This is a genomic window from Sphingomonas sp. BK235 (assembly GCF_004345855.1).
Classification (GTDB): domain Bacteria; phylum Pseudomonadota; class Alphaproteobacteria; order Sphingomonadales; family Sphingomonadaceae; genus Sphingomonas.
Map to the genome: position 1 here is coordinate 732,645 of NZ_SLXN01000001.1, position 55,134 is coordinate 787,778.

56 protein-coding genes and 1 tRNA gene (2 of these 57 running past the window's edge) are annotated in these 55,134 nt (G+C 70.6%); 32 read left to right on the forward strand and 25 right to left on the reverse strand.

The window, feature by feature from the left end; translation table 11 throughout:
- A protein-coding gene (locus tag EV292_RS23025) for a PEPxxWA-CTERM sorting domain-containing protein (RefSeq protein WP_243693579.1) crosses the window boundary here: on the forward strand, positions 1-608 show its 3' portion. 55 nt of this gene lie to the left of the window's left edge; 608 of the gene's 663 nt are visible here — the last part of the coding sequence; its start codon lies off the left edge, out of view; it ends in the stop codon at positions 606-608.
- 144 nt (positions 609-752) lie between these two features.
- Entirely contained in the window at positions 753-1,763 is a 1,011-nt protein-coding gene (locus EV292_RS03345; protein WP_132907738.1) for a hypothetical protein, read from the forward strand.
- On the opposite strand, the gene EV292_RS03350 is transcribed toward EV292_RS03345, so the two are convergent.
- From EV292_RS03350 to EV292_RS03360, 3 genes are all read right to left on the reverse strand, one after another.
- Complete coding sequence (locus EV292_RS03350) at positions 1,653-2,138, reverse strand: hypothetical protein (RefSeq protein WP_132907739.1); 486 nt, start codon at positions 2,136-2,138, stop codon at positions 1,653-1,655. The genes EV292_RS03345 and EV292_RS03350 overlap by 111 nt on opposite strands.
- A 61-nt stretch (positions 2,139-2,199) precedes the next feature.
- A complete protein-coding gene (locus tag EV292_RS03355) occupies positions 2,200-2,391 on the reverse strand; it encodes an Rmf/CrpP family protein (protein WP_132907740.1) in 192 nt (63 codons plus the stop codon).
- Between the two features lie 224 nt (positions 2,392-2,615).
- Positions 2,616-2,846 (reverse strand): hypothetical protein, encoded by a 231-nt coding sequence (locus EV292_RS03360; protein ID WP_132907741.1) that lies wholly within the window; start codon positions 2,844-2,846, stop codon positions 2,616-2,618.
- Between the two features lie 287 nt (positions 2,847-3,133).
- On the opposite strand from EV292_RS03360, the gene EV292_RS03365 reads away from it, so the two are divergent.
- Together EV292_RS03365 and EV292_RS03370 are read left to right on the forward strand one after the other, a co-directional pair.
- On the forward strand, positions 3,134-5,494 hold the full coding sequence (locus EV292_RS03365) for a hypothetical protein (protein ID WP_132907742.1): 2,361 nt from the start codon (positions 3,134-3,136) through the stop codon (positions 5,492-5,494).
- Between the two features lie 62 nt (positions 5,495-5,556).
- Entirely contained in the window at positions 5,557-8,421 is a 2,865-nt protein-coding gene (locus EV292_RS03370; RefSeq protein ID WP_132907743.1) for a TonB-dependent receptor, read from the forward strand.
- 197 nt (positions 8,422-8,618) lie between these two features.
- Here EV292_RS03370 and EV292_RS03375 read toward each other — a convergent pair.
- The 4 genes from EV292_RS03375 to EV292_RS03390 form a co-directional block, all read right to left on the reverse strand.
- A tRNA-Thr gene (locus EV292_RS03375) sits at positions 8,619-8,691 on the reverse strand.
- Positions 8,692-8,711: 20 nt separating this feature from the next.
- A complete protein-coding gene (locus EV292_RS03380; protein WP_132907744.1) occupies positions 8,712-9,575 on the reverse strand; it encodes a hypothetical protein in 864 nt (287 codons plus the stop codon).
- Positions 9,572-10,933 carry a serine hydrolase gene (locus EV292_RS03385; RefSeq protein ID WP_132907745.1) on the reverse strand — a complete coding sequence of 454 codons (1,362 nt, stop codon included), beginning with the start codon at positions 10,931-10,933 and terminating at the stop codon, positions 9,572-9,574. Before EV292_RS03385 ends, EV292_RS03380 begins: the two co-directional genes overlap by 4 nt.
- Positions 10,917-12,239: a replication-associated recombination protein A gene (locus EV292_RS03390; protein WP_132907746.1), complete on the reverse strand. Its 1,323-nt coding sequence runs from the start codon at positions 12,237-12,239 to the stop codon at positions 10,917-10,919. The genes EV292_RS03385 and EV292_RS03390 overlap by 17 nt, the downstream gene beginning before the upstream one ends.
- A gap of 120 nt (positions 12,240-12,359) precedes the next feature.
- Here EV292_RS03390 and EV292_RS03395 point away from each other — a divergent pair, with 120 nt between their 5' ends.
- Complete coding sequence (locus tag EV292_RS03395; RefSeq protein WP_132907747.1) at positions 12,360-12,965, forward strand: PadR family transcriptional regulator; 606 nt, start codon at positions 12,360-12,362, stop codon at positions 12,963-12,965.
- Positions 12,962-13,252: a DUF2218 domain-containing protein gene (locus tag EV292_RS03400; RefSeq protein WP_132907748.1), complete on the forward strand. Its 291-nt coding sequence runs from the start codon at positions 12,962-12,964 to the stop codon at positions 13,250-13,252. Before EV292_RS03395 ends, EV292_RS03400 begins: the two co-directional genes overlap by 4 nt.
- 170 nt (positions 13,253-13,422) lie before the next feature.
- On the opposite strand, the gene EV292_RS03405 is transcribed toward EV292_RS03400, so the two are convergent.
- From EV292_RS03405 to EV292_RS03415, 3 genes are all read right to left on the reverse strand, one after another.
- Entirely contained in the window at positions 13,423-14,586 is a 1,164-nt protein-coding gene (locus tag EV292_RS03405) for a glycosyltransferase family 1 protein (RefSeq protein ID WP_132907749.1), read from the reverse strand.
- A 55-nt stretch (positions 14,587-14,641) separates the two neighbouring features.
- On the reverse strand, positions 14,642-16,420 hold the full coding sequence (locus EV292_RS03410) for a cation:proton antiporter (protein ID WP_132907750.1): 1,779 nt from the start codon (positions 16,418-16,420) through the stop codon (positions 14,642-14,644).
- Between the two features lie 602 nt (positions 16,421-17,022).
- Positions 17,023-18,243 (reverse strand): NADP-dependent isocitrate dehydrogenase, encoded by a 1,221-nt coding sequence (locus EV292_RS03415; RefSeq protein WP_132907751.1) that lies wholly within the window; start codon positions 18,241-18,243, stop codon positions 17,023-17,025.
- A 244-nt stretch (positions 18,244-18,487) separates the two neighbouring features.
- Here EV292_RS03415 and EV292_RS03420 point away from each other — a divergent pair, with 244 nt between their 5' ends.
- Genes EV292_RS03420 through EV292_RS03430 form a run of 3 tightly spaced genes read left to right on the forward strand, consistent with a single transcriptional unit; the run spans position 18,488 to position 20,492 of the window.
- The gene (locus EV292_RS03420; protein WP_132907752.1) at positions 18,488-18,895 is read left to right on the forward strand and encodes a hypothetical protein; all 408 of its coding nucleotides are present in this window, start codon (positions 18,488-18,490) and stop codon (positions 18,893-18,895) included.
- Positions 18,896-18,954: 59 nt separating this feature from the next.
- Positions 18,955-19,677, forward strand: coding sequence for a phosphatidylserine decarboxylase (locus EV292_RS03425; RefSeq protein WP_132907753.1), 723 nt, complete (start codon positions 18,955-18,957; stop codon positions 19,675-19,677).
- Between the two features lie 2 nt (positions 19,678-19,679).
- Positions 19,680-20,492: a phosphatidylcholine/phosphatidylserine synthase gene (locus EV292_RS03430; RefSeq protein WP_132907754.1), complete on the forward strand. Its 813-nt coding sequence runs from the start codon at positions 19,680-19,682 to the stop codon at positions 20,490-20,492.
- On the opposite strand, the gene EV292_RS03435 is transcribed toward EV292_RS03430, so the two are convergent.
- Positions 20,428-20,658, reverse strand: coding sequence for a hypothetical protein (locus EV292_RS03435; protein WP_132907755.1), 231 nt, complete (start codon positions 20,656-20,658; stop codon positions 20,428-20,430). The two genes, EV292_RS03430 and EV292_RS03435, sit on opposite strands and share 65 nt — an antisense overlap.
- Positions 20,659-20,986: 328 nt before the next feature.
- On the opposite strand from EV292_RS03435, the gene rpsB reads away from it, so the two are divergent.
- The 13 genes from rpsB to EV292_RS03505 all read left to right on the forward strand — a co-directional run bounded on the left by rpsB (position 20,987) and on the right by EV292_RS03505 (position 33,131).
- Positions 20,987-21,772: a 30S ribosomal protein S2 gene (gene rpsB, locus EV292_RS03440; RefSeq protein WP_132907756.1), complete on the forward strand. Its 786-nt coding sequence runs from the start codon at positions 20,987-20,989 to the stop codon at positions 21,770-21,772.
- A gap of 145 nt (positions 21,773-21,917) precedes the next feature.
- A complete protein-coding gene (gene tsf, locus EV292_RS03445) occupies positions 21,918-22,853 on the forward strand; it encodes a translation elongation factor Ts (RefSeq protein WP_132907757.1) in 936 nt (311 codons plus the stop codon).
- Positions 22,854-23,325: 472 nt separating this feature from the next.
- Positions 23,326-24,069, forward strand: coding sequence for a UMP kinase (pyrH, locus tag EV292_RS03455; protein WP_132907758.1), 744 nt, complete (start codon positions 23,326-23,328; stop codon positions 24,067-24,069).
- Positions 24,056-24,613 (forward strand): ribosome recycling factor, encoded by a 558-nt coding sequence (gene frr, locus EV292_RS03460; RefSeq protein WP_132907759.1) that lies wholly within the window; start codon positions 24,056-24,058, stop codon positions 24,611-24,613. The genes pyrH and frr overlap by 14 nt, the downstream gene beginning before the upstream one ends.
- A gap of 28 nt (positions 24,614-24,641) precedes the next feature.
- Positions 24,642-25,373, forward strand: coding sequence for an isoprenyl transferase (locus tag EV292_RS03465; protein ID WP_132907760.1), 732 nt, complete (start codon positions 24,642-24,644; stop codon positions 25,371-25,373).
- A 10-nt stretch (positions 25,374-25,383) separates the two neighbouring features.
- A complete protein-coding gene (locus EV292_RS03470) occupies positions 25,384-26,196 on the forward strand; it encodes a phosphatidate cytidylyltransferase (protein WP_132907761.1) in 813 nt (270 codons plus the stop codon).
- Positions 26,193-27,350 (forward strand): 1-deoxy-D-xylulose-5-phosphate reductoisomerase, encoded by a 1,158-nt coding sequence (locus EV292_RS03475; protein WP_132907762.1) that lies wholly within the window; start codon positions 26,193-26,195, stop codon positions 27,348-27,350. Before EV292_RS03470 ends, EV292_RS03475 begins: the two co-directional genes overlap by 4 nt.
- Complete coding sequence (locus EV292_RS03480) at positions 27,347-28,480, forward strand: M50 family metallopeptidase (protein ID WP_207913324.1); 1,134 nt, start codon at positions 27,347-27,349, stop codon at positions 28,478-28,480. Before EV292_RS03475 ends, EV292_RS03480 begins: the two co-directional genes overlap by 4 nt.
- Before the next feature lie 124 nt (positions 28,481-28,604).
- Positions 28,605-31,271 carry an outer membrane protein assembly factor BamA gene (gene bamA, locus EV292_RS03485; RefSeq protein WP_132908168.1) on the forward strand — a complete coding sequence of 889 codons (2,667 nt, stop codon included), beginning with the start codon at positions 28,605-28,607 and terminating at the stop codon, positions 31,269-31,271.
- Positions 31,271-31,933, forward strand: coding sequence for an OmpH family outer membrane protein (locus tag EV292_RS03490; RefSeq protein WP_132907763.1), 663 nt, complete (start codon positions 31,271-31,273; stop codon positions 31,931-31,933). Before bamA ends, EV292_RS03490 begins: the two co-directional genes overlap by 1 nt.
- Positions 31,930-32,442, forward strand: coding sequence for a 3-hydroxyacyl-ACP dehydratase FabZ (fabZ, locus tag EV292_RS03495; protein ID WP_132907764.1), 513 nt, complete (start codon positions 31,930-31,932; stop codon positions 32,440-32,442). Before EV292_RS03490 ends, fabZ begins: the two co-directional genes overlap by 4 nt.
- 98 nt (positions 32,443-32,540) lie before the next feature.
- Positions 32,541-32,771: a 50S ribosomal protein L31 gene (gene rpmE / locus EV292_RS03500; protein WP_132907765.1), complete on the forward strand. Its 231-nt coding sequence runs from the start codon at positions 32,541-32,543 to the stop codon at positions 32,769-32,771.
- 36 nt (positions 32,772-32,807) lie between these two features.
- Entirely contained in the window at positions 32,808-33,131 is a 324-nt protein-coding gene (locus EV292_RS03505) for a PilZ domain-containing protein (protein WP_132907766.1), read from the forward strand.
- A gap of 197 nt (positions 33,132-33,328) precedes the next feature.
- On the opposite strand, the gene EV292_RS03510 is transcribed toward EV292_RS03505, so the two are convergent.
- Together EV292_RS03510 and EV292_RS03515 are read right to left on the reverse strand one after the other, a co-directional pair.
- Entirely contained in the window at positions 33,329-33,775 is a 447-nt protein-coding gene (locus EV292_RS03510) for an NfeD family protein (RefSeq protein WP_132907767.1), read from the reverse strand.
- Positions 33,775-34,737: an SPFH domain-containing protein gene (locus tag EV292_RS03515; RefSeq protein WP_132907768.1), complete on the reverse strand. Its 963-nt coding sequence runs from the start codon at positions 34,735-34,737 to the stop codon at positions 33,775-33,777. Before EV292_RS03515 ends, EV292_RS03510 begins: the two co-directional genes overlap by 1 nt.
- 131 nt (positions 34,738-34,868) lie before the next feature.
- On the opposite strand from EV292_RS03515, the gene guaB reads away from it, so the two are divergent.
- The 6 genes from guaB to EV292_RS03545 all read left to right on the forward strand — a co-directional run bounded on the left by guaB (position 34,869) and on the right by EV292_RS03545 (position 40,017).
- A complete protein-coding gene (gene guaB, locus EV292_RS03520) occupies positions 34,869-36,326 on the forward strand; it encodes an IMP dehydrogenase (RefSeq protein WP_132907769.1) in 1,458 nt (485 codons plus the stop codon).
- Positions 36,327-37,481: an RsmB/NOP family class I SAM-dependent RNA methyltransferase gene (locus EV292_RS03525; protein WP_132907770.1), complete on the forward strand. Its 1,155-nt coding sequence runs from the start codon at positions 36,327-36,329 to the stop codon at positions 37,479-37,481. It begins immediately after the preceding gene.
- A 33-nt stretch (positions 37,482-37,514) separates the two neighbouring features.
- Positions 37,515-38,036, forward strand: a complete 522-nt coding sequence (locus EV292_RS03530) for a tetratricopeptide repeat protein (protein ID WP_132907771.1) — start codon at positions 37,515-37,517, stop codon at positions 38,034-38,036.
- Positions 38,037-38,124: 88 nt separating this feature from the next.
- Complete coding sequence (ccmC, locus tag EV292_RS03535; RefSeq protein ID WP_132907772.1) at positions 38,125-38,850, forward strand: heme ABC transporter permease CcmC; 726 nt, start codon at positions 38,125-38,127, stop codon at positions 38,848-38,850.
- Positions 38,851-38,947: 97 nt separating this feature from the next.
- Complete coding sequence (gene ccmE / locus EV292_RS03540) at positions 38,948-39,385, forward strand: cytochrome c maturation protein CcmE (protein WP_132907773.1); 438 nt, start codon at positions 38,948-38,950, stop codon at positions 39,383-39,385.
- Positions 39,385-40,017, forward strand: a complete 633-nt coding sequence (locus EV292_RS03545) for a hypothetical protein (protein ID WP_132907774.1) — start codon at positions 39,385-39,387, stop codon at positions 40,015-40,017. Before ccmE ends, EV292_RS03545 begins: the two co-directional genes overlap by 1 nt.
- Before the next feature lie 116 nt (positions 40,018-40,133).
- Here the strand turns inward: EV292_RS03545 and EV292_RS03550 are convergent, their stop codons facing one another.
- Genes EV292_RS03550 through EV292_RS03575 form a run of 6 tightly spaced genes read right to left on the reverse strand, consistent with a single transcriptional unit; the run spans position 40,134 to position 46,671 of the window.
- The gene (locus tag EV292_RS03550) at positions 40,134-41,225 is read right to left on the reverse strand and encodes a glycosyltransferase (RefSeq protein ID WP_132907775.1); all 1,092 of its coding nucleotides are present in this window, start codon (positions 41,223-41,225) and stop codon (positions 40,134-40,136) included.
- Positions 41,222-42,310, reverse strand: coding sequence for a glycosyltransferase (locus EV292_RS03555; protein ID WP_132907776.1), 1,089 nt, complete (start codon positions 42,308-42,310; stop codon positions 41,222-41,224). The genes EV292_RS03550 and EV292_RS03555 overlap by 4 nt, the downstream gene beginning before the upstream one ends.
- Positions 42,307-43,422 (reverse strand): glycosyltransferase, encoded by a 1,116-nt coding sequence (locus EV292_RS03560; protein WP_132907777.1) that lies wholly within the window; start codon positions 43,420-43,422, stop codon positions 42,307-42,309. Before EV292_RS03560 ends, EV292_RS03555 begins: the two co-directional genes overlap by 4 nt.
- Positions 43,419-44,504, reverse strand: coding sequence for a glycosyltransferase family 4 protein (locus EV292_RS03565; RefSeq protein WP_243693580.1), 1,086 nt, complete (start codon positions 44,502-44,504; stop codon positions 43,419-43,421). Before EV292_RS03565 ends, EV292_RS03560 begins: the two co-directional genes overlap by 4 nt.
- Positions 44,501-45,562, reverse strand: coding sequence for an SDR family NAD(P)-dependent oxidoreductase (locus tag EV292_RS03570; RefSeq protein WP_132907778.1), 1,062 nt, complete (start codon positions 45,560-45,562; stop codon positions 44,501-44,503). Before EV292_RS03570 ends, EV292_RS03565 begins: the two co-directional genes overlap by 4 nt.
- On the reverse strand, positions 45,559-46,671 hold the full coding sequence (locus EV292_RS03575) for an NAD-dependent epimerase/dehydratase family protein (protein ID WP_132907779.1): 1,113 nt from the start codon (positions 46,669-46,671) through the stop codon (positions 45,559-45,561). Before EV292_RS03575 ends, EV292_RS03570 begins: the two co-directional genes overlap by 4 nt.
- 172 nt (positions 46,672-46,843) lie before the next feature.
- On the opposite strand from EV292_RS03575, the gene EV292_RS03580 reads away from it, so the two are divergent.
- Positions 46,844-47,440, forward strand: coding sequence for a histidine phosphatase family protein (locus tag EV292_RS03580; RefSeq protein WP_132907780.1), 597 nt, complete (start codon positions 46,844-46,846; stop codon positions 47,438-47,440).
- Positions 47,441-47,505: 65 nt separating this feature from the next.
- On the opposite strand, the gene EV292_RS03585 is transcribed toward EV292_RS03580, so the two are convergent.
- The 6 genes from EV292_RS03585 to EV292_RS03610 all read right to left on the reverse strand — a co-directional run bounded on the left by EV292_RS03585 (position 47,506) and on the right by EV292_RS03610 (position 52,922).
- Positions 47,506-47,904, reverse strand: a complete 399-nt coding sequence (locus tag EV292_RS03585) for a DUF6165 family protein (protein ID WP_132907781.1) — start codon at positions 47,902-47,904, stop codon at positions 47,506-47,508.
- Complete coding sequence (locus EV292_RS03590; protein ID WP_243693581.1) at positions 47,861-48,790, reverse strand: glycosyltransferase family 9 protein; 930 nt, start codon at positions 48,788-48,790, stop codon at positions 47,861-47,863. Before EV292_RS03590 ends, EV292_RS03585 begins: the two co-directional genes overlap by 44 nt.
- Positions 48,791-48,932: 142 nt before the next feature.
- Positions 48,933-50,150, reverse strand: coding sequence for a dihydroorotase (locus tag EV292_RS03595; protein WP_132907782.1), 1,218 nt, complete (start codon positions 50,148-50,150; stop codon positions 48,933-48,935).
- Positions 50,147-51,136, reverse strand: a complete 990-nt coding sequence (locus tag EV292_RS03600) for an aspartate carbamoyltransferase catalytic subunit (protein ID WP_132907783.1) — start codon at positions 51,134-51,136, stop codon at positions 50,147-50,149. Before EV292_RS03600 ends, EV292_RS03595 begins: the two co-directional genes overlap by 4 nt.
- Positions 51,137-51,148: 12 nt before the next feature.
- Positions 51,149-51,679, reverse strand: coding sequence for a Holliday junction resolvase RuvX (gene ruvX / locus EV292_RS03605; RefSeq protein WP_132907784.1), 531 nt, complete (start codon positions 51,677-51,679; stop codon positions 51,149-51,151).
- 142 nt (positions 51,680-51,821) lie between these two features.
- Positions 51,822-52,922 carry a DUF3089 domain-containing protein gene (locus EV292_RS03610; RefSeq protein WP_132907785.1) on the reverse strand — a complete coding sequence of 367 codons (1,101 nt, stop codon included), beginning with the start codon at positions 52,920-52,922 and terminating at the stop codon, positions 51,822-51,824.
- 139 nt (positions 52,923-53,061) lie between these two features.
- Here EV292_RS03610 and gatC point away from each other — a divergent pair, with 139 nt between their 5' ends.
- From gatC to EV292_RS03625, 3 genes are all read left to right on the forward strand, one after another.
- Complete coding sequence (gatC, locus tag EV292_RS03615; protein ID WP_132907786.1) at positions 53,062-53,349, forward strand: Asp-tRNA(Asn)/Glu-tRNA(Gln) amidotransferase subunit GatC; 288 nt, start codon at positions 53,062-53,064, stop codon at positions 53,347-53,349.
- Between the two features lie 70 nt (positions 53,350-53,419).
- Positions 53,420-54,904, forward strand: coding sequence for an Asp-tRNA(Asn)/Glu-tRNA(Gln) amidotransferase subunit GatA (gene gatA, locus EV292_RS03620; RefSeq protein ID WP_132907787.1), 1,485 nt, complete (start codon positions 53,420-53,422; stop codon positions 54,902-54,904).
- Positions 54,905-54,949: 45 nt separating this feature from the next.
- On the forward strand, positions 54,950-55,134 hold the 5' portion of the coding sequence (locus EV292_RS03625; protein ID WP_132907788.1) for an AbrB/MazE/SpoVT family DNA-binding domain-containing protein. It continues 112 nt past the right edge of the window; the window shows 185 of its 297 coding nt (coding positions 1-185); it begins with the start codon at positions 54,950-54,952; the stop codon falls past the right edge of the window.

Genomic DNA, 55,134 nt, shown 5'->3' on the forward strand with positions numbered 1-55,134 from the left:
CCACGGCGGACACGGTCAGCTACGGCACCAACACCAGCCAGCAGGTATCGTGCGCGCCGGGATGCACCGCGACGGTGCAATATAGCTTCGCGAGCTCGCTGTTTTCGACCGCGGGGTATATCGACAGCCTGACCTTCTTCCTTCAGCCCAACGCGGCGACGCCGCTGTCGATCTTCCTGTCGACCGCGGCGACGCAGGTCGGATCGATGTCGTCGACGCTGTCGGCCAATCGCGGCAGCGACTTCGCCTCCTTCTACGACGGCACCGTGGCGGGGGTTGACGCCGGGGCACGGACCTTCGACGGCCAGTCGTTCTTCTACGATCCCAGCGCGGGCGACCTGCTGCTCGAGATCCGCGGCGACGGGCTGCGCAACCTGACCAGCGCGGTGTCCTACACGCCGGGGCAGGTGCAGCGCGTCTACACGTTCAATTCCTTCGCCAACAAGGACAGCGGCATCGTCGATTCGGACGCGGGGCTGACCACCCGCTTCGGCTTCACCCCCGCCGCGGTGCCCGAGCCGGGGACCTGGGCGCTGATGATCGCGGGCTTCGCCGCGGTCGGCTTCGCGATGCGGCGCGGCGAACGACGGCGCCTGGCGGCGGCGTGACCCACCGGCGCGGCTCGTCGCGGGCCGCGCACGGAATTCGGTGAACGGTGCCGTCGCCTGCGCGAAGCGTGCGCGACCGCGGGTCGTGCCGCTTCCGCATCGTGGCGCGTCCTTCTACTCGGCGGCAAGGGTCGAGGACGGGGGATGACGATGACGGAGATGATGACGCTGCGACGACGCGATGCCCTGCGACTGGGTGTCGGCGGGTCGGCGGCGCTGCTGATGTCGTGTCGCGGCGAGGCGGTGGAGGTCGCCGCCGCGCGCCACGACGGCATACCGACGCGTCAGCTCGGTGCGATCACGGGTAATGATCCGCGCCGCATGGCCGAGTGGCAGCGCTGGCTCGGTCGCAAGCAGGATCATGACCTGCTCTATTTCAACCAGGACAGCTGGCCGCAGCTGGAACAGTCGATCGACTATATCGTCGGGATCGGTCGGATCGTGCTGTCACAGGGGCGCAAGGTCCATTGGTCGGTGCCGGTCGGCGGTGCAGGCGGCTATGAGAGTGTCGCCGCGGGCGCGCACGACGCGCTGTATCGCCGGATCGCGAGTGCGATCCTCTCGGCCTATCCGCGCGGCGACGGGCGCATCTTCGTGCGGCTGCCCTGGGAGTTCAACATGCCGTCGCAGTCGCTCGCGGCACGCGACCGCGGCGGACGCTGGACGGCGCGTCCGTTCGTGGCGGCGTGGCGACGCCTCGTCGGGCTGTTCCGCCAAGTGTCGCGGCGTTTCTACTTCGACTGGTGCCCCAATGCGGGCGAGGGTGGGATCAATCCCGAGCTATGCTACCCCGGCGACGACGTGGTCGACGTCATCAGCCTCGACCTCTATTATCAGGGGAAGTTCGACGACCAGAACATGCGCGACGGCGGGAAGTCGATCTTCGGCTATCGCCTGTCGCAGCCCTTCGGCCTGGCGTGGCTTTCCACCTTCGGCGCGCGGCGCGGCAAGCTCATCGGCCTGTCCGAATGGGGCGTGGACGACGATCGCGCGTCGCTGTTCGCCCAGGCGATGGTCGATTGGATCCGCGCGCAGGGCAGCCGGCTATCCCACCACAATTACTGGAACCGCACCGACGGCGGGATCAACGCGCGGCTGACCGACGGCCATCTGCCGCGAATCTCGCGCGTCTATCGTACGGCGTTCGGCCGCTGACGGACGGTCGCGGCGCGGTCCGGCGCGCCGCGACGCGGCGCCGGCAGCGCGTGCGCGGCGGGCCGGGAGCGCGGCGCGTCGGCGAAGCTGGGTGACGAGGACGATCGCGGTCGGCCAGAGCAGCGTGAGCAGGATGTCGCTGGCGGTGTCGCGAATTGTCCATCCCGGCGACTGGGCGAGCCAGTCGAGCGCCTCGTTGACCAACTCGGCGGCGATCACTGCCTGAAGGGCGCGGCTGGTGCTGCGTCGTCCGGTCGCGAGCAGGCGCACGAGCAGGAAGATGCCGAGGCCGGCATGGACGTGGAGCAGCGGGGCCGGTCCGGCCACCTGCACCAGCTGGTCGATCCCTTCCTTGTAGACGCGCGCGAATTCCATTCCACCGGGATAGCAAAGCGCGGGTTACCAGATCGCTACGCCGGGAAGAGGAGACGGCGCGTCAGTCCGCGCGTGAGCCGAGCCGATCACCGTCGTCGGTCGTGCGCGTCGCGCGATGGATGCCGTGCGCGGCGAACCCGCGCAGCCACTGCTGGCGTTCGGTCGCCATCAGCGATGAGCTGTACGGGCAGTCGCTGGGCGTCGTGCCGGCCACGCCTGCGCAGGTCAGCCCCTCGTTATATGGGTTCTGCATGCCGTGCCTTTCCGGGACTCGCTAGGTGAAGTGAGGGGCCGGACCGAGGGAACCAACGCGCGTCCTTGATCCAGGTTGCGCCATACCGCTGAATTTGGAAGCCTTTTCAAGCTAATGCGCATCAGCCTCGAATCGGTCCTTCGTGGCGGGTCAGAGCTGCGCCGCCGTGACGAGCTCCTCGCGTAAGCAGCGTTCTCGGTGTGTGGGAGCGCGGACGAGGCAGTTCAGGCCACCTTCTGTACGCTGAGCGTGACGCGGAACCGCTCCGCACGCCCGGTCACCTCGTGGCGCACCTCACAGTCGACCGCCCCCTGTTGGAAGCGGTCGCCCTCGGCGAGCAGCATCGACGTCGCGGTCGACACGGCGGCGCGCCGCGCCTCGGCCCGGCTGTCATGTCGCTCGACCGAGACATTGGCCATCCCGGCGCCCGAATAGGTGATGGCGAAACGTGGCATGCAGCGGTTGGTAGCGGCGCTTGGTTAACGCATGTCAAACGATCTGGCCGCGACGAACCTTTCGCGACGAGCGCGTGGCCGGGGGTGCGTGGACGAAGCTCCGTCATCCCACACGACGTGATCGCTGTGCGGAGATCGACGCGCCCCACGATTTTTTTCCACCCGTCGGCGCGGTCGACGCCTTCCTCTTCCTACCATGGGCTCAGTTCGAGTGAGCACCTCCCGATCCGGCAGCGCGTGGGCGCGGGGCCGGCGACGAAGGGAGGGCCGAGAGGGGATGACGGGTCATGGCAGACGATTCATTGCACGACCTCGGCGGCGACGCGACTGGAGGCTGGCACGCGACGCCTCCGATCGCGCGCCGTGGCGTGGTTGTCGCTGGTCTGGGCATCCTCTCGAGCGCCAGCCTTGCCGCGCTGTTCCGCGGAGCGCGCGACGGCGACGGTGGCAGCGCCCGCGGCGAGGCGAGGACTGGCGCCGAGCGGCGACCGCTGGGGGCGGGCTCGGTGTCTTCCGACGAGGTAGCGGGTGTGGCGCCGATCCTGCCGCTACTGCCGGGCGCCGCCGCCGACGCCTTCGTGCGGCTGATGGCCTATGATCCGGCAGCCGATCCGGACGCGGCCTATTTCCGCTCGACCGTGCCGCTCGCGCCGCGGATCGCGCCGTTTGCCGCGACACAGGCGCACCCGCGGCTCGACCCGCGCGCCGGCGCCGCGACGCTGGCCACCACCAACCGCACGATCGCGCCCGACGCGCCCGACGTCTGGCGCGCGGTGCGACACGCGACCACCCCGGCGGGCGGTGTCCAGGTCGCGCGGCGGCTCGGCGTCCACGACATCGTGGTGCAATGGGGCGGCACCGGCATTGTCCCCAACCCGGCGCTGACCGACGCGGCGCATCGCAACGGCGCGCTCTGCCTCGGGACGATCTGGCAGCCCGACGCGCGGCTGTTCGACGGCAGCGTGGTGCCGGTCGAGCGCGTCGCGGAGAAGCTGGTCGCGCTGGCGCATTATTTCGGGTTCGACGGCTATTTCGTCAATCACGAGCTCGGCTCGGCGCAGGCCAAGGCGCAGGTGGCGGGGCTGATGGCGGCGATGCACGCCGCGGCGCGGCGCGCGCGCGTCGCGCCGTTCCACCTCCAGCATTACGACGGGCACGGCGACCTCAGGGACCTGTTCGCGCCCGACGCGAGCGGCGCCCCCGCCGCCGACAGCGTGATGATCGACCAGGGCTGGAGCGGCTATAACGGACCGGGCGGCTGCTGCACCAGCTGGCCCGCCGACCCGGTGACGCTCGCGGCGGGCGCGAGCGCCTTCCAGCGCGCGCCCGAGGACGTCTTCTTCGGGCTGCAGCTCTATCCGGGCCCGGGGTTCATCGGCGCCGCGGCGCCGCGCGTGATCAGCCCGGACGGGGGCACCGCACGCGGCGGCGGGCTCCAGCTCTACTCGGTCGACGACGGCTGCCTCAATCTATGGCGGGCGCGCCAGGCCGGGCGCGGCGCCGCCTTCCTCGACGCGGCCGCCGACGTCGCGACGATCGAGCGGCTGGTCTACAGCGGCCAGACGCAGAACCCGGCGCTGTCGAACGCGCCGAGCGCCGCGCAGCAGGCGGTGTACGACAGCGGCCGGCTCAGCTGGGGCGACACGACCTTCTACCGCCTGTCCGAATGGGCGACGACCGACGGCACGCTCGCACGCTTCCGTCCCGACCAGGCCGATTTGCCGATCACCTATGGCGTGGCAAATTTCATCGCCGAGCGCTCGGTGATCGGTGCGGCACCGTTCGCCACGCATTTCAACGAGGGTGAGGGGCGGGCCTTCTTCGTCGAGGGGCGGCGCGTCGGCGAGGCCGCCTGGTTCAACCTCGGCATCCAGGACGTGCTGCCGACGTGGCAATGGTGGCGCGCCCCGTTCGACGGGCTGACCGACCGCGCCGCGGAGGCGCCCGGTCTGCTCCCCGGTCTGCTCGACGTCGGCCTCGATCAGGTGATCGCCTATGACGGCGGCTCGTCGCTGCGCGTGCACGGCCTGCTCGGCGCCGGCGCGGCGACGCGGGTCCATCTGTTCAAGACCGACATCGCGGTGGCAGGCGCGACCGCGGTCGAGCTCGTGACGCTCGCCCGCGCGGCGGACCGCGCGCGCACCCGGCTCGGCCTGATCTTCGCCGACCGGCCCGACCAGCCGGAGTGGCTGCCGCTGCCACCGGGCTGGCCCGCCGCGGGCGAGGGCGGCTGGACGCTCAGCCGGCTCGCGCTCGGCCGCTTCTCCGGCCGCCGCGTCGCCAGCATCCTGCTCGGGTTCGAGCCCGGCGACGACGTCGCCGCGCCGTTCGACCTGCGCGTCGGGCGCTTCGCGGTCACCGGCCAGGACTACGTCTCGCTCGCGCCGCCGCGCGGGCTGCGGCTCGATCGCCGCGTCACCGACGCCGCGACCGGGGCGATCGGGCTCGGGCTGCGCTGGGAGGACGACGGCCGCTTCGACGTCTTCCGCGTCGACGCGCAGGGCGGCGCGCGCCGCTGGCTCGGGCGCATCGACGGCCGGTGCTTCTACGCGCCCGCCGCGCTGCCGGCGGGGACCGCGTCGGCGATCATCGAGGTGCAGGCGATCGGCGGCGGCCGGCGCGGCGGCGCGGCGCGGCTCCGCGTCTGATCCGGGGGGATCGCGGCCCGACGCGCGCGCCGGGCCACCTATCAACGAGAGGGGAGACTACGATGACCATCCTGCGGCGGCTCGCGCTTCTGGCGAGCGTTTCCACGCTGACCCTGCTGCCCGCCATGGCCGCGGCGCAGCAGCCCACCGCCCCGGCGGCGGACAGCGCACCTCCCGCGCAAGACGACCAGGCCGCCGCGCAGGACATCGTCGTCACCGGCATCCGCGCCAGCCTCGCCTCGGCGCTCTCCGCCAAGCGGCTCGCCCCCAACGTGATCGACAGCATCTCCGCCGAGGACGCGGGCAAGTTCCCCGAGGTGAACGTCGCCGAATCGCTCCAGCGCGTGCCCGGCGTGCAGGTGGTGCGCGGCTTCGGCCTGGGGCAGCAGATCGCCGCGCGCGGGCTGGGGCCGGACTTCACCAACGTGCTGCTCGACGGGCGCACTTTGCCGTCCGACACCGGCGCCTGGTCGGCCGACGGCGGCGGGCGTGGGCGCAGCTTCAACTTCGACGTGCTGCCCGCGGACATGATCTCGCGCATCGACGTCAACAAGACGATGCTGCCCAGCCTGACCGAGGGCGGCATCGGCGCCACCGTCAACATCCTCACCCCGCGCCCGCTGACGATCGGGAAGAGCTATGGCGCGCTGTCGTTCAGCGGCATGGCGGTGGAGCGCGCCCACACCGTCCGCCCCAATGTCAGCGGGCTGTATTCCTGGGTCAATCCGGCCAGGACCGTGGGCGTGCTGGTGTCGGGCTCCTATGCCGACTTCCGCATGTCGGGGGATTATGCGCGCATCAACCAATGGGATTCCGCCGCCTTCCACGTCGTGCGCGGCGGTGCCGCCGCGCCGGTGGTCGCCTCGGAGCGGCTCAACGGCCCGCGGCAGGCGAGCTACGGCACCTATGACGGTGGCACGAAGCGCTATTTCGGCAGCGTCGCGGTCCAGGTCGCGCCGAGTGACCGGCTGACGCTGAGCGCCGACGGCTTCTACACGCGGCTCGACCAGAAGGTCGGCGACTCGATCGTCAACCTCGTGTTCGGCAACACGATCATCGACCCGACGGTGGATCGCGACGGCATCGTCACCGCGGGCACCTATCCCGGCCAGGCGTTCCTGAATGCCCCCGCGGTCGCCGCCGCGCTGGCGGGGAGCCAGGTGGCGCAGCCGCAGAACCTCTCGGTGATCCGCTCGCGCGACCGGCTCGCGGAGAGCTATGACCTCGGCCTCAACGCGGCGTGGCGGCCGAGCGACGCGCTGACGATCACCGCCGACGTCTCCCACGGCCGCGCCACCGGCGACAAGCGCTTCGATCCCTATGTGCTGATCGGCAACTATGCCGCCAACGACGTCAGCTACGCGTTCAAGAACGGCAACCCGCAGATCGCGACCAGCGACACGGTGTTCACCGACCCCGCGCGGATCCGGCTCGGCTATTCGGGCAATTGGGGGCAGACGGTCGATGATCGCCTCACCGAGGCGCAGCTGGGCGCGCGCTGGCGCCCGGGCGGGTCGGTGATAAGCGCGATCAGCCTCGGCGCCGACTATCAGGACCGCACCAAGGGGCAGGACAATTACAGCTCGCGCTCCGATCCCTACGACACGCTGACCTTTCCGGTCGACCCGTCGCTGCTGCGGCCGATGACGCTGGGCGACGGCTTCCTGCGCGGCGCGGTCACGCCGCCGAGCCGCCAGTTCTTCGGCTATGATCCGCACCGGCTGATCGCGTGGCTGTCGCAGCCGGCGCAGCTCGACCGCCGCGGCCAGTATAGCAGCAGCTATCTGCCGACGCGCGCCGCCGATGGGACGACCAGCTGCACCGGCAATTGCGCGCTGATCGAGTCCGACCCGAAGATCCCGGGCGGCCCGCTCGCGCTGGTGTACGACCCGGGCGGCAGCTTCGCGACGCGCGAGCGGGTCGCCGCGGGCTATGCCGATGCGACGCTGGCGGCGGGCGCGCTGTCGGGTAACGTCGGCGCGCGCCTCGTCCACGTCGACACCGAGTCGCGCGGTTACGGCTCCACCGTCACCGCGATCACGCTGCCGGCGGGCGGCACCAATTACGTGTTCACCTATTCGCCCGCCGGCCCGCAGGCGCGGGGCGCGCGCTATACCGCGGTGCTGCCCTCGGCGAACCTGAGCTACGAGATCACCCCCGAGCTGCTGCTGCGCGGCGCGGTGGGGCGGGCGCTGAGCCGCGCCGACCTCAACGACCTGCGCTACGGCGAGTCATGGGCCGGGCAGGCCGGGCGGCTGACGCTGGGGCTGGGCAACCCCGCGCTCAAGCCGCAGTTCGCGACCAACTACGACCTGTCGCTCGAATATTATCTGTCGAAGGTGAGCTACCTCTCGGTCGCCGGCTTCCGCAAGGATCTCTCCGACCTGTTCCAGTCGCGCACGATCGAGGCGACGCTGCCGCTCGCGCCCGAGCGCGTCTTCGTCACCCAGACGGTCAACCTGGCGCGCGGGCGGGTCGACGGCGTCGAGGTGGCGGCGCAATATACGCTGGACGAACGCTTTGGCTGGCTCTCCGGCCTGGGCGCCAGCGCCAATTACACGCACGTCGACGCCAGGACGCGCGGTGCCGCCGGCGCGTGCGGCTTCACCGGCATCTCGCCCGATTCGTACAATGCCAGCGGCTTCTACGATAACGGTCGGCTCGAACTGCGCGCCTCGTACAATTGGCGCTCGCGCTGGACGATGGCGTGCGACTGGGGCGGGGCGGGGGTCGACCAGATTCACGCCGCTTATGGCCAAGTCGATCTCGCGCTTCGGTTCAACTTCAACGCGACGCTACAGCTGTTCGCCGACGTCACCAACCTGACCGACGCGGACAATCTGATCTACGGCGGGGTGAAATCGCGCTTCATCGACCGCGGCATCAATTATCGCCGCGTCAATGCCGGAGCGCGCTTGCGTTTCTGACGGTCAGGCGCCGGCGCCGAACAATGTGCTGGCGCCCGTCTCCGCGAGACGGGCCGCTTCTCTCGCGTCGCCGGCGCGACAACTCCCTTCGTGCTGGCCGGCAGCGCGGCGGCGTCTCTGGTCACTGGACTGCGTCGCCAAGTTCGCCGATCAGGGTCGGCGTCACGGGTGGTGGCGGTCGAGAGAAAAGAGGGCGGTGCCGGTTGCAGGGATCGAACCCGCGACCTTCGGTTTACAAAACCGCTGCTCTACCAGCTGAGCTAAACCGGCGTGTCGGCGGCCCTCATGCGTCACGCGACGCCGAAGGTCCAGCCCTCCGTCCGCGCCACCAGCGGCGTCAGCCCGCGCGGCCGCCATAGCCGGTCATGCCCCACGCGCGTGCGCAGCCAGGCGGCGGTGACCAACGCGTCGGTGGCGTGATCGTCGTAGCGCGTCAGCGGGCGGTGCGGCGCGCTGCCCAGCGCGGCCAGCGCGGCATCCAGCGCCGCGGCGTCGCGCACCTTGCTGCGGCCGCGCGGCACCCCCGCGTCGCGCGCCGCGATCGCGGTATAGATCTCGACCACCAGCGCGCCGCGCGCCGGCACCGGGTCGAACGGCCAGATCGCGACCTGCCCGTCGAGCCGGTGAAGCAGCCGCATCCCCGCGAAGCTCGCCTTGGCGACCTGCGCCGCCCCGATCGCATCATAGACGGTGGAGGGCTTGGTGGTGCCGTCATGCGCCACCTCGCACACGCGCCAATGAAGGAAGTCGCGCTTCGCCCCGTCGGCCGCGCCCAGGTAGAAATGGCGCCCGCGGCGGGCTTCGAGGAAGGAGGCGGCGCCGAGGTCCGCGTCGGGGCTGGCGGCATCGACGTAGCGCCACAGCGCGCGCGCGTCGGGCGTGTCGGTCTCGCCGGGCAGATGCGCGCCGCGCGCGACGAACGGCGCGGCGAAGCTGAAGTCGAAGCCCACCAGCATCGCGCGATCGCGGCGGGCCATCAGCCAGTCGAGGACCTCCGCGCGCGACCAGCCGCGCGGCGGCGGCGCGACAAGTTCTGGCGCGCCGACACCCGCGTCGCAGCGCGCGACCGCGATCCCGCGGTGCCGGTCGCCGCGTGCACCCGACCAGTCGATCGCCACGAACTCGGTGAAGCGGCCGGGCGGCGGCGCGCTCACCGGGCCGCGATCACGTCCGCGGTGAAGCGCGCGACGTCGAAGCGTGCGCCGGTCGGATCCTCGCCGCGGCGCACCACCACCAGCCGTTCCGATGGCACGACCATGACATATTGGCCGCGATTGCCCTGCGCCGAATAGCTTCCCGCGGGCAGACCCTGCGCCGGCCCGAACAGCCAGATCGACGCGCCATAGCCCTCGTCGCGCTCGGGCTGGGGCGCGCGCGCGGTCGTCATGTAGCGCATCCAGCCCGCGGGCAGCAGCCTTCGCCCCTGCCACATGCCGTCCTGCAACCAGAATTGCCCCAGCCGGGCGAGGTCGCGCGCGGTGGTCCACACCGCGCTGGAGAGGAGGTAGTTACCCTGCCAGTCGGACTCCGCGACGGTGTGTCGCATTCCCAGCGGCGCGAACAGCCGCCCCGGCAAGGCGCGGTAGCGCGCCTCGCCCAGCGCAGCGCGCAACGCCCGCGTCGCGAGCAGGATGTCGTTGTTGGCGTACCGGAAGAAGGTGCCGGGCCGCGACGAGAGCGGCCAACCGGTGGCCTGTTCGGTCACCGCGGTGCCGCCGAAATAGAGCGCGTCGGTACGGTTGCCCGGAGTGTCGCTGTGCAGCCCCGAACTCATCCGCAGCAGTTGGTCGAGCGTCACGCGCGCGCGCGGGTCGCCCGGTCGCCGCCACTCGGGGATCGCGGCAGGGCGCGACGGATCGACGCCGCTCAGTCCCACGAGCGTGCCGGTGATGCTCTTCGCCACCGACCAGGTACGATTGGGAACGTAGGGGCCGAAGCCGTCGCGATAGCGCTCCGCCACCACCTTGCCGTCGCGCAGGACGACGACCCCGACCGTCTCGGTCCGATGGCCGAATCCGCCCTCGAAGGCACGCGCGACCACGCCCGCGAGCGCGGCGCCGGGGCGGGGCGCGATGCCGGCGTCTCCCATGGGCCAGCGGCGCGGGTCGGGACCCAGCGCGCGGGGCGCGGCCCCCGCGGGCGGGCGCGAGACCGGCTCGGCACCGATCGGCGCGAGCGTGCAGCCCGCACCCGCTGCCCAGGTCGCTCTGCGCGGCGGCAGCGCGCGATCGAAGCTGACGCTGACACCGCGGCCGACCCGATCGACCCGCGCCGCGAGCGTCGGAACGATCGCGTCATATTCGGGGTAGATGCCGCGCAGCTCGAGCGCTTCGACCTGGCGCTCGCGGCGCCCCGCCGTGAACAGGCCGTCGCACAGGAAATAGGCCTTGTACCCCGCCGCGATCGCGCGCGCATAGCGTTGGTGATCGCCCGCGCGCACCGCCGGCGGCGACTGTGCCGCGGCGGGCGCGGCGAGCAGCAGGAACGGGACGAGCCTAATCGCGGTGCGCATGCCGCCGCTCATCCCACCAGGCGAGCCGCTCGGCAACGCGCTTCTCATAGCCGCGGTCGGTCGGCGCGTAGAAGCGTTGCGGCGGCAGCTCGTCGGGCCAATAGTTCGCGCCCGAGAAGCCGCCCTCGCTGTCGTGGTCATATTCGTAGTTCGCGCCATAGCCGATCTGCTTCATCAGCTTGGTCGGCGCGTTGAGGATATTGGCGGGGGGCATCAGCGAGCCGGTCTCGCGCGCCACCTTCCACGCCGCCTTCTGCGCGGCATAGACCGCGTTCGATTTCGGCGCGGTGGCGAGATAGACGCAGGCCTGCGCGATCGCCAGCTCGCCCTCGGGTGATCCGAGAAAGTCATAGGCCTCCTTGGCGGCGAGGCATTGCGCCAGCGCCTGCGGGTCGGCCAGCCCGATATCCTCGACCGCGGCACGCGTCAGCCGGCGCAGCAGGTAGAGCGGCTCCTCGCCCGCTGTGAGCATCCGCGCGAGATAATAGAGCGCCGCCTGCGGGTCCGAGCCGCGGATCGACTTATGCAGCGCGCTGATGAGGTTGTAATGCCCCTCGCGGTCCTTGTCATAGACCGCGACGCGGCGCTGGAGGAAGCTCGACAGGCCGGCCGGGTCGAGCGGGGCGGGGAGGTCGACCGAGAAGAGCGTCTCGACCTGGTTGAGCAGGAAGCGCCCGTCGCCGTCGGCGCTCGCGACCAACGCGTCGCGCGCGGCGGGGTCGAGCGGGAGCGCGCGGCCGACCTCGGCCTCGGCGCGCGCGATCAGCTGCTCGAGCGCGGCGCGGTCGAGCCGGTGGAGGATCAGCACCTGCGCGCGGCTGAGCAGCGCGGCATTGAGCTCGAACGACGGGTTCTCGGTGGTGGCGCCGACCAGCGTCACCGTGCCGTCCTCGACGTAAGGGAGGAAGCCGTCCTGCTGCGCGCGATTGAAGCGGTGGATCTCGTCGACGAAGAGCAAAGTGCGCTTGCCCAGTCGCGCGTGGTCGCGCGCCTCGGCGAAGGCTTTCTTGAGATCGGCGACGCCGGAGAACACCGCCGAGATGGCGGCGAAGCGCAGCCCCACCGCCTGGGCGAGCAGCCGCGCGATCGTGGTCTTGCCCGTGCCGGGCGGCCCCCACAGGATCATCGACGAGAGCCGCCCCGCCGCCACCATCCGCCCGATCGCGCCCTCGGCGCCGGTGAGATGGTCCTGCCCGACGACCTCGTCGAGCGCGCGCGGGCGCAGCCGGTCGGCGAGCGGCGCGTCGGCCGCGGGGGGCGGGTCGGGGGGAGCGGCCGGGTCGAGCCCGGCGAACAGGTCGGCCATCGCGCCGATGTAGGCGCGCACGGCCAGCGCGTCATCTCGTGATCTCAAGATATATCGCAGAGCATCTTGACGACATCAAACTACGATATATCTTGAGCGCATCGTGATGAGGAGTCGATGATGTTTGGACATATATATGGGCATGGCCGCCACGGCGGCATGGGGCGCGGCTGCGGGCCGCGCGGTGGTCGCGGCGGCGGGTGGGAGCGGTTCGCCGCCGAGTTCGCGACGCGCTGGGACGAGGCGGCGCGCGGCGGCGGCGGGCGGCGGCGGATGTTCGACGGCGCCGAGCTGCGGCTGGTGCTGCTCAAGCTGATCGCCGACGAGCCGCGCCACGGCTATGAGCTGATCAAGGCGATCGAGGAGCTCACCGGCGGTGCCTATGCGCCCAGCCCGGGCGTGGTCTATCCCGCGCTGTCGATGCTGGCCGAGATGGAGCAGATCGAGGAGCAGGTGAGCGAGGGCGCGCGCAAGCGCTTCGCTGCCACCGCGGCGGGGCGCGCGCATCTCGCCGATAACGAGGCGCAGGTGGCGATGCTGATCGAGCGGCTCGCCGGGCTGGGTGCCGAGCGGTCGCGCGGGGATCATGCCCCGGTGCGGCGCGCGCTCCACAACCTGCGCCACGCGGTGCAGAACCGGCTGCACGGTACGGCGGACGAGGAGGAGATGTTCCAGGTCGCCGCGCTGATCGACGAGCTGGCGCAGACGATCGAGCGGCGGAAGTGAGCGTCTCGGTCGCGCGCGTGCCGACGCACTCGGCCAGCCGCTATCTCCAGCAGCTCGCCAAGCATTGGAGCCACAAGATGACGGTGCGCTTCTCCGCCGAGGAGGGCGAGATCGACTTTCCCAACGGCGCGCGCCTGGCGATGCGCGCGGACAGCGAGACGCTCGACGTGGTGCTCACCGTACCCGAGGGCGAGGACGCGGCGCGGATGCGCGAGGTGGTGTCGAGCCACCTCGACCGCTTCGCCTTCCGCGAGGCGCCGCTGACCTTCGACTGGCGCGGGGGGTGAGAAAGGACGTTCTCACCACCGATCTCGCCTTGTGCCCCGGCGTAGGCCGGGGCCCAGTCGGCGGACGCTGGTGGCTCTCACTTCGGCCCTCCCAGCTGGGCCCCGGCCTTCGCCGGGGCACATCGACCGAGTAGGGCGTCGCGCGCGGCAAGGGCCACGGCGTCGCGATCTCACCGCCGCGCGAGCAGCTCGCGATACACGTCGAGCACCGCCTCGTTGGCGGTGTCCCAGCGGAAGCTCTTGGCGCGCTCATGCGCGGCCGCGCCCATCGCGCGGCGCCGCGCCGGGTCGCGCGCCAGCGTCGCGATCGCGCTGGCATAGCCCTGGATATCCTGCGGCGGCACCAGCAGCCCGGTGACGCCGTCGTCGAGCAGGTCGACCGCGCCGGTCGCGCGCGCCGCCACCACGGGAACGCCCGCCGCCATCGCCTCCGACGTCACCTGGCCCCAGGTCTCCGTGACGCTCGGGTTGAACAGCAGGTCCATCGACGCCACCGCGCGCCCGAGATCGTCACCGCTCTGGAAGCCCGCGAACGCGGCCAGCGGCACGCGCTCGGCGAACCAGTCGCGCGCTGGGCCCTTGCCGACGATCAGCACGCGATGCTTGACCCCCAAGGTGTCCAAACGTGCGAGCACCTCGGCGAAGACGCCCAGACCCTTCTCGAGCACCAGCCGCCCGAGGAAGCCGATCGCCAGCTCGTCGTCGCCGATCCCGAGCGAGCGGCGCCACGCCAGATCGCGCGCACCGGGATGGAAGCGGCGGTGGTTCACTCCACGGCCCCATAATGCGATCGGCGTGGTGACACCGAGCGAGCGGATCACCTCCGCCATCGACGGCGTGGGGACCAGGACGCGATCGGCGCGATCGTAGAAGCGGCGCAGGATCCACTTGATCGCGGGCTGCACCGCGGCGAGGCCGTAATATTGAAAATAGGTCTCGAACCGCGTGTGCACCGCCGACACGACCGGGATGCCGCGCGCGCGCGCCCAGCTGACCGCGGCATGACCGAGGAACTCGGGTGCCGAGACATGGACCAGATCCGGCGCGAACGCCTCCAGGTCGCGGCGCGGACGGCACGGCAGCCCGCGCCCGAGCTTATACTCGCCGCGGCCACCGGGGATGGGGATCGCCGGCACGTCGACCACGGTGCCGCGTGCCTCGAACGCCGGTGTAGGGGTGGTGGGCGAATAGACCCGCACCGCGACGCCACGATCGAGCAGATGACCCACCAGCAGGTTCTGTGCCTGATTGGCGCCGTCGCGGACGTAATTATAGTTGCCGCTGAAGAACGCGACCCGCGGCTGAGCGACGTCGGGGGCTGGTGAGGAGGTCATCGCTCGCCCGGTAGGCCGATTGTGCGGCAAAATCGCGGCTCATCAGCATTTTGGGTCAGCTGGACTCGACCTCGTCGCTGCGGCGGAGCCGGCGGATGCGCGGCTCGCGGTCGAGCATCGCGACGCGCCGGATCGTCTGGCGCAGCTCGTCGCGCTTGTCGTGGATCGAGGCGATCACCGGCCCCATCGCCACGCCGAGATCGACCAGCACCGCCTCGGACAGTTGTAGCGAGCTTTCCAGCGTCTCGGGGACGGCGTCGGTGACACCGGCCTTGTACAGCTCGGCGGCGTGGACGGTGTCGCGCGCGCGCGCGATGATCGGCAGGTCGGGGAAGGACTCGCGCAGCCGCCGCGCCAGCCGCACCGTCAGCACGGGATCGTCCATCGTCAGGATCAGCGCGCGCGCGCTGGCGAGGTCGAGCCGATCGATCAGCTCGGCGCGCGAGACGTCACCGAACACCACAGGATAGCCCGCGGCGCGTGCCTCGGCGACCGCGTCGATATCCGCCTCCACCGCGACGAAGGCCTGCTGGTGGCGCGCGAGCATGTCGGCGACGAGCTGACCGACGCGACCGAAGCCGAATACCACCGCGCGCGTGCCCTGCTCGGCCGAGACCGCGTCGGGCAGGGGATCGCGTCCCTCGATCCGGCGCGACACGACGCGACCCAGCTTGGCGAGCAGCGGCGTGATCGTCAGCCCGATCGCGGTGACGGTCTGCCAGAAGGCCGCGGTGGAGCCGAGGATCAGCTGCGCCTGCGCCGCGGTGGCGAGCACGATCAGCGTCGTCTCGGACGGGCTGCCCATCAGCAGCCCGGTCTCGGCGGCGATGCCGCGCCGCGCGTTGGCGACGCGCAGCAGCAGATAGGTCACGAAGGTCTTGGCGCTCACCACGCCGACCACCGCGGCGAGCAGCGACACCCAATTGGCGAGGATCAGCTTGAGATCGAGGCTCATGCCCACGGTGATGAGGAACACGCCGAGCGCGAGGCCCTTGAACGGCGCGGTCATCACCTCGACCTCGCTATGATATTCGGTCTCGGCGATGAGCAGCCCGGCGAGCAGCGCGCCGACGATCGGCGACAGGCCCGCGGCGGTGGTGGCGACGCTGGCGACGATCACCACCAGCAGCGAGGCGGCGAGGAACAGCTCCGGGCTCTTGGTGCGCGCCGCCTGCGCGAACAGGCGCGGCAGCACCAGCCGGCCGCCGACGTACATCGCGACGACGGTCAGGCCGCCGCGCAGCGCGACGCCCGCGATCCCGACCCACCCGCCCTCGCTCGCGGTGGGCGCCATCGCGCCGAGCGCGAAGATGATCGGCACCAGCGCGAGGTCCTGGAACAGCAGGATGGCGAAGGCGCCGCGTCCGACCGGGCTCGACGTCCCGACCAGCGGCAGCACCAGCGCGGTGCTCGACAGTGCCAGCGCCAGCCCGAGCCCGGCCGAGCCGCTCCAATTCTGCCCGAGATAATGGAGCGTGACCCCGACCAGCGCGGCCGAACCGAGCAACTGCATCGGCCCGGTCCCGAACACGAGCTGACGCATCGCCCATAACCGTCGGAACGACAGCTCCAGCCCGATCGAGAACAGCAGCAGGACGATACCGAATTCGGCGAAGGGCTCGATCGCCTCGGGATCCGAGATGGTGAGATAATAGAGCCAGGGCGCGCGCGGCACCAGCGCGCCGAGCCCGGCCGGGCCGACCAGGGCACCGACGAGGATGAACCCGATCACCGGGCTGATGCGGAAGCGCGCGAACGCCGGGATGACGAGCCCGGCGGCGCCGAGGATCACGAGCGCGTCGCTGAAGCCCTCATTCTGAAGTCCGATTGCCATGATAGGCGTTGTAAGCGGGTTCGGTCGCACTTGTCGCGCGGAGCGGCAGAAAAAGTGCAGATCGTGGAGGGCGGGGCGCCATCGCGCATCAGCCCGCCATCCGTCAGCCCGTCAGCCCGTCAGCCCGTCAGCCCGTCAGCTCGTCATCCATCATCCGTCATCCTGAACTCGTTTCAGGATCCACCGTGCCGCACATGACTGACGTTGAGGTATGCAGAGCCGTGGGGCCGGACCCAAGAACGCGGCTTTCACCTTCGGTCGCCTAATCCCCCGAGGCTTTCCACGGGTGATAGGCCGCGATGAGGGAGATAGCTTTGTCTTCCCTCACCGTCATCCCGGCCCCGCGCCGGGATCTATCCCGCCGCGAGCGCAACGCTGGCGGTTCTCGCCGCACCATGGATCCCGGGTCGAGCCCGGGATGACGGGAGGAAGCTGCTTCCGCGACAATGAACCTTTGAGGTTCGGCGCCGTGGATCCTGAAACGAGTTCAGGATGACGGTGGGGAGGAGAGCCTCGTCGCCACCGCTGATCTGATCGGCGCGTCACGCGCGACCGGCGCCACTCGGAGGGCGGCGCGCCGAGACGCGCCGCCCTCTCTCACGTCAGGCCCAGGCGGCCATCTTCTTCTCGAGGTTGACGCGCACCGCCTCGAAGAACTGCTCGGTGGTCATCCACTTCTGGTCCGGCCCGATCAGGATCGCGAGGTCCTTGGTCATGTCGCCGCTCTCGACCGTCTCGACGCAGACCTGCTCCAGCGTCTCGGCGAAGCGGGTGACGTCGGGCGTGCCGTCGAACTTGCCGCGATACTTGAGCCCGCCGGTCCAGGCGAAGATCGAGGCGATCGGGTTGGTCGAGGTTGCCTTGCCCTGCTGATGCTGGCGATAGTGGCGGGTGACGGTGCCGTGCGCCGCCTCGGCCTCGATCGTCTTGCCGTCGGGCGTCATCAGCACCGAGGTCATCAGCCCGAGCGAGCCGAAGCCCTGCGCGACCTGGTCGGACTGCACGTCGCCGTCGTAATTCTTGCAGGCCCAGACGAACTCGCCGTTCCACTTCAGCGCCGAGGCGACCATGTCGTCGATCAGGCGATGCTCGTAGACGATGCCCGCGGCCTTGAACTGGTCGACGAACTCGCTCTCGTACACCTCGGCGAAGATGTCCTTGAAGCGGCCGTCATAGGCCTTCAGGATGGTGTTCTTGGTCGAGAGATACACCGGCCAGTTGCGGCCCAGGCCGTAGTTGAGCGAGGCGCGCGCGAAGTCGCGGATCGACTCGTCGAGGTTGTACATGCCCATGGCGACGCCGGCCGAGGGGAAGTCGAACACCTCGTGCTCGATCGTCTCGCCGCTCTCGCCTTCCCACTTCATCGTCAGTCTGCCCTTGCCGGGCACCTTGAAGTCGGTCGCCTTATACTGGTCGCCGAAGGCGTGACGGCCAACCACGATCGGGTGGGTCCAGCCCGGGATCAGGCGGGGCACGTTCTTCATTACGATCGGCTCGCGGAAGACCACGCCGCCGAGGATGTTGCGGATCGTGCCGTTGGGCGAGCGCCACATCTTCTTGAGGCCGAACTCCTCGACGCGCGCCTCGTCGGGCGTGATCGTGGCGCACTTCACGCCGACGCCGTACTTCTGGATCGCCTTGGCGCTCTCCACCGTGACGGCGTCGTCGGTGGCGTCGCGGTGCTCGATGCCGAGGTCGTAATAGTCGAGGTCGATATCGAGGTACGGCTTGATCAGGCGCTCGCGGATCCACTCCCAGATAATGCGCGTCATCTCGTCGCCGTCGATCTCCACGACGGGCGTCTTCACCTTGATCTTGGCCATGCCGGTGTCCTTGCTGAGAAGCGTTGCCGCGGTCGATAGGGGCAAGGGCGCGGGGGATCAACCGGGGGGGTAAGCTCGTGCGCCTCTCTCTTCCCGCCGTCATCCTGAGCTCGTCTCAGGATCCACCGTGCCGCACACTCAGCAGTGGCGGTGCCTGCGGGACGGTGGATCCTGAAACGAGTTCAGGATGACGCTGGGGGGAGAGGATGCCGCTCGAACCAGAGGTCAGGAGCTACCGGCCGCGATGCCGCGGGACCCTTTCGCTCGCATCACCGTTCGTGTCGCGATGCGAACGATCCGCTACCCCGCTCTCCTCGCCCTCCTGCTCCCGGCGCCGGCGCTCGCCGACACGCTGCCGCTCACCCGCGGCTATTATGTCGAGGCCGGGACGCCGTGCCGCGGCGCGCCCAACGTGGCGCTGCGCGACTACCGGGGCGACGGGATCGGTTCGAGCAAGGCCGGCCAGTGCCACGCGCGCGTCCTCGCCCGCATCGGCCAGCGTTACACGCTGCGGCAGAGCTGCGTGCAATATGGCGGCCCGCGCCAGTATCGCGCCGCCGAGCGGCTCAAGATCCGCGTCGACAGCCGCACCAGCTACACCGACCTGCGCGCCGGCGCGCATTACCGCTGGTGCCGGACGACTAACCTGTGACGGTGACGCCGGCGAGCAAGCGCGTTGTCACCGCGCGCGCCGGTCGATAGGACGAAGCGATGACTTCGCTCGACAAGCCGCCGGTCGTCACCACGACCGTGAAGTGGCGCTTTCCCGCCGTCCACCCCGAAGGACAGAAGTTCACCGCGATCGCCTTCGGCATCACGCTGCTGATGACGATCGTGTCCAAGGTGTTCTTCTGGCCCTTCCTGGGGCTCACGCTCTGGGTCGCCGCCTTCTTCCGCGATCCCGTACGCACCACGCCGGTGGGCGACGAGCTGATCGTCTCGCCCGCCGACGGGCTGATCACGATGATCGAGCGCGTGCCCGTCCCGCGCGAGTTGATCGGCGACCTCGGCGACATGCCGATGGTGCGCGTGTCGGTGTTCATGTCGGTGTTCGACGTCCATATCAACCGCTCGCCGATCGCGGGGACGATCCGCCAGGTCGTGTATATCTCGGGCAAGTTCCTCAACGCCGATCTCGACAAGGCGTCCGAGGAGAATGAGCGCCAGCATTTCGTCGTCGAGGGTTTCGACGGCCGGCGCGTCGGCTTCACCCAGATCGCGGGCCTGGTGGCGCGCCGCATCGTCGGCTTCGCCAAGATCGGTGACATCGTCGCCGCCGGCCAGCGCGTCGGCCTCATCCGCTTTGGCAGCCGCGTCGACGTCTACCTGCCCGAGGGCTATGCGCCGCAGGTGGCACTCGGCCAGCGCGCGATCGCGGGCGAGACCGTGCTGGCGCGCTTCGGCGCCGAGCGCGTCAGCGGCGTCGCGCAGTAAGCATGCGCCGCCCCGTCCGCCGCCCGCTGCGTCGCCCGCCCGGGGGACTCCCGCTGCGCGCGGTCGCGCCCAACGCAGTGACCGCGCTGGCGCTCTGCTCCGGCCTGTCGGGGATCCGCTTCGCGATCTCGGGCCATTGGGAGCTGGCGGTGACGATGGTGCTGCTCGCGGGCGTGCTCGACGGACTCGACGGGCGCGTCGCGCGCATGCTCCACGGCGAGAGCCGCTTCGGCGCCGAACTCGACTCGCTGTCCGACGCGATCTCGTTCGGCGTGTCGCCGGCGCTGATCCTGTACCTGTGGTCGCTCCACGCGCTGCCGCGCTTCGGCTGGATGGCGGCACTGGTGCTGGCGGTGTTCTGCGCGCTGCGACTCGCACGCTTCAACGCCAATATCGACGCCGACGACCAGCCGCACAAATCGGCCGGCTTCCTCACCGGCGTGCCCGCACCGGCGGGGGCCGGGCTGGCGATGCTGCCGTTGTTCCTGTGGTTCGTCACCGAGGAGCCGTTGCTGCGCGACCCGCGGCTGGTCGCGCCCTGGACGGTGGGCATCGCGCTGCTGATGGTGTCGAGTCTCGCGACCTTTTCCTGGTCGTCGCTGCGGCTGCGCCCCAATATCCGGTTCGAGGCGATCGCGGTCGTGGTGGCGGTGGGGGCGGCGGCGGTGAGCGCGCCGTGGCAGACCGCCGCGGCCGCGGGCATCGCCTATCTGCTGGCCATGCCGTTCAGCGTCGCGAGCTACGCGCGGGTCAGGCGGCTCCGCGCTGGCGGAGCGGCGCCACTGCCGGCACCGCCGACCCCGCCCAGCGCCTGACCGCGATCCGCCGCTCGGCACGCACCAGCGTCGCGAGCGGGGCCGGGCGCGCCGCCGCCATCTCGCCGCGCAGCGCGCCGACGATCTTGTCGAGATTGGGCGCCAGCGTCGCGTGGAGCGCATAGCCCACGGTCGAGAGCGCGCCGCCGAAGATCGCGAGGGTCATCACCGTCATCATTGTTCGACTCCCGTTCCGCGGCTTGGCCAGTAGAACCTCTGCATTGCCAGAGGGTTCCGAGATCAATGTCAGATCGGTACTGGTCCGATCCGGCACCGAAACGTTCGTACCGCGCTTCTGCCGTTCACCCTGTGTTCCACAGCCTTGTTCCAACTATGTTCACGCCTGTCAAGCGTTTGTTCTCCCGCTTGCGATCGTTCCACCGATCGGCTAAGGCGCGCCCCTCAACCCCGCATGGGAAGCATCAGCTACCGGTGCGCCGCCTTTCAGGCCGCGTCACTCGCTTCCCAGAGGCTTAACCGGAAGGAATTTGATTATGGCGGCACCTGTCGTCACGATGCAGCAGCTCATTGAGACCGGCGCTCACTTCGGCCACCAGACGCACCGCTGGAACCCGAAGATGAAGCCCTACATCTTCGGCGAGCGCAACGGCGTCCACATCATCGACCTGTCGCAGACCGTGCCGCTGTTCGCGCGCGCCCTCGACTTCGTCAGCTCGTCGGTCGCCTCGGGCGGCAAGGTGCTGTTCGTCGGCACCAAGCGCCAGGCGCAGGAGCCGGTCGCCGAGGCGGCGCGCCGTGCCGGCCAGCATTTCGTCAATCACCGCTGGCTCGGCGGCATGCTGACCAACTGGAAGACGATCAGCAACTCGATCAAGCGCCTCAAGGCGCTCGAGGAGCAGCTGTCGGGCAACACCGCCGGCCTCACCAAGAAGGAAGTGCTGCAGCTCACCCGCGAGCGCGACAAGCTCGAGCTGTCGCTCGGCGGCATCCGCGACATGGGCGGCATCCCGGACGTGATGTTCGTGATCGACGCCAACAAGGAGGAGCTCGCGATCAAGGAGGCCAACACGCTCGGCATCCCGGTCGTGGCGATCCTCGACTCGAACGTGTCGCCCGACGGCATCGCCTTCCCGGTGCCCGCGAATGACGACGCGGCGCGTGCCATCCGCCTGTACTGCGAGGCGATCGCCATCGCGGCGACGCGCGGCAACCAGCAGCAGCAGGCCGGCCGTGGCGTCGACCTGGGCGCGATGAGCGAGCCGCCCGCCGAGGAGGCGCTCACGGTCGAGACGCCCGCGGCCGAGCCCGCCGCCGCCTGACCCGCGTGTCCGCGCGGGCGGCGCTCGCGCGGACGCACGATTGTCACGGAGGCTGCCTAAGCCGCGGCCTCCCTCATTTCCCCTCGGCGCGCGGCGATTCACCGATCGTCGCGCGTCGATGCAAAAACCAGCTGAGGACAAGACGATGGCCGATATCACGGCAGCGATGGTCAAGGACCTGCGCGAGAAGAGCGGCGCGGGCATGATGGACTGCAAGAAGGCGCTCAGCGAGACCTCGGGCGACATGGACGCCGCGCTGGACTGGCTGCGCACCAAGGGCCTCGCGGCCGCGCAGAAGAAGTCGAGCCGTACCGCGGCCGAGGGCCTGGTCGGCGTCGCGGTGAGCGGCACCAAGGGCGCCGCGGTCGAGGTCAACTCGGAGACCGACTTCGTCGCCAAGAACGAGCAGTTCCAGAACTTCGTCCGCGAGGTCACCCAGATCGCGCTCGCCAGCGGCGGCGACGTCGAGGCGATCAAGGCGGCGCAGATGCCGTCGGGCACCACCGTCGCCGAGGCGCTGACCAACAATATCGCGACGATCGGCGAGAACCAGTCGATCCGCCGCGCGCGCTCGCTGTCGGTGAGCCAGGGTGCGGTCGTGGCCTATGTCCACAACCAGCAGGCGCCGGGTCTGGGCAAGATCGGCGTGCTCGTCGCGCTCGAGAGCGCGGCGTCGGACGAGGTGCTGCAGGGCCTCGGCAAGCAGCTGGCGATGCACATCGCGGCGGCCTTCCCCAAGGCGCTCAACGAGGAGGACCTCGACGAGGCCGAGATCGAGCGCGAGCGCGCGATCGCGGCCGAGAAGGCGGGTGAGTCGGGCAAGCCAGCCGACATCATCGCCAAGATGGTCGAGGGTTCGATCGCCAAGTACCGCAAGGAGCATGCGCTGGTCAGCCAGCTGTTCGTGATGGACGGCAAGACCAAGATCAGCGACGTCGTCGCCAAGGCGGGCAAGGACGCCGGCGCCGAGATCAAGCTGGTGGACTATGTTCGCTTCCAGCTCGGCGAGGGCATCGAGAAGGAGGTCTCCGACTTCGCCGCCGAGGTCGCCGCCGCCTCGGGCGTGCCGCAGACGGTCTGACGCCGACCGTCCGTTTTGGATGATGCGCCGCCGTCCCGGTTGAAGTGCCGGGGCGGCGGTTCGCGTTTGGGGGGGGGCGATCCGCTCCCATTGTCGAATGGCGGGTGATGTGGCTGACTTGCCCCATCAACCCGCCGTCATCCTGAACTCAACCCGCCGTCATCCTGAACTCGTTTCAGGATCCACCCTTACGCAAGAGCCGCCGCTCTTGGGTCCGCGGCACCGTGGATCCCGAAACGAGTTCGGGATGACGGCAGTGACGATAATGTCGGCAGTGTCGATAATGACGGCAGTGACGGCAGTGACGGCAGTGACGGCAGTCGCGGCAGCGACGGCAATGGCGCCGATGAAGTCAGGATGGCGCACCGCGTCTGAACGCACCTGCCGTCTCCCCGACTGTGTCAACCCATTGCCAGCCGCCGACCCGCCGCCTAGGGTCCGCGCCGCTCCGCCCCCTGCATAACGAGACCCGATGACCCAGCCCCGCTACAAACGCATCCTGCTGAAACTCTCCGGCGAAGTGCTGATGGGCGAGGGCGGTCTCGCGATCGATCCCGCGGTCACCGCGCGCGTCGCGGAGGAGATCGCGGACGTGAAGGCGCAGGGCTATGAGCTGTGCATCGTCGTCGGCGGGGGCAATATCTTCCGCGGTCTCGCCGCCGCGGCCAAGGGCTTCGAGCGCGGCACCGCCGATTATATGGGCATGCTCGCCACCGTCATGAACGCGCTCGCGGTGCAGAACGCGCTCGAGCAGATCGGCGTCGACACGCGCGTCCAGTCCGCCATCCCGATGCAGTCGGTGTGCGAGCCGTTCATCCGCCGCCGCGCCGAACGCCACCTGGAGAAGGGGCGGGTCGTGATCTTCGCCGCCGGTGTGGGCTCGCCCTTCTTCACCACCGATTCGGGCGCCGCGCTGCGTGCTGCCGAGCTGAACTGCGACGCGCTGTTCAAGGGCACGTCGGTGGACGGCGTCTACGACGCCGACCCGAAGAAGGACCCGCAGGCGACCCGCTACGAGACGGTCAGCTATGACATGGTGCTGGCCAAGAACCTCAAGGTGATGGACGCCAGCGCCGTGGCGCTGTGCCGGGATTCGAACATTCCCATCGTCGTGTTCAACATACGCGAGCACGGCAACTTTGCCGCCGTGCTGCGCGGCGAGGGCGTCTCGACGGTGGTGCAGAAGGAAGTGGAGACGACCGATGCCCGCGTATGACAAGAACGACCTCGAGCGCCGCATGAACGGCGCGGTGGAGTCGCTCAAGGGTGACCTCGGCGGCTTGCGCACTGGCCGCGCCTCGACCTCGCTGCTCGATCCGGTGACGGTCGAGGTCTATGGCGCGCACATGCCGCTCAACCAGGTGGCGACCGTGTCGGTGCCGGAATCGCGCATGCTGTCGGTGCAGGTGTGGGACAAGAGCAACGTCGGCCCGGTCGAGAAGGCGATCCGCTCCGCCGGGCTCGGGCTCAACCCGATCAACGACGGCCAGACTCTGCGCCTGCCGATCCCCGACCTGACCGAGGAGCGCCGCAAGGAGCTCGCCAAGCTGTCCGGGCAATATTCGGAGAAGGCCAAGATCGCGGTGCGCAACGTCCGCCGCGACGGCATGGACGCGCTCAAGACCGACGAGAAGAAGGGCGTGATCTCCGAGGACGAGCGCAAGCGGCTCGAGACCGAGGTGCAGAAGCTGACCGACGCGACGATCGCCGACATCGACTCGGTCTCGGCCGCCAAGGAAAAGGAAATCCTCAACAAGTGACGTCGCTCGCGCCTGGGGGGGAGGGGTGATGGCGACCGCCGCGATGCCGCGCGAGGCGCCCGCGGTGCTGCCGCGCCACGTCGCCATCATCATGGACGGCAACGGCCGCTGGGCGGCGCAGCGCCATCTGCCGCGCGCCGCCGGCCATCGCGCCGGGGTCGAGGCGGTGCGCTCGGTAACCCGCGCCGCGCGCGCGATGGGCCTGGAAGCGCTGACGCTCTACGCTTTCTCCTCGGAGAATTGGCGCCGCCCGGAGGAGGAGGTCGGCGCGCTGATGAAGCTGCTCAAATTCTTCATCCGCAACGACCTCGCCGAACTGGTGCGCGAGAATGTGCGGCTGCGCGTGCTCGGCGACTACCGCCGCTTCCCCGCCGACGTGGTCGAGCTGGTCGACGACGCGCTGGCGCGCACCGCCGCCAACACCGGGCCGATCCTCGCGATCGCGCTCAACTATGGCGCGCAGGCCGAGCTGGTCACCGCCGCCCGCCGCCTCGCCGAGCGCGCCGCGCGCGACGGCCTCGCGCCCGAGACGATCGACGCCGTCGCGATCGAGGCCGAGCTGGAGACGCGCGACCTGCCGCCGCTCGATCTGCTGATCCGCACTTCGGGCGAGCAGCGCCTGTCCAATTTCCTGCTGTGGCAGGCGGCCTATGCCGAGCTGCTGTTCGTCGACACGCTGTGGCCCGATTTCGACGCCGCCGCGCTCGCCGCCGCGCTCGACTCGTTCGGCAAACGCCAGCGCCGCTACGGCGGGCTGTGACCCGCCCCGCATGACCGAGCCGACGCCCGACGCCAAGCTGCGGACCCCGTCCAACCTGCGGCTGCGCATGATCGCCAGCGTCGCGATGATCGCGGTGGCGAGCGTCGCTTTGGTGCTGGGCGACATCGCCTTCTGGCTGCTCGCGGTGGTGATCGCGCTGTTCATGATGGCGGAATGGTCGGACCTGGAGAAGGTGCCGCCCAAGACCAAGCGGCTGGCGCAATTCGCGCTGAGCGTGCCGCTGGCGACGATGGCGCCGGCGTGGCTGATCATCGAGCCGCGACCCTTCTTCACGCTCGGGCTGATCGCGGGGGCGGCCTTCTTCGTCGCCATCGTCACGCGGCTGCCGCAGCTCGCGCTCGGCGTGGTCTATTGCGCGCTGCCCGTGCTCGCGCTGGTGGTGCTGCGGCGGCAGGGGGAGGGGCTGCTCGAGACCTTCTGGGCGATGTCGCTGGTCTGGGCGTGCGACATCGGCGCCTTCTTCGCCGGCCGTTCGATCGGCGGCCCCAAACTGGCGCCGCGGCTCAGCCCCAACAAGACCTGGGCCGGGCTGATCGGCGGCGCCGCGGCGGCCACCGCGCTCGGGGCGCTGCTGCACGCGGCCGCGGGACTGCCGCTGGTGCTCGCGCTCGCCTCGCCGCTGCTCGCGGTGCTGGCGCAGGCGGGCGACCTCTACGAGAGCTGGCTGAAGCGCCGCGCCGGCGTGAAGGACTCGGGCAACATCCTGCCGGGCCACGGTGGCGTGCTCGACCGGCTCGACGGGTTGGTGCCGGTGGCGCCGGTCGCGGCCTTGCTGGTCGTCTCGCTGGGCGCGTTCGGGTGAGGACCGTCTCGATCCTGGGAGCGACCGGCTCGGTCGGTACCTCGACGCTCGACCTCGTCGAGCGCGAGCCCGATCGCTTCCGCGTCGTCGCGCTCACCGCCAATGGCGACGTCGAGCGGCTCGCCGCGGCGGCGCGGCGCACCGCGGCCGAGCTGGCGGTGGTGGCGGACGAGTCGTGCCTGCCCGCGCTGCGCGACGCGCTCGCCGGTACGAGCACCGCGGTCGCCGGGGGGGCGCAGGCGGTATGCGACGCCGCCGCCGCGGGCGCGGACTGGACGATGGGCGCGATCGTCGGCTGCGCCGGGCTGCGGCCGACGCTGGCCGCGATCGAGCGCGGCGGCACGGTGGTGCTGGCCAACAAGGAGCCGCTGGTCTCCGCCGGCGACATCATCACCGCCGCCGCGGCGACCCACGGCGCCACGTTGCTGCCCGCCGACAGCGAGCACAATGCGGTGTTCCAGTGCCTCGACCCGACCCGCCCCGAGAGCGTGCGCCGGATCATCCTGACCGCGAGCGGCGGGCCGTTCCGCGACTGGACGCTCGAGCAGATGGCGGCGGTGACGCCCGCGCAGGCGGTGGCGCACCCGAACTGGTCGATGGGCGCCAAGATCTCGGTCGACAGCGCGACGATGATGAACAAGGGCCTCGAGCTGATCGAGGCGGCGCGCTTGTTCCCGGTGCCGCCCGAGCGGATCGAGATCGTGATCCATCGCCAGTCGGTGATCCACTCGATGGTGGATTACGTCGACGGCTCGATGCTGGCGCAGCTCGGCCCGAGCGACATGCGCGTGCCGATCGCGCACTGCCTCGCCTGGCCCGAGCGGATGGCGACGCCGATGGAACCGCTCGACCTCGTCAGGCTCGGCCGGCTCGACTTCGAGGCGCCCGACGCGCTGCGCTTCCACGCGCTGACGCTGGCGCGCGACGCTGCCGAGGCGGGCGGGGCGCGGCCGGCGATCCTCAACGCCGCGAACGAGGTGGCGGTCGCCGCTTTCCTGGCGGGCGCGATCGGCTTTCTTGAAATTGCCGCAATCGTCGACGATACGCTACAACGCTACGACCCGGCCGCGCCGGAGACGCTCGACGCGGTGCTCGCGATCGACGCGGAAGCGCGAAGGAGAGCCGGCGAGCGCGTGAAGGATTGCGTCGCTTGATCCAGACCCCTGGCGTATTGATCACCGCTCTGGCCTTTGTCCTGGTGATCGGCCCGCTCGTCTTCGTCCACGAGATGGGCCATTATCTCGCCGGGCGCTGGTTCGGGGTGCATGCCGAGGCTTTCTCGATCGGCTTCGGGCGCGAGATCGCCGGCTGGACCGATCGCCGCGGCACGCGGTGGAAGCTCGCCTGGCTGCCGCTCGGCGGCTACGTCCGCTTCGCCGGCGACATGAACCCGGCGAGCCAGCCCGGCCCCGAGTGGCTCGCGCTGCCCGCCGAGGAGCGCGCGCGCACCTTCCAGGCCAAGCCGGTGTGGCAGCGCGCGATCGTCGTCGCCGCCGGCCCGATCGTCAATTTCGTGCTGGCGGTGCTCATCCTCGCCGGCTTCGCGCTGGCCTATGGCGACGCGCGCACGCCGGCGGTGGTGGGCGAGGCGCTGCCCGGCACCGCCGCCGCGGCCGCCGGCCTGCGCGCGGGCGACCGGGTCACCGCGCTCGGCGGGCGCGAGATGGACACGTTCGAGGACATGGTCCGCTACGTGAAGATCCGCGCGGGCGAGCGCGTCCGCGTCGATTATGTCCGGGGCGACCGCGCCGCCGCGGTGGACGCGACGATCGGTACGCAGCTGCAGCGCGATCGCTTCGGCAACGAATATCGCGTCGGCCTGCTCGGCATCGCGCCGACGACGCCGGTGATCACCGAAGTCGGCGTGTTCGAGGCACCGGTCGTCGCGGTGCGGCGCACCGGCCAGATCGTCGGGATGATGGTCGAGACGATCGGCCAGATCGTCACCGGGCGCCGCTCGGTGAAGGAATTGGGCGGGCCGCTCTCGATCGCCAAGGCCTCGGGCGAGCAGTTCGCGCTGGGGCCGGAGGAGTTCGTCTTCCTGATCGCGCTCGTGTCGATCAATCTCGGGTTCATCAATCTTTTGCCAGTGCCGATGCTCGATGGCGGTCACCTGCTCTTCTACGCGATCGAGGCGGTGCGGCGGAAACCGGCGCCGCCGCAGCTGGTCGAATGGGCGTTCCGCGGCGGGCTGGCGGCGGTGCTCGCGCTGATGCTGCTGGTGACGTTCAACGACCTGGGCAACCGCGGGCTATGGCAGCATCTGGCCGGCTTGATCGGGTGAGCAAGGTAAGGCAGGGCGGCGCGGCCCGCATGCACGGCGGTTTCTCTCGGGTGGGATTTAGGTGACGGTGCTGAACGTTTCAACTTCGCGGGCGCGTGCCTCGGCGACCTTGCTGGGCTGCACGATGCTGGCCGGCGTGCCGCTCGCCGCCGCGGCGCAGACCCGCCCCGCGCCCGCCGCGACTCCGGCCGCGCAGGCGCCCGCCGCCGCTGCCGCCGCACCGGCCGCGCCGCAGGCGCCGCGCACGATCACCTCGCTGCGCGTCGAGGGAACGCAGCGGATCGAGCCCGAGACCGCGCTCAGCTATACCAAGCTGCGCCAGGGCGAGCCGTACACCAACGAGACGCTCGATCAGGCGATCAAGGACCTCTACGCCAGCGACCTCTTCGCCGACGTGTTCATCGACGGCGCCGCGACCGGCAATATTGTGATCCGCGTGCGCGAGAATCCGATCATCAACCGCGTCATCTTCGAGGGCAACAAGCGCCTCAAGGAAGACAAGATCGGCAAGGAGGTCCGGCTCAAGCCGCGCCAGATCTTCACCCGCTCGGCGGTGCGCGCCGACGTCGCGCGGATCATCGAGCTGTACCGCCGCCAGGGCCGGTTCGCCGCGACGGTGCAGCCCAAGATGGTCAGCCTCGACCAGAACCGCGTCGACGTGATCTTCGAGGTGAGCGAGGGGCCGAAGTCCAAGGTCCGCCAGATCAACATCATCGGCAACAAGGTGTTCGACGACGGCAAGCTGCGCGCGCAGATGGCCACCAAGGAGGCGCGCTTCTTCCGCCTGCTGTCCTCGGGCACGTCCTACGACCAGGACCGCCTTGCCTATGACCAGCAGAAGCTGCGCCAATTCTACCTCACCGAGGGCTATGCGGACTTCCGGGTCACCTCGGCGGTCGCCGAGCTGACACCCGATCGCAAGGACTTCATCATCACCTATGTGGTGGAGGAGGGCGAGCGCTACAAGTTCAGCGACGTCACCGTCGATAGCGACATTCGCGACTTCGACGGCAAGAAGATGGCCGCCACGCTCGCGGTGAAGAAGGGCGATTGGTACAACGCCAAGCTGGTCGAAGACACGATCGAGCATCTCAGCGAGACCGCCGGCCTGTTCGGCTATGCCTTCACCGAGGTGCAGCCCGAGTATCAGCGCGACTCCGAAGCGCACACGATGTCGATCAACTTCCACATCGGCCAGGCGCAGCGCACCTATGTCGAGCGGATCGACATCACCGGCAACACCCAGACGCAGGACAAGGTCGTGCGCCGCGAGGTGCGTCTCGCCGAGGGCGACGCGTTCAACAGCTTCCAGGTGAAGCGCTCGCAGGACCGCATCAACAGCCTCGGCTATTTTCAGGACAAGTTCGAGATCAAGCAGACGCCGGGTTCGTCGACCGACCGCGTCGTGCTGGAGGCCAATGTCGAGGAGAAGTCGACCGGCGAGCTCCAGCTCTCGGCCGGTTTCTCGAGCCTCGAGCGCTTCATCATCCAGGCGAACATCACGCAGAACAACTTCCGCGGCAAGGGGCAGACGCTCCGCGCCGGCGTGAATTACTCCAGCTATTCCAAGTCGATCGAGCTGGGCTTCACCGAGCCTTACGTGTTCGACAAGAACATCGCGCTGGGCGTCGATCTGTTCCGCCGCGATTACAACAACTTCAACTTCTACGGCAACGATCGCCGCACCACCTACAGCCAGGTGTCGACCGGCTTCCAGGTGCGCACCGGTGTGCCGCTGACCGAATATTGGCAGCTCGCCGGCCGCTACACCTTCTCCTACGACAAGGTCGGGCTCGATCAGAACACCTTCTTCACCAACGGCCAGTGCGACTTCCTCAAGGCGGGTCGCTATCTCTGCGAGGCGCTGGGCAACCGGCTCACCTCGATGGTCGGCTACTCGCTGATCTACGACAGCCTCAACAGCCGGCTGCGCCCCACGGCGGGTCAGCGCTTCGTGTTCAGCCAGGATTTCGCCGGGCTGGGCGGCGACGTGAAATATGTCCGCAGCCGCGTCGAAGGGTCGAAGTTCTGGAACATCGGCAGCGGCTTCATCGCCTCGATCGTCGGCGAGGGCGGCTATATCCGCTCGCTGGAGCGATCGCGCGGGATCGGGGTCGATCGCGTTCGCATCACTGACCGCTTCTATCTGGGCGAGCCGCAGTTCCGCGGCTTCGACATCCGCGGCGTCGGCCCGCGCGTGAAGCGCCAGTATTTCACCACGGACGCCAATGGTGCGCAGGTGCTGATCACCGACCGCGACCAGATCGTCGACGACGCGCTGGGCGGCACGGCTTATTATCTCGGCCGCTTCGAGATCGAGATCCCGCTCGGCTCGGGCGCGCGCGAGCTGGGGCTGCGTCCGTCGATCTACGCGCAGGTCGGCAGCCTGTTCAACATCACGCGGCCGGAGCTGACCGCGGTCTTCCCGAAGACGACGGACGCCAACGGCAATACCGTGCTATTGCCGCTGCCGGTCGTGAACGGTGCGGGCCAACCGCTCTATTATTATACCAATGCCGACGGTCTCAGCGTTTCCACCACCTGCGCCGCCGGCATTCCGGGCGCGAGCGGCGGCTGTAACGGCGTGGTGCCCAACACCGCGCAGATCGCCTCGCAGCCGTTCGTCGAGACCTTCCTCGGCAATTCGGCGCGGCCGCGTCTGTCGGTCGGCATCGGGGTGAACTGGAACTCGCCGTTCGGCCCGCTCCGCATCGATCTCGCCAAGGCACTGCTGACCCAGCCCGGCGACGACAAGAAGCTCATCACCTTCAACGTAGGGACTCAGTTCTGATGACCACCTTCAAGCACCTCCTGCTCGCCGCCGCGCTCGTCGCGCCGGCCGCGCTCAGCGCCCCCGCCGCGACCGCGCAGGTCGGCGGCGTCGCCGTCGCCGATCCCGAGGCGGCGGTCGCCAATTCCAAGGCCTGGGCGACCGCGCGCACGCAGATCCAGACGCAGTACAAGGCGCAGCTCGACCAGGCGAACACGCGTCGCCAGGCGATCCAGACCGAGCTCCAGCCGCTCGTCGCCGCTTATCAGAAGGCCGCCGCCGCCCCCGGCGCGACCGAGGCCTCGCTGCGCACCCAGGCGCAGGCGATCCAGACGCGCGAGCAGACCGCCAACGCCGAGCTGCAGCGCCTCACCGCGCCCGCCTCGCGCGCGCAGTCCTACGCGATCGAGCAGATCTCGGCCAAGCTGCAGGACGCGGTGAGCGCCGCGGCGCGCGCCAAGAACGTCAGCCTGCTGCTGCGCCCGAACGCGGCGCTGTTCGCCAACCCGACCGCGGACATCACCTCGGCGATCACCGCCGAGCTCGACCGCACCGTGCCGACCGTCGGCATCACCCCGCCGGCCAACTGGCAGCCGGGCCAGCAGGACGGCGGCGCTCCCGCCGCGGCGCCGGCCGCCACGCCCGCGCCCGCGACCAGCAATCGCGCGCCGACCGGCCGATGAGCGACGCCCCGCTCGGTCAGTCGCCCGGCGGGGCGGACGGTGAGTCGGGCGGGCCGATCGGCCCGCTCGACGTCACCCGCGTGATGGCGCTGCTGCCGCATCGCTACCCGATGCTGCTCGTCGATCGCGTCGAGACGCTGGTGCGCGACCGCTCGATCCGCGCCACCAAGGCGGTGTCGATCAACGAGAGCTTCTTCCAGGGGCATTTCCCCGGCCGCCCGATCATGCCGGGCGTGCTGATCGTCGAGGCGCTGGCGCAGGCCGCCGGCGTGCTCGCGGTCGAGAGCCTCGGCCTCGCCGGCTCGGGCAAGCTGGTGTATTTCATGGCGATCGAGGGCGCGAAGTTCCGCAAGCCGGTGGAGCCCGGCGTGCTGCTCTCGCTCGAGGTGGAGTTCGTCCAGAAGCGGTCGTCCGTGTGCAAGTTCGCCGGCGTCGCGAAGATCGACGGCGCGGTCGCCGCCGAGGCGAACTTCACCGCGATGATCGCCGACCCGCCCGCCGCGGCGTAGCACCACTCCACCGCACTTTGACTTTGCCGAGCGCGCGCTGTAGGGCGCGCGGCTTGCTGTCCCAGGCTGGTCGGAACCAGCCGCTCAGGAGCGTGACCGTGAAGAACGATACCCACCCCGACTATCACATGATCAAGGTGCAGATGACCGACGGCACCGTCTACGAGACTCGCTCCACCTGGGGCAAGGAAGGCGACGTGATGACGCTCGAGATCGATCCGCTCGCGCATCCGGCCTGGACCGGCGGCAAGGGTCAGATGCTCGACCAGGGTGGCCAGGTCGCGCGCTTCAACAAGCGCTTCGGCGGCGGGCTCACGCTGCGTAAGTAAACCTGTTGTTAGGCATGGCGGCGTAGCATCGCCGCCATGTTCGCTGCCGAATATGCCCCCGCCGAGCGCCCCGTCCGACGCGGACGCCGCGCCCCCGTCGCCGTCTCGGCACCGGTCGAGCAGAGCGGCATGGCGCGCACCCTGTGCAAGGTCATGGACCTCTCGCTGCACGGCTGTCGGCTGCTGACCTTCTCCGCCATGGCGCGCGACGAGTCGATCTGGCTCACCATACCGGGGCTGGGCGTGGTCGCGGCGATCGTCGTCTGGGCCGACGATCTGGTGGCGGGCTGCCAGTTCCTCTCGCCGCTGACCGACGAGACGTTCGAGTCGCTGGTGACGCGCTACGGCCTGCCGCACTGAGGAGCGAGGCGTGAGCGGGCGGCGGCGATGGCCCGCGAAAGCGTCTTCCTACCTAGCGTCATCCTGAACTCGTTTCAGGATTCACGCTCCTGCCTACGCCTACCGCCGCTGAGTGCGCGGCACGGTGAATCCTGAAACGAGTTCAGGATGACGCCGGTTTCGGGGGCACCTCCTCCGCAACACCGCGGGCGACGCCCTCACGCTTCCTCCACGCTGACCACGCCGTCGCGCACCGCGACGATGCGCACGCGCGCGTTCGCGGGCAGGTCAGGGCCGCGCGCGGGCCAGCTCCCATCACCCACGGCGACGCGGCCGCGGCCGTCGACGATCGCGCTCTCCAGCCGCGTCACCTCGCCGACGAGTCGGGCGGCGCGGTCGTTGAGGCGTTCGTCCCCGCCGCCGACCGGATAGTCGCGGTACCAACGCCGCCCCACGATCACCGCCACCGCGCTCCAGAGCGCGAAGCAGACCAACTGCGCCGCGAGCGGCAGCGGTGCCAGCGCGTAGCTGATCGCCGCGGTCACCGCCGCCGCGAGCGCGAGGAAGACGAGGAACACGCCCGGCACCGCCAGCTCCGCGATGCCGAGCAGCAGCGCCGCCGCGAGCCACGCCGCGCCGGGGTCGCCCAGCCAGTCCCAGCCCATCACCGCGGATCGAGCGCCGAGCGCGGCAGGTCGAGCGGCGGCTCGGGCGGGTCCTTGGCCGCGAGCACGCTCTTGGTCAGCTCGCCGATCCCGCCCAGCGTGCCGATCAACTGCGTCGCCTCGACCGGGAACAGTATGGTCTTGGCGTTCGGACTGGTGGCGAACTTGCCGACCGCCTCGACATATTTCTGCGCGACGAAATAGTTGATCGCCTGCGTCCCGCCCGCGGCGATCGCGTCCGACACCACCTGCGTCGCCTTGGCCTCGGCCTCCGCCGCGCGCTCGCGCGCCTCGGCGTCGCGATAGGCCGACTCGCGCCGGCCCTCGGCCTCGAGGATGCGCGCCTGCTTCTGCCCCTCGGCGCGCAGGATCTCGGAGGCGCGCGATCCCTCGGCGTCGAGGATGTTGGCGCGCTTCTCGCGCTCGGCCTTCATCTGCCGGCCCATCGCGGCGACGATATCGGCGGGCGGGCGGATGTCCTTGATCTCGACGCGGGTGATCTTGACGCCCCACGGGACGGTGGCGTGGTCCACCACCGAGAGCAGCCGCGCGTTGATCTCGTCGCGCTTGGACAGCGTCTCGTCGAGGTCCATCGACCCCATCACGGTGCGCAGGTTCGTGGTCGTCAGCTGGAGCAGCGCGACATAGAGGTCGGACACCTCATAGGCCGCCTTGGCGGCGTCGAGCACTTGGAAGAACACCACGCCGTCGGTCGAGACAATCGCATTGTCCTTGGTGATGATCTCCTGCCCGGGAATGTCGATCACCTGCTCCATCATGTTCACGCGCCGGCCGACGCGGTAGAAGAAGGCGGGGTAGAAGTTGAAGCCGGGCGCGGCGGTGCCGGTGTAGCGGCCGAAATGCTCGATCGTGTACTGATAGCCCTGGCGGACGATCTTGATGCTCGTCAGCAGGTAGAAGACGACCAAAGCCAGGAACAACAGGGCCAGCGTCACCGTCATCGTCTCTCTCCCCCGCGGTCTCACCGCGTCCACGCCGCGATCATAGCCGGTGCGGGGCGGGGGGCCTAGCGAGATGCGGGGAACGCGGTTACATGGCGCGCCACTCCTCGCTCCCAAGGATTCGGCGCCTCATGGATATCCGCCTCGGCCTCACCTTCGACGACGTGCTGCTGACGCCCGCCGAGTCCGCGGTGCTCCCCGGCGAGGCGGACACGCGCACGAGGCTGACGCGCGACATCGCGCTCAACATCCCGATCCTGTCCTCGGCGATGGACACCGTCACCGAGGCCGACATGGCGATCGTGATGGCACAGCTGGGCGGCATGGGCGTGCTCCACCGCAACCTCACCGTCGACGAGCAGGTCGCCGCGGTGCGTCAGGTCAAGCGCTTCGAGAGCGGCATGGTGGTCAACCCGATCACGATCGCGCCCGAGGCGACGCTGGCGCAGGCGCAGGCGCTGATGAAAGCCAACCGGATCAGCGGCATCCCGGTGGTGGAGCGCGACGGCAAGTTGGTCGGCATCCTCACCAACCGCGACGTGCGCTTCGCCGAGAACCCCGACCAGCCCGTCGCCGAGCTGATGACGCGCGAGAATCTCGTCACCGTCTCGACCGGCGTCGCGAAGGAAGAGGCGCGCCGCCTGCTCCATCAGCGCCGCATCGAGAAATTGCTGGTCGTCGACGACGCCTATCGCTGCGTCGGGCTGATCACCGTGAAGGACATCGAGAAAGCGGTGATGTACCCGGAGGCGACGAAGGACGCCGCGGGCCGCCTGCGCGTCGCCGCCGCCACCACCGTCGGCGACAAGGGCTTCGCGCGCACCGAGGCGCTGGTCGACGCCGAGTGCGACCTGATCGTCATCGACACCGCGCACGGCCACAATCGCGACGTCGCGCGCGCGGTCGAGCGCGTGAAGAAGCTGTCCAACTCGGTCCAGGTCGTCGCCGGCAACGTCGCCACCGGGGAGGCGACGCGCGCGCTGATCGACGCCGGGGCGGACGGCATCAAGGTCGGCATCGGTCCGGGCTCGATCTGCACCACGCGCGTCGTCGCCGGCGTGGGCGTGCCCCAGCTCACCGCGGTGATGGACTGCGCCGAGGCCGGCGCCGCCGCGGGTGTGCCGGTGATCGCCGACGGCGGGCTTCGCACCTCGGGCGATCTCGCCAAGGCGCTGGCCGCCGGCGCGTCGACCTGCATGGTCGGCTCGTTGCTCGCCGGGACCGAGGAGGCTCCGGGAGAAACCTTCCTTTATCAAGGGCGTGCGTATAAATCCTATCGCGGCATGGGGAGCGTGGGCGCGATGGGCCGCGGCTCGGCCGACCGCTATTTCCAGGGCGAGGTGCGCGACCAGCTCAAGCTCGTCCCCGAGGGGATCGAGGGGCAGGTGCCCTATAAGGGGCCGGCGCGCGACGTGATCCACCAGCTGGTCGGCGGCATCAAGGCGGCGATGGGCTATACCGGCTCGGCGACGATCCGCGACCTGCAGGAGCGCGCGCGCTTCGTCCAGATCACCGGCGCGGGGCTCAAGGAGAGCCATGTCCACGACGTCACGATCACGCGCGAGGCGCCCAATTACCCGACTCGCTGAGTGACTCCTGCGGCGCGCACCCAGGCGGCGATCGAGCTGCTCGACTCGATCGTCGCCGCGGCGGAACAGGGCGGCGCGGCGGCGGACACGCTGATCGCGCGCTATTTCGCGACGCGCCGCTACGCCGGCTCGAAGGACCGCCGCGCGGTGCGCGAGCTGGTCTATGCCGCGATCCGCGCGCTCGGCGAGCGGCCGGCGAGCGGCCGCGCCGCGCTGGTCGCGCTCGCTCGACAGGACGCGGCGCTCGCCGCTACCTTCGACGGCTCGCCGCACGGCCCGGCGCCGATCGGCGACGAGCCCGCGGCCACGCCGGGCGTGCTGCCGCACTGGCTGGCGGAGCGGCTCGCGGTATCCGGACTCGGCAACGAGGAGCAGGGCGCGCTGGTAGAGCGCGCGCCGCTCGACGTGCGCGTCAACCGGTTGCTCGGAGAGGCGCCCGCGATTGACGGCGCCGAGCCGATCTCCGGCCTCCCCGACGCGCTGCGGCTACCCGCGGGTACGGACCTCGCGCCGCTCGCCGGGCTGGTCGAGGCGCAGGACGCCGGCAGCCAGGCGGTGACGCTCGCCGCCGGCGCCGCGCCGGGCATGACGGTGCTGGACCTCTGCGCCGGGGCAGGGGGCAAGAGCCTCGCGCTCGCCGCCGCGATGGCGAACCAGGGGCGGATCATCGCCAGCGACGTCGACCGCGCGCGGCTGGCCCGGCTCGCCCCGCGGGCGGACAAAGCGGGGGCGACGATCATCGAGACTCGCCTGCTCGACGGTGGCCGCGAGGCCGCCGCGCTCGCCGACATCAGCGCCGACATCGTGTTCGTCGACGCGCCCTGCTCAGGCAGCGGCACGTGGCGGCGCAATCCCGAGGCGCGCTGGCGACTCACGCCCGATCGGCTCGAGCGCTACGCCGCGATGCAACGCCACGTGCTCGCGCTCGGCGCGCCGGCGGTGCGCCCCGGCGGCGCGCTGGTGTTCGTCACCTGCTCGCTGCTCGACGCCGAGGGGGCGGACCAGATCGAGCGCTTCCTCGCCGATCATCCCGGCTGGCACGCCGAGCCGCTCGCGCTGCCGTTCGGGCGCGCGCGCGGGCAAGGCGTCCGTCTCACCCCAGCGCACGACGGCACCGACGGTTTTTTCGTCGCGCGGCTGCGGGCGCCATGCTAGGCGCTGGCGATCGTGTCGAAGCTGGAGCCGTTCATGCGTTTCACCTCGGTCGCCACTGCGGCGGCGCTGGCGCTGGTGTCGATCTCGACCTCGCTGCACGGCCAGCGCCCGGACGACCAGATCGACGCGCGCAGCATGGCGCTGCTCCAGCAGGGCAAAGCGGCGCGCGCCGCGGGCAATATCGACGGCGCGACCGATCTGTTCGAGAGCGCGGTGGCGGTCGATCCGCGCAACCGACAGGCCTTCATCGCGCTCGCGCAGGTGGCGGAAGCGCGCCAGCTGCCGGGCAAGGCGATCCGGCTCTATCGCGAGGCGCTGCTGCTCGAGCCGAACGACATCGCCGCGCTGACCGGACAGGGCGAGGCGATGGTGGCCAAGGGTGCGGTGGAGCGCGCCAAGCAGAATCTCGCCCGGGTGCGCAGCTTGTGCCAGGGCCAGTGCACCCAGGCGACCGAGCTCGCCGCGGTGATCGCCAAGGGCCCGCCGGTCACCACCGCGCAGGTCAGCGCGCCCAGCACCGTGCCGCCCGCGGCGCCGCCGTCGTCGCGCGACTGAGCCGCTCGCCTCGCCGGGTAAGAGCCGCTAAGCTGCTGCATCGCCTAGCTGTTCCTCCCGCCTGATCCGATCGAGACGCACCACACTCTTGCCGACGCTCCACGCCCTCGCCAACCCCGCCCGTTTCCTGCGGATCGCGCGCCCGCTCACGCCCTGGCTGTGGTGGCTGGGGGTGGCGCTGGTGGCGTTCGGCAGCTGGGCCGGGCTGACCCAGACCCCGCCCGACTATCTCCAGGGCGAGACGGTGCGGATCCTCTACGTCCACGTGCCGTCCGCCTGGCTCGGCATGGGCGGGTGGAGCGCGATCGCGATCGCGAGCACCGCCTTTCTGGTATGGCGGCACCCGCTCGCCGAGGTCGCCGCGCGCGCCGTCGCGGTGCCCGGCGCGACCTTCGCCGCATTGTGCCTCGTCACCGGTGCGATCTGGGGGCGCCCGACCTGGGGAACGTGGTGGCAGTGGGACGGGCGGCTGACCTCGATGCTGCTGCTGTTCTTCGTCTATCTCGGCTTCATCGCGCTCTCCAACGCCAACCGCGAGCGCGGCGGCGATGGGCGCGTCCCCGCGATCTACGGCATCGCCGGCACCGTGCTGCTGCCGATCATCCGCTATTCGGTGGTGTGGTGGAACACGCTGCATCAGGGGCCGAGCATCGGGCTGACCTCGTCGACGATCGACCGCTCGTTGCTGTGGCCGCTGCCGATCATGCTAGTCGGCTTTTCCTGCCTGTTCGGCGCCATCGTGCTGATGCGGATGCGCGCGATCCTCGCCGCGGCCAAGGCCGAGGCGCGGCTGCGGCGGAAGGCGCTGGCGTGAACCCCTGGCTGTTCGTCACCGCGGCCTATGCTCTGGTCCTCGGCGCGGGCGCGCTGGTCGGCTGGCTGAGCTATCGCGCGATGCGGAAGCACGAGAAGTGACGCCCAAGTCGCAGCGGATGACGCTGGTGGTGCTCGGCCTCGTCGCGCTCGCCGCGGCGGCGCTGCTGGCGCTGTCGGGGCTGCGCAGCCAGGCCGCCTTCTTCTACGCGCCGAGCGACGTGCGCGGTGCGCTGCCGTCGCCGGAGAAAGCGGTACGGCTCGGCGGGATGGTCGCGCCCGGCTCGATCAGCCGCGCGCGGGACGGCGTGTCGATCGCCTTCACCGTCACCGACGGGCAGGCGACCACGCCGGTCCGCTTCAGCGGCATCGCGCCCGACCTGTTCCGCGAGGGCTCGGGCGTGGTGGCCGAGGGGCATTTCAACCCCGACGGCTCGTTCAGCGCGACCAACCTGCTCGCCAAGCACGACGAGAAATACATGCCGCCGCAGATGGCGGGCAAGATGCACGAGACCCGCACGCTGGAAGCGCAGTGATGGGCTTCGTCGCGCTGCTGCTGCTGGGGGGTGGAGCGCTCGCCGCGCTGGTGCTGCTGCGCGCCGATCGGGCGTTATGGACCTTGCTCGCCGCGGCACTGTGCCTCGGCGGGGCGGGCTATGCGTGGCAGGGCGCGCCCGGCCTGGCCGCCGCCCCGGCGCGCGCGCGCGCGGAGATGACCCCGATCGAGCCCGAGGAGATCGCGCTGCGCGACAGCCTGCTGGGGCGCTACACCGCGGACACCGCCTATCTGGTCGCGGCGGATGCGATGACCCGCAGTGGCAATGACAGCGCGGCGGCGCGCGTGGTGCTCGGCGGGCTGTCGAAGATGCCGCGCAGTTTCATTCTCTGGACCTGGGCGGGGGTGACGCTCGCCGCCGACGCGGACGACCAGCTCTCGCCCCCCGCGCTGCTCGCCTTCCGACAGGCGACGCGGCTCGCGCCGGATCATCCCGCACCGGCTTATTATCTGGGCATGACCTATCTAAAGGCAGGCCAATTGCCACAGGCGCGCGCCTGCTGGGTCCGAGCAATCCGGTTGTCCGCGCCCGGTACCGACTATCGCCGCGAGCTGGTGCGGCGGCTGCTGGTGCTCGATCGCTTCATCGCGGCGAGCGGCGCGGCGCGATAGCGTGTGATCCAGATGGCGTGAACCAGCGGGGTGCTCCTGCGGACGCAGGAGCACGGTTCAACCGGGGCCAATCAGACTCTAACGGGGCATCGTAGCGGCCTGGCTCCCGCCAAGCCTCACGCCGGCACTGCCTCCGCGACCACCGACCGCTCGCGTCGGGCCGCCATCGCCTCTTCCAGATGCGCCTCCAGCTCGGCGGCGCGATGGATCGCGGTATGCTCCGCCAGCACGCGCGCGCGCCCCGCCGCGCCCATCGCGGCGAGATCGTCGCGCGCCAGCATCGCCTCCACATCCTCCGGCGAGTCCGCCAGCACGATCTCGCGCCCAGGCGTCAGCAGCTCTTCGATCCCGTCCCAGCGGTCCGAGACGATCGGCGTGCCGCAGGCGGTCGCCTCGAAGAGACGGACCGAGGGCGACCAGCCCGTCGCGATCATGTCGGCGCGGGTCACGTTGAGCGTGGCGCGGCTCGCCGAGTAGAAGTCGGGGTGGTCGGCGGGGGGCAGATGCTCGATCCGCTCGACATTGGCGGGCCAGTCGATGTCGTCGGGATATTGCGGCCCCGCGACGACGAAGCGCATGTCGGGATGGCGCCGCGCCGGCTCCAGCAGCAGCCGGTCGAGCGTCGGCTGGCGGTCGAGGCTGTACGTGCCGAGATAGGAGAGGTCCCAGCGCGTCGCCGCGCCGGTCGGGCGGTAGCGCTCGGCATCGACCGAGCAGTAGAGCGCGCGCGCCGCCGGGCTGCCGTAGCGGCGCTCGATCAAACGCAGCGTCGGGCCGCCGGTGAAGGAGCAATAGACGTCATAGCCCGGGATCACCTCGGGCGAGACATAGTCGCAGGTGCCGGCCTCGATCTTGGCGAGCGTCACCGGCGTGTCGATGTCGTAGAAAGCGGTGACGCCGGTCGCCCAGTCCTGCACCAGCCGCGCCACCGCGATGCCGTCGGGCACGTAGGAGCCGACCATCACCGCGTCCGCCTCGGCGATCACCTCGCGCCAGTCGGCCAGCGACTCGAGCGAGTCGTACAGCTCGAGCCGGCAGTAATCGGGCGCGGGCTCGTCGCGGTGCGACGCATACCAGGGCATGTCGCGCTCGAGGAACAGGATCTGGTGCCCGCGCGCGGCATAGGCCTGGAGCAGCGCGCGGAAGGTGGTGGCATGGCCGTTCCCCCACGACGAGCTGAGCGACAGGCCGAGGACGACGAGCCTCATGCCGCCACCCGCTCGCGCGCGGCATGCGCCTGGAAGAGCGCGTCGACCTGGGCGCCGCGCAGGTCATAGGTGTGCTCGGCCAGCACGCGCTCCAGTGCGGCATTGCCGATCGCGCGCGCGCGATCGGGCGTGAGCGCGGCGAGATGGTCGGCGACGTCCTGCCCGTCGCGCGCCACCAGCACCTCGCGACCGGGTGCGAGGAACAGCTCGATCCCCTCCCAGGCGTCGGTGATCAGGCACGCCGCCGCCCCCGCCGCCTCGAACACCCGCGTCGCAGGGGAGAAGCCGACATGCGCCATCGAGTCGCGCGCGACGTTGAGCACCGCGCGCGGCGTGCAGTTGAAGGCGTTGTGCTCGGCGGTGAAGACATGGCCGCGGTGGCGGACGTTGGCGGGCATCGCCTTGCTGTCCCAACCGTTGCCGCCGATGAGGAAGCTCTGGTCGGGCAGCGCCGCGGCGGGGCGCAGGAAGAATTCCTCCACGCGCGCCTCGCGGTCGGGCAGGCGGTTGCCGAGGAAGGCGAGGTCGCAGGCGAAGCGCTCGTCGCGCGCGACCGGGTGGTGGGTGGTGGGATCGAGCGCGTTGTAGACCGGCACGCACTCGGCCGCGCCGAAGCCGCGATAGGCGTCGACCACCGGCGCACCACCGCCATAGGTCAGCACCATGTCGATCGACGGCAGCGCGGCGCGCACCGGATGGTCGGCGTCGGCGCGCATCTCGTCGAGCGTGGCGGCGGCGTCGACGTCCCAGAAGATCTTCAGCGCGCCCGGCCGCGCCGCGGCGGTGACGCCCTCGAGCAGCTCGCGGTCGAACACGCCGACGCCATTGGCCTTCACCACGATGTCCGCCTCCGCCGCCTCGGCCACCACCGCGCGCATCGCCTCGACCGTCGCGGGGTAGACGACCGACTTGGCGTAGGGCGGCGGGTCGATGTCGCGGTGCTGCTGGCGCTCGAACGCGTCGGGTTCGTAGAAGGTGATGTCATAGCCGCGCTCGGCGAGCGCGCGCAGGATGCCGCGATAATAGGTCGCGGCGCCGTTCCAATAGGACGACACGAGGCTGGAACCGTAGAAAGCGATCTTCACGCGGCGGTGCTCCGGGCAGCGGAAAGGGAAGGGACGTCGAGGCGCTTGAGGATGGCGAGCAGCTCGTCGACGCGGTGCGCGCAGGTGTGGCGGGCAAGGATGGTCTCCAGCCCCGATCGCGCCAGCGCGGCGCGCAGGTCGGGATCGTCGCGCAGCGCGGCCAGCGTGCGCGTCATCGCGGTGCCATCGTCGGCGAACAGGAAGTCCTCGCCGGGGCGGAAGAGTCCCTCCGCATCGTCCCACGGCGCGGAGACAAGCGGGATGCCGCAGGCGAGCGCCTCGAACACGCGGATCGTCGGGATGCCGGGCAGGATATTGGTGTAATACCGCCGCGGCACGTGCACGGTCGCCAGCGCGCGCGCGAAGATCGCGGGCGCGGCGGCGTTGGGCGCCCAACCGTGATAGCGCGCGCCGTAGCGCGCCAGCATCGCCTTGCCCTCGTCGGGGTAACGCACGCCGTAGATGTCGAGCGGCAGCGCCGCGTCGCGCGCCGGGGCGAGCAGGAACTGCTCGATCTCGGCGGTGCGCTCGCCGTCGCCCCAATTGCCGATCCACACCAGGCCGGACCGCTCGCCCTCTACGGGCAAGAAGCGGCGCGTGTCGGCGGCCTCGTGCCAGGTCCAGACGCGCTCGCCCCAGCCCCAGTCGCGATAGACGCGCGACAGCGCCTCGCCGAAGGCGAGCACCCCGTCGTAGCCGGAGAGGTCGTAGGCGCGCATCTCCTCGGGCGCGCTGACCGCGCGGTGGTGCGTGTCGTGGAACAGCAACGTGAACCTCGCCCCGGCCTTGCGGAGGCCGCCGAGCGCCGCGACCAGGCCATGGTCGTTCCACTCGTGGACGATCACCACGTCGGCGCCGTCGACCAGCGCGGCGGGGTCGACATCGGCGGCGTAGCGCGACGACGAGAGCTCCGGGTAGGCGGTGCGATAGGCGGCGAGCGCCTCCTCGCCATGGTCGCCGACCAGATTGGCGCGACTCCAGCTGTCGGCGGGCTCGTGGACGCGGACGTCGTGCCCGCGCGCGATCAGCTCGGACAGCACGCCGCGCAGGAAATGCGCGTTGCCGTGATTCCAGCAGGAGTCGAGGCTGTGCGTGAGATAGACGATCCTCATGCCGCCACCTTGGCGCCGCCGTCGATCAGCCGGTCGTACAGCGTCGCCATCGCGCGGCGATTGCGCTCGGGCGTGTAGGTCAGTGCGCGGCGGCGCGCGAGCGCACCGCGTGCGACCCGCAGCGGCACGTCACCGGCCAGCTCCTCGATCGCCGCGGCGAAACCGAGCGCGTCGTCCGCCGGCACGAAGGTGGCGACGCCTTCCCACAGCTCGCGGAAGGTCGGGATGTCGGAGAGCACCAGCGGGCAGCCCGCCAGAGCCGCCTCGAGCACCGCGAGGCCGAACGGTTCGTACACCGCGGCCGAGGCGAACACCGGGCGTGCCGAGAGGCAGCCCGCGATCACCTCGTCGCCGACATGGCCGAGCAGGTGGAGATGCTCGACGCGGACGTGCTCGCCGTGCGGCCCCGTGGCCGCGCCCGCGGCCTTGAACGGGATGCCGAGCCGCGCCGCCGCTCGGTCGAGCGTTGCGACGTTCTTGCCGCGGTCCCACAGCCGGCCGGCGGTAAAGGCGAAATCGTGCATCGGCCCGCTCGCGGGCGGCAGCGACCGTCCGTTGTGGATCGCGAGCGGGATCGGCACCTTGGGATAGAGGCGGTAGACGGTCGCGGCGAGCGCGGTGCTCGGCGCCACGACGGCGTCGGCGCGTGACAGGCCGCGTGCGACCAGATCGGTCTGCCAGCGCAGGCTGGGCGGCAGCGGGCCGTCGCCTGCCGCCTCCCACCAGCTCGCGACGCAGCTGTGCACCACCGTGACCACCGGCATGGCGAAACTCGCCACGCCCAGCGCCGGCTGGTTGAGCTGGACGAGATCCGCGCCGCGCTCGCGCGCCAGCCGCGCCACCGCGTCGGCGGCGGCGATCACCGCGCGCGCGTCGCTGGCGAGCCAGTCGAGCGGCAGGCCGGTGTCGAGCAGCGTGACGCCCGCCTGATCGGCCTCGAGCCGCTGCGCGCGCGACGCGGCCGGCCCGAGCGAGGCCAGGTCGACCGCCCAGCCGTCGCGTACCAGCCCGCGCGCCAGCTCGATCGCATATTGCCACACGCCGCCGACCGCGTCCGCGGTCATCAGCAACCGTCGCGTCACGCCGCGACCTCGATCCGCGGCGCGCTGGCGCCGCTCTCGTCGCGCTGCGCCTGGAGCCAGTCGGCCAGCGCCGCCACGCCGTCGCGCCAGTCACGCCGTGCCGGCAGATCGAGCGCACCGATCGCGGCACGCGCGTCCGCGACGAAATAGCGCTGGTCCCCCGCCCGCCAGTCGGACAGGCGCAAGTCGACCGGGCGGCCGATCAGCGCGGCGATATGGTCGAGCAGCCGGCGCAGGCTGACCGCGTTGGCGGGACCGCCGCCGAGGTTGAAGGCGCGCCCCGCGACTTGATCGATCCGCTGCCACGCCGCGACATAGGCGTTCACCGCGTCACGCACGTCGAGGATGTCGCGCACCTGATGGCCGTCGCCGTAGAGCGTGATCGGCTCGCCATCGAGCGCGCGGATCAGGAAGTGCGCGACCCAGCCCTGGTCCTCGGTGCCCATCTGGCGTTGCCCATAGATGCAGCTCATCCGGAAGACGCAGGTCTTCAGCCCGAAGCTGCGCGCGTAATCGAGGACATATTGGTCGGCCGCGCCCTTGGACACGCCGTAGGGCGTATGGAAGTCGAGCGCGCGCGTTTCACCGATACCGTGCACGCGCACGTCCGCGTCGGTCGGGACATAGGCGCGATCCTCGAGCGCGAAGTCGAGATCGGCGAGATCGCCGTACACCTTGTTGGTCGAGGCGAAGATCAGCGGCACGTGCGGCGCGCGCGTGCGCAACGCCTCCAGCAGCTGGAAGGTGGCGGTGATGTTGGTCGAGAAATCGTCCGCCGGGTCGTCGAGGCTGGTGGTCACCGCCACCTGCGCCGCGAAGTGGAAGACCGCCCGCGACCGCGCCACCTCGTCGGCGAGGCGCGCGGCGTCGCGCACGTCGGCGTGGACGAAGCGGACGCGCTGGCCGTGGCGCTGCTGCAGCCACGCCAGGTTGCGCTCGACGCCGGCGCGCGCGAGCGCGTCATAGACGGTGACGTCGTGCCCCTCGTCGGCGAGCCGGTCGACGAGGTTTGATCCGATGAAGCCGGCCCCGCCGGTGACGAGGATCGGCGCCGTCATGCCACCAGCCCGCGCTTCTCGAGCTCGGCGCGCATCGTCGCGACCTTGTCGACCGCGGTCTGCTGCGCGACCCATTCGGCCAGCTCGGCGAGACCCTGGGTGAAGTCCTGCGTCGCCGCGAAACCGAGCTTGTCCTGCGCCAGGGACGTGTCGCAGAAGCAATGTCGGATGTCGCCGATGCGCGCCTTGCCGACGATCTCGGGGGTGATGTCGTTCTTGCCCATCGCGCGCGCCAGCTCGGTGGCGACCTCGGTGACCGAGCGGTCGTGGCCCGAGCCGATGTTGAAGGTGCCGCCCACCGCCTGCGGCAGCACCAACGCGTCGGCGAAGGCGCGCGCCACGTCGGAGACATGGACGAAGTCGCGGCGCTGCTCGCCGTCCTCGAAGATCATCGGCTGCTGGCCGTTGAGCAGGCGCGAGGCGAAGATCGCGAGCACGCCGGTATAAGGATTGGAGAGCGCCTGGCCGGGACCGTAGACGTTGAACAGGCGCAGACAGACGCCCTCGATGCCGTAGGGCGCGGCCATGATGTGCGTGGTGCGCTCCTGGACGTATTTGTTGAGCGCGTAGATCGAGGCGAGGTTGGGCTGCTTCCACTCGGGAGTCGCGACCGGGGCGAGCGGGCGGCCCTGCGTGTCGACCGGCTCCCAATTGCTGAGCCCATCGCGCAGCCCCTTGCGCTCGGCATCCTGCACCAGCGCGCCGTCGGCGTCACGGTACAGCCCCTCGCCGTAGATCGACATCGACGAGGCGGTGACGACGCGGCGCACCGGCTGGTCGATCAATTTCTCGAACAGCACCGCGGTGCCGACGTCGTTGGTCGAGGTATAGCGCTCGACCTCGTACATCGACTGGCCGACGCCCACCTCGGCGGCCAGATGGATGACGCTGTCGACGCCGGCGAGCGCCTTGGTGACGACGTCGCCGTTGCGCACGTCGCCGCGGATCAGCTCGACCTCGTCGTTGAGGAGCGGGGGGCGTTCGACGTCGCCGTGGACCTGCTCGATCAGGCTGTCGAGCACGCGCACCTTGTTGCCACGCGCGAGCAGTTCGTCGGCGACGAAGCGCCCGATGAACCCGGCGCCGCCGGTAATGAGAACCGTCTCCATTTCCACCCTCCCGCTCCTCGTCGATCCGCCCGTTCCGGGCCGACTGATCGACATCAACGACAAGCGGCCGTGTTGCCGCTTGATTACAGAGAGAGGAACATCTTCTACTTAGCTTTGTTCCGTAAGTCATTGCGATTACGCAATTTCCCGCCGGAGCCGCCGAGTCGAAGCCATGCAGCGTCAGGTTCTTCTCGCGCGCCACGGCCATCATGCGGAGGTCGGCAGGGCGTTGAGCGGCAGGTCGCCGATCCCGCTCGATCCGCAGGGCGAGCGCGAGGCGGCAGCATTGGCGCATCACCTCGCCGAGGTGCCGCTGGTGGCGGTCTACGCCAGCCCGCGCGCGCGGACGGTGGAGACGGCGGCGGCGGTGGCGCTGCCGCGCGCGATGGAGGTACGGCGCGCGTCGGCGCTCGACGAGATCGACTTCGGAGACTTCACCGGCCGCGATTTCGCGACGCTCGCCGACGATCCGGCCTGGCGCGCGTGGAACGAGCAGCGTGCCACCGCGCGCTGTCCGGGTGGCGAGACGATGGCGGAGGCCGTGGCGCGCGCGCTCGGCTTCCTGACGGCCCTTCCCGACGGGATCAGCCTGTGCGTCACGCATTGTGACGTGATCCGGGGCGTTGTGGCGCATTGGCTCGGCCTGGGCTTCGAGCGGATGTTCCAGCTCGGCTGCGACCCGGGATCGGTGACGACGCTCGCCCTAAACGATGACGGCGGCGCGACGGTGATCGCCCTCAACGAGCGGCCACGCCAGGCGAGGGGCTGACGGGTCTGACGGCGCTCGCCCTCCACCGCGGCGAGCGGTCATGACAGGGCTGGGTTGTCGGTCGCTCAGCGCACCGCGGCGTAGCTCTTCTCTTCGATCAACTCGGACTCGAGCGCGAGGTTGATCGCGCGCTTGAGGCGCGCGCGTTCGTCGTTCTTGCGATACACCGAGCGCGCCAGCCGGATGAAGTCGCTGCCGAACGAGTCCGCCGCCTCCTCCTGCCGGATCGCGTCCTCGATCTCCCACAATTCCTGGTTGATCGACTTCAGCTCGCCGAACAGCGCGGCGATCGGTGCGCGGCCGATCACGCCCGCGCCGATCCCGCTCAACGCCGCATATTCGCGCACGACATTGGCGCGCGCGTCCGCCCGCGCGATCCGCTCGCGCTTGATCTCGAGGATGGTGATCTTGTCGAGCAGCTCACCCCAGGAGACGGGCACCGACGGGCTCGGCAGGCTGGCCATGGATCGTCTCTCCCTGATCGTCGAAGAAGGCGTCGAGTTCGCGGGCGACTGCCGCCACGGCCGGCGCCCAGTCGCCGCCGCGGGGCTGGGCGTGGAGGCGGAGCGTCGGATACCAGTCGCTGTCGTGGCGCCGCGGGTCCCAGCGCCAGTCGGGATCGTGTTTGAGCAGCAACCAGGTCGGCCGGCCGAGCGCGCCGGCGAGATGCGCGACCATCGTGTCGACCGTCACCACCGCGGCGCAGCCCGCGACCAGCGCGGCGGTCGCCGCCATGTCGAACGGGCAGCCGCGGGGATTGAGCACCGGCAGCGTCGAGGGCGCGGCGACGAGCGAGAGGCAGCGGTGCCGCGCGGCGATCGGCGCCAGCAGCGCCTCGGGCAGCGAGCGATCCCTGTCCCACTCGCCCGCCTGATGACACAGGCCGACCGTTCCGGCCGGGATCGGGGCCGCCGACGCGTGGAGGTAGGGGAAGGGAATATGGTCCGGGCGCAGCGCGAGCGCGCCGGCGAGTTCGGTGATCTCGATATCGCAGTCACGCGGCTCGAGCGGGTGCGCGGGATCGAAGGCGTGCAGCGTGACGTCCGCGACATCGGCGAGCAAGGGGTGGACGCGCGCGGGTGCCTCCACCGTCACGCACGCCGCACGGCGCGCCAGCGCGGGAAGGTAGCGCGCGAACTGAAGCGTATCGCCGAGCCCATGGTAGCAGCGCACCAGGACGTCGACGCCGTCGAACGCACGGCCGTCCCATAGCCAGCGCTGGTGATAGGGCAGGCGCGGGTCGTCGCGCGTGGACGGGTCGCGGCCGGCGATCACCTGCCGCTCGAGCGCCCAGGCGGCGGCATAGTCGCGCGCGCGCATCGCCTCCGCCCAGCTGCTATGTTGCTCCATGCGCGACGAACAATGCGAGGCGCAGGCCGGTTCCCTCGCCGCGCCGGCGCGATGGATTTAAGTTGCTGATTTATCGACGATTGCGCGACCCTGCTCGACGCATTGCTCTCGATCAGCCCAGCGGCGACATCGCATATGCCGCTCAGACCAGCTCGCGCCCGCCTTTCCACATGCGCAGCAGCTTGCCCTGCACCGGCAGCCCGTCGAACGGCGTGTTGCCCGCCTTGCCCGGCAGCGTGTCCGCGTCGATCCGCCACGGCGCATCGGGGTCGAGGAGGATGACGTCGCCGGGCCACCCCGGCAGCAGCGCGCCCGTCTCTAACCCGAGCAGCGCCGCTGGAGCCCGCGCGAGCAGCGCGAACAGCCGCGACAGCGACACGCGCCCGTCGCGTGCCAGTCCGAGTCCGAGCGCGAGCAGCGCCGCGGCATCGGCCGCGCCGGGACTGGCGTCGGCGAAGGGGAGGCGCTTCTCCTCGGGGCCGCGCGGGTCGTGGCCCGAGCACAGCAGGTCGATCGTGCCGTCCGCCAGCGCGGCGAGCGCGGCGTGGCGATCGGCCTCGCTGCGCAGCGGCGGCGACAGATGCGCGAAGGTGCGGAAGTCGCTCATCGCATTGTCGGAGAGCAGCAGATGCGCCGGGGTGATCCCGCACGTCACGCGCACGCCGCGCGCCTTGGCCGCGCGCACCAGCGCGAGTCCCGCCGCGGTGGTGACCGCGCGGAGGTGGAGCCGCGCGCCGGTCTCCTCGGCCAACATCAGGTCGCGCGCGATCGCCAGCGCCTCCGCCACGGCGGGAGCGGCGGGCAGGCCGAGCCGCGAGGCGGTCTCGCCCTCGCTCGCGACAGCACCGCGCGTGAGGCCGCCGTCTTCGGCATGCGTGATGACGACTACGTCGAGGTCGCGCGCGTAGCTCAGCACGCGGTGCATCACGCCCGAGTCGGCGATCCAGCCGCGGCCGGTGCCGACCGCGCGCGCGCCGGCGGAGAGACAGATCGCCATCTCCGCCAGATCGGCACCCGCGAGCCCGCGCGTCGCCGCCGCGATCGGGTGGATCCACAGGTCCGGGCGGCCGATCAGCGCGAGCCGCTGCACCGCGCCGGGCTCGTCGAGCACCGGCACCTGGTCGGGCATCGGCGCGACCCGGACGATCCCGCCCGCGCGTGCGGCGGCACGGTCGATCCGCGCCACACCGACGTCGATCAGCGCGGGGGCGAGCAATCTGCCGCGGCAGTCGACCCGCAGCGCGTCGGCGGGGGCGGGGCCGTCCGCGATCACGCCGTCGACGATCAGCAGCTCGCCCTCGCGCTCGCCGCGCTCGGGGCAGACCAGCCGCGCGTCGGTGAAGTGGACGGACCGGTTCATGCCCAGCCCTCCACGCCGCGTGCGCGCCGCGTCAGCACGTCGAGACAGGCCATGCGCACCGCCACGCCCATCTGCACCTGCTCGGTGATCGCCGACTGTTCGACGTGATCGGCCACCGCCGAGTCGATCTCGACCCCGCGGTTCATCGGCCCGGGATGCATCACCAGCGCCCCCGGCGCATGCTTCGCCAGCCGCTCGAGCGTGAGCCCGTAGCGCAGGTGATATTCGCGGCTCGACGGGACATAGCCACCCGCCATCCGCTCGGTCTGGAGCCGCAGCATCATCACCACGTCGGCGCCCTCCATCGCGCGGTCGAAGTCGGTGAAGGCGGTGACGCCGAACCGCTCGATCGCGGGTGGCATCAGCGTCGAGGGCGCGCACACGCGCACCTCCGCGGCGAGCGCGGTGAGCGCGAGGATGTTCGAGCGGGCGACGCGGCTGTGGAGCAGGTCGCCGCAGATCACGACGCGCTTGTGCGCGATGCCGCCGAGCCGGCGGCGGATCGTCAGCGCGTCGAGCAGCGCCTGGGTGGGATGCTCGTGGCGGCCGTCGCCAGCGTTGAGCACGGGGCAGTCGACCTTGTCCGCGATCAGCCGCACCGCGCCCGAGGACATGTGACGGATCACGATCACGTCGGCGCGCATCGCGTTGAGCGTCTGCGCCGTATCGATCAGCGTCTCGCCCTTCTTCACGCTCGACTGGGCGGCGTGCATGTTCACCGTGTCGGCACCCAGCCGCTTGCCCGCGATCTCGAAGCTCAGCAGCGTGCGCGTCGAATTCTCGAAGAAGGCGTTGATCTGGGTGAAGCCGGCGAGGCGGCGGTCGGGCGCGGCGCGGGTGCGATTGGCCTCGACCCAGGTCTCGGCCTCGTCGAGCAGGAAGGTGATCTCGTGCGGCTCGAGCCCCTCGATGCCGGTGAGATGGCGATGCGGGAATACCGCGCCGCCGGGGATCAGGGCGCCGGGGCGGTGGTCCGATTGGGTCATCGAGCGCGGTGCCTAGTCCGCGCTCCCCGGCGGCGCAAGCGCTTCGCCCGGCTCGACCGGCGCCAGCGCCAGCGCGTCGATCGCGGCCTGGAGGATCGTGGCGGCGGCGTGATTGTCGATCCGCTCGGCCCGCTTGGCGCGGCTCATGTCCTGCGCGATCAGCGCGCGCTCGGCGCTGACGGTGGACCAGCGCTCGTCCCACAGCAGGAGCGGCAGGCCGAGATCGGCGCAGTTGCGCGCGAAGGCGCGGGTCGATTGGGTGCGCGGGCTCTCGCTGCCGTCGAGGCTGAGCGGCAGGCCGATCACCCAGCCGACGACCTGCTGCTGGGTGGAGAGCGCCAGCAGCGCGGCCTTGTCGGCGGTGAACTTGGTGCGGCGGATCAGCTGCGCAGGGCTCGCAAAGCTCCAGCCGGCGTCGCACAGCGCGGTGCCGATCGTCTTGGTGCCGACGTCGAGCCCGAGCAGCCGCCCGCCGTGCGGGAGCGCGGCACGGAAAGCGGCGGCGGTGGTGGCGATCGGGATGCGCGGCCTGGGCGCGGTCATCGGTGGTGGCTCGCTTTCCCCGTCATCCCGGTCTCGCGCCGGGATCCATGGTGCCGCGAACACAGCGGTCGTTGCTCGTGCGGAGACATGGATCCCGGCGTGAGGCCGGGATGACGGGGGAGAAGAGGTCGGCGGTCCACGCTCACTTCGCCGCCAGGCGCCGCGCGGCGTCAGCGCGGACATTGGCCCAGAACAGGCTGTAATCGTAGACGTGGTAATTGTTGCCGGGTAGCGTGTACGGCCCGAGGTCGGGCGGGCTGCCGATCAGCAGCAGCCCGCGCCCGGCGCAGCGCGCACCGACCGTGCCGGCGCGGATCGTCGCGCCCGACAGATCGGCGTTGGGGTAGAGCGTGCCCAGATTGGCGCTGGCGGGCGCGCTGCCGCCGTTCGCTCCGGTGAGCGGGTTGGTGCACAGCAGCGGCGTGCCGCGGCGCGGGCGGCCGTCGAAGCCGGAGGTGCGATCGAACGTGTCGAGGATCAGCGACGGATCGGCCGGCTCGGCGAAGCTCTGCCACGCCAGCACGCAGCCGCGCTGCTCGGGCGTCGCGCAGGCGGGCAGGCCGAGCGCGGGCAGGTCGGTGGTGGTCGAGATCGGCCAGCCGATCGCGTAGGCGGCGACGATCCGCTTCGCCAGCGGCTGACCGGCAACGCGATCCTTGAGCAGGTGCGTCAGGTGGAGCGCACCCTGGCTGTGCCCGGCGAGGATGATCGGCCGGTCGGGCGCGATTTCGGCGAGAAAGACATCGAAGGCGGCGAGCAGGTCGCGATAGGCGAGCGCCAGCGCCTGATCGGCGGCGGCCTTGTCGGTGAGGAAGGCGCCGAAGGTCGCCTGGCGATAGCGCGGTGCCCAGATCTCGCCCGCCTCGTTGAAGGCACTCGCCTGGCCGCGCAGGAACAGGGCGGCGCGATCGTTGGCCTCGCGGTCGTCGAGCGGGGCGTTCCAATGCGCGCGGCTGAGGTAGGAGGTGGGATGGATGAAGAACACCGCCGCGCCGCCGTGCGTCCGGCGCGGAGCATAGCCCGGCGGGGTCCAGCGCGACGGGTCGTTCGCCAGCGACGGTCGCGCCAGCCACATCGCGTCCGCACGATAGTCGGCCGACGTCAGTCCGCGTTGCGCCCGGAAGGTCTCGCCCGGCACGAGCGCGGCACGCATCATTGGCACGCCCCAGTAGCGATAGGCGAGGCTGGCAGCGAGCGCGAGCACGATCAGGCCGGCGACGACGTAGAGGAATTTGCGGACCAAGCGTATGTCACCATGCTGCGGTGCAGCAAAGTCGCCGGCGCCGCAATCGCAAAGCAGGTGCCTCAGAGTTGCGATCCGCGCAACCGCGCGCGTGAAGGCGCGGTTGCGTTGCGGCGGGGGGCGCGGTAGCGCGCCGGCTATGTCCGTTGATATCGCAACCGTGCGGCGCATCGCTGGGCTCGCCCGCATCGCCATCACCGAGGAGGAGGCCGAGCGGCTCTCCCCCGAACTGGGTAACATCCTCGACTGGATCGAGCAGCTCGGCGAGGTCGACACGACCGGAGTCGAGCCGATGACGGCGGTGATCGCCAATCGTCTGCGGCTGCGCGACGATGTCGTGACCGACGGCGGCATCCGCGAGTCGGTGCTCGCCAACGCGCCCCAGGCCGAGCATGGCTTCTTCACGGTGCCGAAGGTGATCGAGTGACGATCGCCCTCGATCGTCGCTCGATCATTCCGGCGCAGGCCGGAATCTCCTCCCGCATGGACGACCTCTCGTGACTGACCTCACCGATCTCGGCATCCGCGACATTCGCGACGGCGTGCGCGCCGGCACGTTCAGCGCGCGCGAGGTGGCCGAGGCCTTCGCCGCCGCGGTCGCCGCCGCCAAGCCGCTCAACGCCTTCCTGGTGGAAACGCCCGGGCACGCGCTCGCCGCCGCCGACGCCGCCGACGCGGCGCGCGCCGCGGGCGAGCCGCCCAGGCCGCTCGCCGGCGTGCCGATCGGGATGAAGGATCTGTTCTGCACCAAGGGTGTGCCGAGCACCGCCGCGAGCCACATCCTCGAGGGCTTCACCCCCGAATATGAGTCGACCGTCTCGCAGAAGCTGTGGGACGCCGGCGCGGGCATGCTCGGCAAGCTCAACATGGACCAGTTCGCGATGGGCTCGTCCAATGAGACGAGCCATTTCGGCAACGTCGTCAGCCCGTGGCGGCGCGCCGACGGCGGCAACGCGCCGCTGGCGCCGGGCGGCTCGTCGGGCGGGAGCTCGGCCGCCGTGGCGGCGCGGATCGCGCCGGGCGCGACGGGCACCGACACCGGCGGCTCGATCCGCCAGCCCGCGGCGTTCACCGGCATCTCGGGGATCAAGCCGACCTACGGCCGCTGCTCGCGCTGGGGCGTGATCGCCTTCGCCTCGTCGCTCGACCAGGCCGGGCCGATGGCGCGCGACGTGCGCGACTGCGCGATCATGCTCGAGGCGATGGCGGGCTTCGACCCGAAGGACGCGACCTCGCTCGACCTGGAGGTGCCGCACTGGGAGGCGGGGCTCAACGCCTCACTCAAGGGCAAGCGCGTCGGCATTCCCCGGGAATATCGCGTCAACGACATGCCGGCTGAGATCGACGCTTTGTGGCAGCGCGGCATCGACTGGCTGCGCGACGCCGGCGCCGAGATCATCGAGGTGTCGCTGCCGCACACGCGCTACGCGCTGCCGGCCTATTACATCATCGCGCCGGCGGAGGCCTCGTCCAACCTCGCGCGCTACGACGGCGTCCGCTACGGCCTGCGCGACCTGCCCGACGGCGCCAACCTCCAGGAGATGTACGCGCGCACCCGCGCCGAGGGGTTCGGCGACGAGGTCAAGCGGCGCATCCTGATCGGCACCTATGTGCTGTCGGCGGGCTTCTACGACGCTTATTACACCCAGGCGCAGAAGGTGCGTACGCTGATCGCGCGTGACTTCGAGCGCGCCTGGGAGCAGTGCGACGTGCTGCTGACGCCGACCGCCCCCTCGGCGGCCTTCGCGCTGGGCGAGAAGGCGGCCGACCCGCTGGCGATGTACCTCAACGACGTCTTCACCGTGCCCTCGTCGCTGGCCGGCCTGCCCGCGATGAGCGTGCCGGGCGGGATCGACGCGGGCGGGTTGCCGCTGGGCTTGCAGATCATCGGCAAGCCGCTCGACGAGCAGGGCGTGCTCGACGCCGCGCTGGCGATCGAGGAGCGCGCTGGTTTCGTCGCGCGACCTGGGCGCTGGTGGTAGACCGTGTCGGACGCGGGTGTTACTCTCGGTAACACTGGAGGACTCATGCCTGCCCCGCTCGAGAAGCGCACCCGCACCAACATGACCAGCAAGGGACAGGTGCTGATCCCGAAGGACGTGCGCGACCTCATCGGCTTGAAGCCCGGCGCGCCGGTCGACGTGGGCGTGAACGACCGCGGCGAGGCGGTCGTCGTGCCGAGTGGCGCCGCGTTCGCGGAGACCGCCGAGGA

Excerpts from the sequence above, each read along its gene's own strand:
- EV292_RS03345 (WP_132907738.1), top strand. The coding sequence starts at position 753 with ATGACGATGACGGAGATGATGACGCTGCGACGACGCGATGCCCTGCGA.
- EV292_RS03350 (WP_132907739.1), bottom strand. The coding sequence starts at position 2,138 with ATGGAATTCGCGCGCGTCTACAAGGAAGGGATCGACCAGCTGGTGCAG.
- EV292_RS03355 (WP_132907740.1), bottom strand. The coding sequence starts at position 2,391 with ATGCAGAACCCATATAACGAGGGGCTGACCTGCGCAGGCGTGGCCGGC.
- EV292_RS03360 (WP_132907741.1), bottom strand. The coding sequence starts at position 2,846 with ATGCCACGTTTCGCCATCACCTATTCGGGCGCCGGGATGGCCAATGTC.
- EV292_RS03365 (WP_132907742.1), top strand. The coding sequence starts at position 3,134 with ATGGCAGACGATTCATTGCACGACCTCGGCGGCGACGCGACTGGAGGC.
- EV292_RS03370 (WP_132907743.1), top strand. The coding sequence starts at position 5,557 with ATGACCATCCTGCGGCGGCTCGCGCTTCTGGCGAGCGTTTCCACGCTG.
- EV292_RS03385 (WP_132907745.1), bottom strand. The coding sequence starts at position 10,933 with ATGCGCACCGCGATTAGGCTCGTCCCGTTCCTGCTGCTCGCCGCGCCC.
- EV292_RS03390 (WP_132907746.1), bottom strand. The coding sequence starts at position 12,239 with ATGGCCGACCTGTTCGCCGGGCTCGACCCGGCCGCTCCCCCCGACCCG.
- EV292_RS03395 (WP_132907747.1), top strand. The coding sequence starts at position 12,360 with ATGTTTGGACATATATATGGGCATGGCCGCCACGGCGGCATGGGGCGC.
- EV292_RS03405 (WP_132907749.1), bottom strand. The coding sequence starts at position 14,586 with ATGACCTCCTCACCAGCCCCCGACGTCGCTCAGCCGCGGGTCGCGTTC.
- EV292_RS03410 (WP_132907750.1), bottom strand. The coding sequence starts at position 16,420 with ATGGCAATCGGACTTCAGAATGAGGGCTTCAGCGACGCGCTCGTGATC.
- EV292_RS03415 (WP_132907751.1), bottom strand. The coding sequence starts at position 18,243 with ATGGCCAAGATCAAGGTGAAGACGCCCGTCGTGGAGATCGACGGCGAC.
- EV292_RS03420 (WP_132907752.1), top strand. The coding sequence starts at position 18,488 with ATGCCGCGGGACCCTTTCGCTCGCATCACCGTTCGTGTCGCGATGCGA.
- EV292_RS03425 (WP_132907753.1), top strand. The coding sequence starts at position 18,955 with ATGACTTCGCTCGACAAGCCGCCGGTCGTCACCACGACCGTGAAGTGG.
- EV292_RS03430 (WP_132907754.1), top strand. The coding sequence starts at position 19,680 with ATGCGCCGCCCCGTCCGCCGCCCGCTGCGTCGCCCGCCCGGGGGACTC.
- EV292_RS03435 (WP_132907755.1), bottom strand. The coding sequence starts at position 20,658 with ATGACCCTCGCGATCTTCGGCGGCGCGCTCTCGACCGTGGGCTATGCG.
- rpsB (WP_132907756.1), top strand. The coding sequence starts at position 20,987 with ATGGCGGCACCTGTCGTCACGATGCAGCAGCTCATTGAGACCGGCGCT.
- tsf (WP_132907757.1), top strand. The coding sequence starts at position 21,918 with ATGGCCGATATCACGGCAGCGATGGTCAAGGACCTGCGCGAGAAGAGC.
- pyrH (WP_132907758.1), top strand. The coding sequence starts at position 23,326 with ATGACCCAGCCCCGCTACAAACGCATCCTGCTGAAACTCTCCGGCGAA.
- frr (WP_132907759.1), top strand. The coding sequence starts at position 24,056 with ATGCCCGCGTATGACAAGAACGACCTCGAGCGCCGCATGAACGGCGCG.
- EV292_RS03465 (WP_132907760.1), top strand. The coding sequence starts at position 24,642 with ATGGCGACCGCCGCGATGCCGCGCGAGGCGCCCGCGGTGCTGCCGCGC.
- EV292_RS03470 (WP_132907761.1), top strand. The coding sequence starts at position 25,384 with ATGACCGAGCCGACGCCCGACGCCAAGCTGCGGACCCCGTCCAACCTG.
- bamA (WP_132908168.1), top strand. The coding sequence starts at position 28,605 with ATGCTGGCCGGCGTGCCGCTCGCCGCCGCGGCGCAGACCCGCCCCGCG.
- EV292_RS03490 (WP_132907763.1), top strand. The coding sequence starts at position 31,271 with ATGACCACCTTCAAGCACCTCCTGCTCGCCGCCGCGCTCGTCGCGCCG.
- fabZ (WP_132907764.1), top strand. The coding sequence starts at position 31,930 with ATGAGCGACGCCCCGCTCGGTCAGTCGCCCGGCGGGGCGGACGGTGAG.
- EV292_RS03505 (WP_132907766.1), top strand. The coding sequence starts at position 32,808 with ATGTTCGCTGCCGAATATGCCCCCGCCGAGCGCCCCGTCCGACGCGGA.
- EV292_RS03510 (WP_132907767.1), bottom strand. The coding sequence starts at position 33,775 with ATGGGCTGGGACTGGCTGGGCGACCCCGGCGCGGCGTGGCTCGCGGCG.
- EV292_RS03515 (WP_132907768.1), bottom strand. The coding sequence starts at position 34,737 with ATGACGGTGACGCTGGCCCTGTTGTTCCTGGCTTTGGTCGTCTTCTAC.
- guaB (WP_132907769.1), top strand. The coding sequence starts at position 34,869 with ATGGATATCCGCCTCGGCCTCACCTTCGACGACGTGCTGCTGACGCCC.
- EV292_RS03530 (WP_132907771.1), top strand. The coding sequence starts at position 37,515 with ATGCGTTTCACCTCGGTCGCCACTGCGGCGGCGCTGGCGCTGGTGTCG.
- EV292_RS03545 (WP_132907774.1), top strand. The coding sequence starts at position 39,385 with ATGGGCTTCGTCGCGCTGCTGCTGCTGGGGGGTGGAGCGCTCGCCGCG.
- EV292_RS03550 (WP_132907775.1), bottom strand. The coding sequence starts at position 41,225 with ATGAGGCTCGTCGTCCTCGGCCTGTCGCTCAGCTCGTCGTGGGGGAAC.
- EV292_RS03560 (WP_132907777.1), bottom strand. The coding sequence starts at position 43,422 with ATGAGGATCGTCTATCTCACGCACAGCCTCGACTCCTGCTGGAATCAC.
- EV292_RS03570 (WP_132907778.1), bottom strand. The coding sequence starts at position 45,562 with ATGACGGCGCCGATCCTCGTCACCGGCGGGGCCGGCTTCATCGGATCA.
- EV292_RS03575 (WP_132907779.1), bottom strand. The coding sequence starts at position 46,671 with ATGGAGACGGTTCTCATTACCGGCGGCGCCGGGTTCATCGGGCGCTTC.
- EV292_RS03580 (WP_132907780.1), top strand. The coding sequence starts at position 46,844 with ATGCAGCGTCAGGTTCTTCTCGCGCGCCACGGCCATCATGCGGAGGTC.
- EV292_RS03585 (WP_132907781.1), bottom strand. The coding sequence starts at position 47,904 with ATGGCCAGCCTGCCGAGCCCGTCGGTGCCCGTCTCCTGGGGTGAGCTG.
- EV292_RS03590 (WP_243693581.1), bottom strand. The coding sequence starts at position 48,790 with ATGGAGCAACATAGCAGCTGGGCGGAGGCGATGCGCGCGCGCGACTAT.
- EV292_RS03595 (WP_132907782.1), bottom strand. The coding sequence starts at position 50,150 with ATGAACCGGTCCGTCCACTTCACCGACGCGCGGCTGGTCTGCCCCGAG.
- EV292_RS03600 (WP_132907783.1), bottom strand. The coding sequence starts at position 51,136 with ATGACCCAATCGGACCACCGCCCCGGCGCCCTGATCCCCGGCGGCGCG.
- ruvX (WP_132907784.1), bottom strand. The coding sequence starts at position 51,679 with ATGACCGCGCCCAGGCCGCGCATCCCGATCGCCACCACCGCCGCCGCT.
- gatC (WP_132907786.1), top strand. The coding sequence starts at position 53,062 with ATGTCCGTTGATATCGCAACCGTGCGGCGCATCGCTGGGCTCGCCCGC.